The sequence below is a fragment of the Imperialibacter sp. EC-SDR9 genome, assembly GCF_902498805.1.
Classification (GTDB): domain Bacteria; phylum Bacteroidota; class Bacteroidia; order Cytophagales; family Cyclobacteriaceae; genus Imperialibacter.
Genome location: NZ_LR701581.1, coordinates 115,343 through 173,013, shown reverse-complemented (window position 1 = coordinate 173,013; position 57,671 = coordinate 115,343). Strand labels below are relative to the sequence as shown.

Here is a 57,671-nt window from a genome sequence, read left to right as displayed (position 1 = left end):
GATGCATTCCAACCAGTTGCCATGATGCTCCTCGCTTTCATACAAATGAATCTCACCCGGTTCAATCACGGATTGCAGAATCTTAGGGTCAGAAGCATCTAATGCCTTAGCGCTATTCTCAGCAGCAACCGGATCCGAAGCAGAAGCCACATAGTCACCCCTCGACACCCAAATCCAGCCATCCGTTCCCTCGTAGCGGATGCCATTCGGGTAGCCACCTGATGTAAATACGTTGATGCCATTGTCGTACTCCTGCTTCACCATGAAGTCGCCATGCACATTCCAAAGCCCAGATCTTGGAAACTCGGCCACGGCCTCAATGAACCTTGGTCCTATGTATTCTGTATCCATACCCCAGGCAGCCGAATCGTAGTGATGCTGCCCCCAGCCAGTGATCATGCCTGCACCGTACTGTTCACAACGCAACCAGCCCGGCCGGTCGTAGCCTTCTACCGGATGCACACCGATTTCGGTGTAAGGAACCTCTGGTGTAGAGCCAAGCCATGCATCGTAGTTCAGTTGCTTTGGTACAGGCATTGCGGGGGCCTCGGGGCCAGCGGGGTCGCCTGGAAGACCTATTCTTACCGTATGTATTTTGCCAATCCTACCATTGCGCACTAGCTCGGCCGCCACCTTGAACTGTTTCATGGAGCGCTGCTGGGTACCCATCTGAAAAGTGACGTTCGATTTCTTCACCAGGTCAGCCAGCTGACGCCCCTCGTGGACTGTGAGCGAAGTCGGCTTTTGGAGATAAACATGCTTGCCAGCCAATACGGCTTCCATGGCGGGCTGCGAATGCCAGTGGTCGGGCGTGCTGATGATGACTGCATCAATGTCTTTGTTGAGAAGCATCTCCTTGTAGTCGCCGTACTGCTTCACATCGACGTAAGGCTTGCCCATTTTTTCGGTGTAGAACTTTTCAACGTGCTCCTTCCCTTCCTTCATGCGCTTGCTGTCCAGATCGGAGACCGCTACGAAACGGGCCACATCGTGCTGCCAGGTACCAGGCATGTCGTGTCCTCGGGCAATGCGGCCACACCCAATCTGGCCAATATTGATTTTGTTGCTCGGCGCATCTTTTCCAAAAACGGAAGAGGGCACTATGGTGGGGAAACCCAGCACACTGGTAGCAATGGCTGTGTTTCGGACAAATTCTCTTCTTTTCATAGGTATATAAGTAGTCTAAGGGTAAGTAGTTAATTATTATTTGGTGAATGCTTTCCAGTAAGCTTCCGCTTCTTCGGCTGTAAGCGTTCCGTCAAACACCACCATTCTATATTTCAAAGTGTATTTCTTTCCAGGCTCAATTTCCCAGGGCTCATACCTGATGGGGCAAAATTCTATATAGACATTTTCTTTCCCTCCGTTAGCATCCACTGGCCACACCCGCATTGGTTCAGGGTGAGCCCTGTTTTCCGGGTAGCTAAGAAATAGTATACCGCTTTTTCCTTCCTTTGCTCCAGAAACGCCATGTACCATTACCCACTTCCCCCCTGTTCCATCGGCGTTGGTTCTATTGTACCCTTCTGACGTAAGAATCGTACTGTTACCCTGATTCCAGGCCGCTGTGGCACGATAGCCGATACCTCCGCCATAGCGGTAGGCCTCCAACATAATAGGCGTTGACAGTGGTGTGGAAATGGTCGTTGTGTAGTCGACCAGGTACCTTCCTTTATCTGCGCTTTGCACCCGGATGCCTAAGTCCTCCTCAATAGCCACCTGTGGGCCATTCGGTGCCAGCAGGTCAGTATGGTGCTGTCGAACGACTACTTCAGCAATATTCCCTTTAGATGTCTGTGAGATTATATGGTCAAAATCGACCCTGCCTTTTCCATCTCCCAAATTCCAAAAGTCCACTTCCCTGCCTTCTACCTTGGTCTTCGTCCATGGGCCCCAAATGCCCAGGTGATGGTAATGGTCGGGTGGTTGAATACGGGTAAGTACCTCGCCAGAAGGTGACTTGAGCGGATGGATAAAGCCAGATTTGCGAAACTCCTTCTTCACTCCTTCCGGCACGGTGAGCATGGAAGTTTGGTAAGTAAGCACCTCCTTTCCGCCTAACAGAAAATCAATACCTGTGGTCGTCTCTTTTATGCTTACTTTCTGTGCCTGAGTGGATACAAAAAGGCTAAATAAAGCAGTATGCAACAGAAGGGTCTTCTTTAGCGTCATCTAAAATTTAGTATCGGGGTTGAGACCGATGAAGATACTAAATTTTTCACCAGGTTTGTCCCGGTACAAACTTTTTCCTTCAGGAGGGGTGCAAAACAAAGCCTATTTTGGACTTCTGGGCTTCCACGGAGTTTCCTCCACGCCTAGCTCCTGCGCCATCATGCGGCATAGCACAAAAAGATAGTCAGACAGGCGGTTAAGAAACTGGACAATACTTTCTTCCACGGCCTCTTGTTCTTGCAATCCAATAACCAATCGTTCAGCCCTGCGGCAAACACAGCGAGCGATGTGACCATGCGAAACCGAAGGATGGCCGCCTGGCAGAATGAAGTTTTTCATCGGAGGCAGCAAGGCATCCATTTCATCCATGGCGGCCTCCAGCCTGCTTGTCAATGTTTCATCAACCTGCGGAATGGGGAATTTGGTGCTTCCAGGCTCCATAGCCAAGTGAGAGCCAATGGTAAAAAGCTGCTCCTGTATTTCTATAAAAAATGGTATTCTGGCTTTGTTTACCTCTTGATCCCTCAGTAATCCGATATAGGAATTGAGTTCGTCGACAGTGCCATAGGTTTCTATGCGAAGATGTGCCTTCGATACCCTGGTGCCACCAAGAAGAGAGGTGGTTCCCTTGTCGCCTGTTTTAGTGTAAATTTTCATTCGATATCAGACCGGCTCTGATACATGGCGGCTGATGTTCTCGTTTTGGGTATCAGATTCAATCAAACCGTCCCTTAGCCTGATGACCCGGTGCGCATACGTTGCAATATCTTCTTCGTGTGTCACCATAATGATGGTGTTGCCTTTGTCGTGCAGCTCCTGAAAAAGCTCCATGATGCTGTAAGAGGTCTTCGTGTCGAGGTTACCAGTCGGCTCATCCGCCAGGATAATCGAAGGATTATTAACGAGCGCTCTCGCAATGGCGACTCTCTGGCGCTGTCCACCCGATAACTCATTGGGCTTATGACGAGCCCTTTCAGCAAGTCCAACACCAGCGAGGGCTGCCATGGCTTGCTCTTCCCTGTCTTCCCGGTTCATCCCAGCATAAATAAGCGGAAGTGCAACGTTCTCAAGAGACGACTGCCTTGGCAGCAGGTTGAAAGTCTGGAAAACGAACCCGATCTCCTTGTTCCTGATTTCCGCCAGCTCATTTTCGGTAAGATCGCTAACGTCATGGTTATTGAGGATGTACTGGCCGCCAGATGGCGTATCAAGACATCCCACTATGTTCATCAGGGTAGATTTTCCAGAACCTGAAGGCCCCATGAAGGCCACATACTCGCCCCTATTGATATCTATTGTGATCGACTTGAGTGCATGAATAGTTTCGCTACCCATCACATATTTTTTGGAAACGTCTCTGGTTTGAATGACTGCACTCATGAACAAAAGGGTTTTAAGAAATTTTAATATACAATAATACCTCGAACGATTGGGAAATCCACAACGAATCTTTTAGTTAATACTTTTTAATTCACCAATGTTTATACTCTTTTCCCACCTTAACGACAAAGACTACTCTATTTGTTTACTTTCATGCCAATGAATTACAGTATTGGTCTGTATTTTTTTCAAACCCACCATTATCTTGCAATCTCTTGTCAGGTTGCGATGGAAACGTCGGCCGCAGCAATACCCTCACTTATTGTGACTCATCCGAAAACATTGAAAACGAAATACTGAATATGAAACACATTGCTCTCGTACTTTTCTCCTGTCTGCTAATTAGCAGTTTGCAGGGCCAAAAAGTAAAAACTGACGACCAGGATGTTGAAATGCTTCGCAAAATCTACGACGAAGCACTTGCCAGAGGCGAGTCTTATCAAATGCTGGACTTTCTTACCGGCCAAATCGGGGCAAGGCTGGCTGGCTCACCCGGAGCCGCCGCCGCAGTAGACTGGAGCAAAGAAACGATGGAAGCTTTTGAGTTTGACAACGTATTTCTTCAGGAAGTAATGGTGCCTCATTGGGTAAGAGGTCAAAAGGAAATTGGCAAGATTGTCAACTCTAAAATGGGTTCAGTTGACGTAAACGTTGTGGCGCTGGGTAACTCAGTGGGCTCAGGGCCTAATGGTGTCGCTGGAAAAATAGTAGAAGTGCAAAACTTTGAGGAGTTGGCCGCTCTCGGCGAAGCTGGTGTGAAAGGCAAAATCGTCTTTTTCAACCGCCGCATGGATCCTACTTTGATCGAAACGTTTGAAGCTTATGGCGGCGCAGGCAACCAAAGGGGAGCCGGGCCATCAGAAGCGGCTAAATATGGAGCAATAGGTGCGGTTGTTCGCTCGCTCACCAACGCACTGGACGACAACCCGCACACTGGCAGCACAAACTACACACTCAACCTTTACAAGCTGCCAGCGGTTGCCATCAGCACCAACGATGCCGACAAGCTGAGCAGGATGCTGAAAGACGACCCTGAGCTGGAGTTCTACTTTGAGACGCATTCCCAGATGCTACCCGACAAGCTATCACACAATGTAGTGGGCGAACTTAAGGGCAGCAGCAAAGCCGACGAATACATTGTTGTTGGTGGCCACCTCGACTCATGGGATCTGGCGCAGGGGGCCCACGACGATGGCACAGGCTGTGTGCAGTCTATTGAGGTGCTTCGGATTCTGAAGGCCATTGGCTACAAGCCAAAAAGAACCTTAAGAGCAGTTATGTTCATGAACGAAGAAAATGGCCTTAGGGGAGGACGGAAATACGCCGAATTGGCTGCCGAAAATAAAGAGAAACACATTGCTGCCATGGAATCGGATCGTGGTGGCTTCAAACCGCTTGGGTTTACTTTTACTGCTGAAGACAAGCAGGTAGAGCGCATCAAAGGCTGGGCGCCATTGTTTGTGCCTTATCAGATTTACAAGTTTGACACCGGAGGTGGTGGGGCCGACATCAGCCCACTGGCAACGCAAGGTGTGCCCATGATTGGCTTCTACCCGGATCCACAGCGGTACTTCGACTACCACCATACGGCGATTGACACGTTTGATAAGGTGAGCCGGAGAGAACTGGAGTTGGGCGCTGCTACTATGGCGGCTTTAACCTATTTGATTGATAAGTACGGGCTTTAATGATTACTGTTTTGAGATTTATGATGACAGATTGGTTGGCCGCCGGGATCAGGAAACTTCTTCCTTTCATTGCAATATTGTTTTGTATCGGAACTGCCCATGCTCAGTTCCGGATTGAGGTTAAAAAACACAGCAACTCGATATACATTTATGAGTCATACGGCGCCTACCAGGGCGGAAAAGTGGGTGCCAATGCTGTCATCTTCGTGGGCAAAGACAGCGTGGTAGTCATTGACACGCCCTGGGGCAATGATCAAACCATTCAGCTCCTTGACTGGATTGACAGTGAGATCAAAAAACCGGTGGCCAGCTTTGTGATCACGCACTTCCACGATGACCGGATAGGTGGTATTGATATCCTAAAACAAAGAGGTATTCCAGCCGTGAGTTCGGAGCTAACGGCCAAACTGGCCGCGGAAAATGGCATTGCTAAGCCTGACGTCCTTTTTAAAAGCGACACGACCATCACCCTTGCGGGAGACAAAATAGAGGTTTTCTACCCAGGTGCAGGACACACATCGGACAATGTGGTGGTGTACTTCCCTTCAGAAAAAATCCTTTATGGAGGTTGCTTTATCAAAGACGCCAAAACCAAGTCTCTTGGTAACCTTGGCGATGCCGATGTAGCCGCCTGGCCTGCAAGTCTTGAAAAGATGAAGCAACGGTTTCCTAAACCAAAGATGGTCATTCCCGGACATGGCACACTAGAACCCGGAGCGATCGAGAATACGGCGAAGCTGTTGAAGGACTACAAACCATAGCCCTTAAGAACTCGCAATAATTTGGGGGAAATGGCGGTGCCGTTTCCCTTTTTTCATTTCTATACTTCCCTCCAAGCTAAAAAAGTTGAAAAAAACCTTGACTCTGACGTTACGTCATAGCTTTTCTTTGCATCATCATTAATGAAAATGTATGGCAGGCTATACAGTAAAAAAGCTGGCTAAACTGGCTGGTGTAAGTGTGCGCACACTTCATCACTACGATCAGATTGGTCTTTTGACTCCCAAAGAACGAGGGTTTGATTCAGGATACAGGTACTATGGCAGGCAGGAAATGCTACGCTTGCAACAGATCCTGTTCTACCGTGAGTTGGGCTTTGCTCTTAAAGAGATTAAAAAGATCATGGACGAAAAGGATTTTGACTTGCTGGAATCACTGGAGTTCCAGAAGTCGGAAATTCATAAACAGATTGCCAGAAACAAGGTGTTGTTAAACACTTTGGATAAAACGATTGATGAACTTAAAAACAAAAAGACAATGATAACTGATAAGGAAATGTACGAGGGTTTCACCGAAGAGCAGGTGAAAACCTATCGTCAGGAAGTAGTGGACAGATGGGGTAAGGAGGCCCTGGATCATTCTGAAAATGTGATCCGAAAAAAGACAAAAGACGAATGGGCTGATACAAAAAAGCAGTCGGACGACTTTTGCCGCCAAATGGTAGCCTTAATGAACCAGCCAGTCACCCATCGGGAGGTGCAACGGCTGATCGCTAAGCATCATGCATGGGTAGGGCAGTTTTTCGAAGTAACAGAAGAAAAGTACCGAGGCCTGGCCGACATGTACGTGGCGGACGAGCGATTCAAGGTCAACTATGACAAGTTTGCCGTTGGGTTGGCTGAATACATAAAAAAGGCGATGTACCAGTTTTGTGAGAATGGAATGAAGCTACAAGATTAGCGTAATAACCAGGCCGCAGTAGCCGCTGCGGCCTGCTATTTTTTATCAAATTCTTTAGCTCTGATTTGCTCTATCGTTACTGAAAACCCCTTAAGTACCGATGAATCAACCGTTCCTTTTTGCGAGGCAAATGCAAGCAACTCGTACTTCTTCCCATTCAACGAGAAAATCTCTATCACCTCATTGGCAGGATCAACTACCCAAAACTCTTTTACCCCAAACTTCTCATAAAGTGCTTTTTTTCTCTCCTGATCGTGATGAAAGGTGGAGGGTGATAGAATTTCGACAAGAAGGTCGGGCGAGCCACTGATATTTCTTTCTGTCAAAATACCCTCATTGGCATGGCTGATAAAAATCAAATCGGGCTGCACGACGTTGTGCTCATCAAATCTCACATCAGCTGGCGCATCAAATACATGCCCCAATTTGTTACCATATACATAGTCCATGATAAGCTTTTGCAGATTCCGTGAAAAGGCCTGATGCTTTAAAGAGGGCGCTGGTGACATATCAAAAAGTTCTCCATCGATGATTTCATATCGCTTGTCATCATCCAACTGGAGATATTTAGAATAAGTGAATTTTTCAGCTACTGCTATCATTTGTTTTCGGTAGTTTGTAAATATACTAACTAATTTTAACCTAAAAAACGGCAGATTGGCCGCAAAGTAGCCAGATCAGCCACCATGCAAATGAACCCTATCAACCTACTAGGCATCCCCTTCGACGCCAACTCATCCTTCATGCGAGGCCCGGCACAAGCCCCTCCCCTCATTCGAAAAGCGCTGCATTCAGATGCCACCAACTACTTCAATGAAGCTGGTCAAAATGTGGAGGACTTGTTGAACGATGCCGGAGACATCTCGCCGATGGTTCCGTATGATGCATTGCAAACAGAGATCTCCAAAATCTATACGCCTTCCGATAAATGGATCTTCGTGGGTGGTGATCACTCCATAACCTATCCCCTTTTGCAAGTAGTAGCTCCTCACTTTCCGAAGCTTTCTATCCTGCACCTCGATGCTCACCCCGACTTGTACGACGAACTGGATGGCAATCGATTTTCTCACGCCTGTCCATTTGCAAGAATCATGGAGAATGGCTCGGCACAAAGCCTTACACAGGTGGGCATTCGCACACTCAACAAGCACCAAAAAGAGCAAGCGGAAAAATTCAATGTCAACATTATTCCAATGAATAAATGGACGGAGGACATGACCATTGATATTGATGGGCCTGTGTACCTAAGCCTGGATATCGACGTGCTTGACCCGGCCTTTGCTCCCGGCATTTCTCATTACGAACCGGGCGGTGCCACTACCAGGCAGGTGATTGATTTCATTCAGCGCCACAAGCACCTGCATATCGTAGCCGCCGACATTGTAGAATACAATCCGGTCAGGGATGTGAACGACATGACTGCATTTGTAGCTGCCAAATTCCTAAAGGAGCTGGTCGGCGTAATGTCCTAGTCTCAAAAAGAAAATTCGTGAGATAGTTGTCCAAAAAAGCATGACCACCTTGTCTACAGGAGAAAAACACTTAAATTTTACCTTATGAAAAAGTTTTTGATCCTGATTAGGGAAGACCTTGCAGCAATGAACGAAATGACTCCAGCACAGATGGAAGCTGATATTTCTGAATATGTTAAATGGAAAGAAGGTCTCGAGAAAGAGAACCGTCATGTGATGAGCGACCCTTTAGAAGGCTCTGGTGCGATGATCTACAAAAATAAAGTAGAAACAGATGGTCCATTCATTGAATCGAAGGAAGCCATCAGCGGCTTCTTTGTGTTCCTGGCAACTGACATGGAAGAAGCCATAAGCATCGCCAAAACCTGCCCCATTTTCAAATATGATGGACTTGTGGAGCTTAGGCCCATCATGGACTTTTGATGAAGCAGGAACAGGCTCCTTACCATTTTGAAACACAAAAGCTGGTCAACCATCTTTACCAACAATGGTACGGTAAGATGGTGACCTCCCTGGCCCGGTACTTCGGCCTTCAGCAGCTCGAGCTTGCTGAAGACATCGTGCAGGAAGCCTTCGAGTCTGCCATCAGACATTGGGAACAAAACGGCATTCCGGATCAGCCAGTGAACTGGCTTTTTAAAGTGTGTAAAAACAAGGCGATCAACGCTCTGCGAAAAAAACGGTTCGAGCCGCTGCCGGCGGAATCCTTTCTTAATACACGGGAAGATATCAAGCTTGAGATGCTTTTCCTCGACAACGAAATTGAAGACAGTCAGCTGCGGATGATTGTGGCTTGCTGTCACCCTTCCTTTTCTATCAAGAACCAGCTCATTTTTGTGCTGAGGCATGTAGCCGGGCTGACAGTAAGACAAATTGCCCGTGGCCTGCTTATGACTGAAGAAGCAGTGGCCAAATCCATTGTACGCTCAAAACAATTGATCCATGAAAAGAATCTCTTCTTTCCCGATCCGGACCATTTAAAGGTGAAAGAAAAACTGGATGAGGTGCATTTAATCATCTATCTGCTTTTCAATGAAGGCTACTCCTCAACCGATAACGATTTTATTATCAGAGAGGAGTTGTGCTTTGAAGCCATCCGGCTGATCAAACTGGTGACAGACAATGAAAAGCTGAAAACAGCAGACTCGTTGGCTTTGTTCTCTTTGTTCCTTCTCCATGCCGCCAGGTTTCCAGCCAGAGAGGATATTGAGAAAAAGCTGATCGATTTAGAAAGTCAGGATCGGGGACTTTGGGACGCAGAGATGATCAGCCTTGGGCAGCACTATTTCCGTTTGTCGATTGCAGAAAAAAACTACAGCAAATACCAGGTGGAGGCTGCGATAGCTTACGAACATGCTCAAGCTCCGTCCTTTGAGGAAACAGATTGGTCAAGCATTTGCGAACTATACGAATACCTGTTGCGCAGCGATCCTGGTGCAACTATTCAACTGAATTGGCTGATCGCCACCTTCTATAGCCAGGGCTCATTTGTTGCCTACGAAAAGCTCCAGGAACTGGATGCCAAAGGCTCCCTGGTGCAAAACCAATACTACTTCTCACTGCTGGGCAAAATCTACATGGCAATGGACGATACTAATTTGGCAGCCAGCTGCTTTCGCCAGGCCATTGAGCTTACAACTAGCTTGCCCGAGAAAAGATACATCGAAAGGCTTCTCGCTACCCTTTGATTGGTTGGCGTGCATCAGCGACCTCAACCGTCCGCCAGCGAACAAAAATTTTCTACTCACACGCTTTTATAGTTTTATTAAGAACTGACATTCAAGCACTTGCCATTACACTTACTTCTATTGGTAAAAGGTATTATTATTGTTTAAAATGGAGTGGGCAAAAGCTATGTATAAATGAGAAAGAGTAACCAGGCAGGGAGAATTCTTATTGTTGACGACAACCCGGACGTGCTGAGCGCCGCCAAAATATTTCTGAAGCGACATTTCCTGGAGGTGGTGACAGAGAAAAACCCCGAGTCGCTTCCCAATATTTTGATGAATGAAACATTCGATGTCATTCTCCTGGACATGAATTTCACGAAAGATGTTAGCTCGGGACACGAAGGCTTTTTCTGGCTCGACAAAATCCTAGAAATGGATCCATCGGCAGTTGTGATACTGATTACCGCCTATGGCGATGTGGAAGTAGCGGTAAAAGCCATCAAGGAAGGAGCCACCGACTTTGTGCTAAAGCCATGGGAAAACGAGAAGTTGCTGGCCACAGTTTCTTCCTGCATGAGGCTGCGTGAGTCGAGGCTGGAGACCAACAAACTCAAAGACAGACAAAAACAGATTAACGAGGACCTGGATACTAAGTACCAGGAGATTATTGGCAGAAGCGATGCCATTATGAAAGTGTTCGACACCATTGAGATGGTGGCGGGAACAGACGCCAATGTGCTGATACTTGGTGAAAATGGCACAGGCAAGGAGCTGGTGGCACGGGCTATCCACCGCCATTCGAAACGAACTTCTGAAGTGTTTCTCAGCGTCGACTTGGGGGCGGTGAGCGAAACACTATTCGAAAGCGAGCTATTTGGACATACAAAAGGTTCGTTTACCGATGCGAAAGAAGACCGTGCAGGACGCTTCGAAACAGCTTCTGGTGGCACTTTGTTTCTCGATGAAATTGGCAACCTGTCGACACCACTCCAGGCCAAGCTACTCTCAGTGCTACAGTCGAGGCAGGTTACCAGGGTTGGCTCCAACAAACCCAGGCCTATTGACATCCGCCTCATTTGCGCCACCAACATGTACTTGTACGACATGGTGAAAAAGAGCGAATTCCGTCAGGACTTACTCTACCGGATCAACACCATTGAAATCAACATCCCGCCATTGAGAGATCGCCTTGACGATATTCCTTTGCTTGCAGAACATTACCTCGGGCAGTTTACGAAAAAGTACAACAAGCCCATCCGGTCACTAAGTCCTTCGGTAATAAAAAGAATGCAGAAGTACACATGGCCCGGAAACGTAAGGGAGCTGGAGCATGCGGTGGAGCGGGCCGTTATCATGAGCCGCAGCATGGTGCTCGAAGCCGACGATTTCTTTCTGAACCAGGGAGGTAAAGAAACTGATGAAACTGCAGTAAATCTGGACGCCTACAACATCGAAGAGATGGAGCGAATTCTGATCCGCAAAGCACTCAAACGCCACAATGGCAATATTACCCAGGCTGCTCAGGAGCTGGGGCTGACCCGCTCTTCGCTTTACCGACGAATGGAGAAGTATGATTTTTAGCAGCTTCCGATTTCAAATATTTCTTCGGGTAGCTTTTATCGGGCTATTGACAATGGCTTTCATTTGGCTAATCGAAAGCAACAAATACGTGAGTGCCACTATTATCTTCAGTGTGGGAATTTTCTCTCTTTTCAGCCTGTTTCACTACGTCGAAAACACCAACCGTAAGCTGACCCGTTTCATTGAAGCCATTAAATACGACGACTTCATTATTGGCTTTGACGCTGACAATAAGGTTGGAAAGTCATTTAGGCAGCTCAATCATTCTATGAAAGAAGTACTCGATGCTTTCAGGCATACGAGAAAAGAAAATGAGGAAAACCTTCAATTTCTGGACACCCTGGTAAAGAACGTGCAGGTGGGTATTTTAAGTTACGACGATACCGGCGAAGTGGGGCTCATTAATCACATGGCAAAAAAACTGCTGTCACTTGATAACCTGGCGGAGCTAAATGAGCTTTCGGGCACAGACCCGGAGCTTTACATCCTGTTAAAATCAATTCCCACAGGGGGCAATACCCTCTACCGAAAAAATGAACTCGTTCACCTGGCCATTCACACTTCCCGATTGAGAATAAGAGGACGAGAGCTCACACTCGTTTCTCTGCAAAATATTCGCTCGGAGCTGCAGCAAAATGAACTGGAGGCCTGGCAAAACCTGACCAAGGTACTCAGGCATGAGATCATGAATTCGGTGACGCCAATTTCTTCTTTGGTGTCGACGCTAAAAGACATGTTTGAAGAGGAAACCCATGCCGACAACGAGGAGCAAATGTCGAAGGAAACAATCAGCGACATTAACGAGGCTCTTCAGGCAATAGAGAACAGGAGTCACGCCCTGAAAAAGTTTGTCCATGCCTACCGGGACTTCACCCAGATTCCAAAACCGGCACTGAAGCCCGTGAAACTAGCGACACTGCTGGCCAGGATCGAAAATCTGTATTTGGCAGAAACAAAGGCAAGCCAAGTGACCCTTGCCACAGAACTTGAGGACGATGAAATGACCATCATTGCGGACGACGAACTGCTGGAAATGGTACTCATCAACCTTGTGAAAAATGCTATTGAGGTATTAATAGACCAACCAGATGCAAAGGTCACGGTGAGAGGATATATGAGCGATCAGCTACGCCCCATTATAGAAGTGGAAGACAATGGGCCTGGCATTATTCCGGAAGCCATCGACAATATTTTCATTCCGTTTTACACCACTAAGCCAACGGGGTCTGGCATAGGCCTCAGCCTGTCGAGGCAAATCATTCACATGCACGGAGGCACACTGGGCGTGGAATCGGAGGTTGGAAAAAAGACAGTTTTCAAAATTGAATTATGACGAAGGAAGGTGAAACACCTGGCTGCTACTGCTTAGACTGGATAGCAGCCCATTCATCTTTCAACTTCTGATGGTACGGGTGATCTTCCCCTAATACTTCCTTACTTAGTTCAATGGCCTTTGCATAATTGAGTTCGGCCTTTTCCATGTCGTTCAACTCGCCATACAAGTCCCCAAAGTTCGAATAAACATCGATTACTTTTCTGCTCTTCTCCCCCAGCTTGTCGAGATAAATGTTGAATGCCTTCTGGTAACTTCGCTCAGCCTCATCAAACTTCTGCATTGCCTGCCAAGTCATTCCCATGCTCACATAGTCACCTGCTACATAAGGATGCTCGTCGCCAAAATTATTGACATCCGCCGCAAGCACCTTTTCATAGTAGCTCAGCGCATTCCCAAAGTCCCGCTGTCCAAATTTTGAATTTCCGAGATTGTACAACACGCTTACTGTGTAATTGTGAAAGGGGCCAAATTTTGCCAGGTAGGCTTCGTAAGCCAGAAGCTGCAAAGAGTCTGACTTAGCATAGTCTTTCAGCTTGTAGTAGGCAGAGCCCAAATTCGCATAGGAACTAAGCGTACTTGGATGATCAGGCCCATAAATTCGAAAGTTCTCATCCAGCAAGTCCCGGAGTATCTGCACCTGTTTTTCAAAATTATGAAGTCGGCTATATACTAATGAGAGGTTGTTTAAAGCAATAAGCTTCAGGGTAACATCTTCACCCTCAAATTTCTCTCCCAGCTTCACCGCAGACAAACTCACTTCAAGTGCCTCTTCATATTTTGACTGCTCCCTAAGGTTGCTGCTGAGATAGTTGTAGGCAAACCCTAATTGAATTTCCTTTTTTGGGCTTCCCATTCCTTCGCTATGTCCCGATGCAATGGCATCTTCAATGAGAGCAATTGCCTTTCGCACTTCACCCTCCCCTTGCTCATATTTGCCTTTCAGGTACAGAACATACCCATGGTCTTTGTAAGACATTGCCAATGCCAATGGATTGACCTCTTTTTCCCGTTCAAGATGGCTGATCGCCAACTGAATGGTTGAATCAGCCTTATCGTACTCCGACATGTCCCGGTAGTAGCCAGAAATCTCATTGTATAGCCTGCCAATTTCAAGCGCACTTCCATTGTGTTCCCGATAATATTGGAGGGCATCGAAGAAAAAAGATCCCGACTCCTTCCACAAGCCCAGCCTTTTGTATAAACTACCCAGCTGCACCTGTGCCGAGGCTTTGATCTCAGGATCACTGATATTATTGATTTCCTTCTCGCTATTTCGGAGCAAGGCAGCGGCCGTCACCTCTTCTCCCTGCACCACCCCTGGGTCATTTGCCTCGAATATTTTAGTCAGAAACTCGTTGGAAGCTATCACCTTTTGCTGCTCCCTTTCCAGTGCTCGCTTCTGAATTTGAGTAATGATAGCAGCGCCCATTGATACCACCACAATGACTGCTACAAGTGCCGAGGCAAGTGTGTTGCGCCTTAAAAACAGGCGGGAGGAATAACCCCAGCTCGCCTCTCTGGCGGACACCGGGAAATGGTGAAGATAATTCTGAAGATCAGCGACTAAATCCGTCACTGTCTGATACCTCTGCCCTGCATCAACAGCCATGCACTTTGTAATAATTGCATTCAGGTCTGTCTTAATGGCCGGGTTAAGGGTCATTGGGGCCTGAAACTGCCCACTACGTATCATAGCTATTACCTTGTCTCTCTCGTTACCGTCAAACGGCATCCGTCCTGTGAGCAACTCATACAAAAGCACGCCCAACTGATAAATATCGGACTGAACGGACAACGCCCTGTGCGAAAGTTGCTCGGGAGAAGCGTATTTCAAGGTTCCTCCAAAAGAAGTATCTTCCTCCAATTGGTCATCAAAGAGCTTGCTTATGCCAAAGTCGAGCAGTTTGACCTGTCCGTCATCGGTAATGAGAACATTAGAAGGTTTAATATCTCTATGCAGGATGAAGTTGTTGTGGGCATGAATTACCGCACGACAGACCGGAATCATAATGCGGTTAAGCGTCTCGGAAATGCTTAACCGATGCTGTTTACAGTATTGATTAATAGGCAAGCCATCCACATACTCCATGACCAGATAAGGAGTCTGATCACCGGTAAGCCCTCCGTCAAAAATCCTTGCTATGTTGGGGTGATTTAGCGAAGCCAGTAGTTGCCGTTCCGCTTTAAAGTATTGTTCGTATTTGTCAGTGTTGAGCAGTGGCGAAAGCACCTTTATTGCCACTTGCTGATCAAACAGGTTGTCAGCTCTTTTAGCTTTGTAAACTACTGCCATACCACCCACGCCAGCCTCTTCCACCACCTGGTACTTGCCAATGGCATAACCCACTGGCAACCTTATTTCCAGGCTGTCGGAAAGCTCTTTTGAAAGGTTATCTTGCAACACTTCAAAAAATGACTCAGCGTCACCCTGATGCCCCAGTAAACCAGGCAATGCCTCGGCTGTGAGGTTCATTTTTGTTAAAAAATCAATCCATTCCTCCTGGGAATATTGCTCCATAGCGTAGACTTAGAGATTAGGCTGCTGATGGTGAAAGCTGCATGTGAAGCCAGGTCTTGGCCATGCTCCACGACCGCTTGACTGTGGAAGGGCTAGTACCCAATATTTTTGCTGTTTCATCGATGGAAAGTCCAGCAAAAAAACGGCATTCGACAATTTTCCCATAGGTAGGCTCCCTTTTCTCAAGCACTTCCAAAGCTTCATGTATTTTCAAAATAGCCGTTCCTGTTTCTTCAGTAAAATTTAGGTGTTCTTCGAGGTCATCAATTTTCAAATGACTGGGCTGATTTCCTCGCTTGTCAGTTTGCTTTTTCAGGCAAGCGTTTACCAAAATTTGACGAATGGCTTTTGCAGCAAGATTGTAAAAGTGCTCTTTGCTTTGAAGCTTGCTCAGGTCAGCTTTCGAGAGTTTCAAATATGCTTCGTGTACAAGTGCAGTGGTGTTCAGTGTTTCTTGTTGCCGAAACTTGAACCTCAAATGGTGGGCATTTTTCCGAAGCTCATCGTAAACAACGGGAAAGAGTTCATCAAGCGCTTTTTGGTCACCTTTATTGATCCTGTCTATCAGTTTCACCAGCTCCGCTTCACCCATCGTTTGAAATAATAAATTTAGATGCCTATAAACTCTGTCAAAGTATAAAGCTATAAAGAATAAATAGAATATTCCGTATTTAATCTACGGGCGGAAGCATAAAAAACCCGATCCTTTTGGATCGGGCCTTTACAAGAAATTCAGCTGCCTGTGTTTATCGATTGGTTTTTACCTATTCCTGATTATTTCCACTCGCATTACCAGTGAAAGTGTTGCCAGCTGCCGCTCCGGAAAAGTCATTGGTTACACCTTTAGAATAGATGCCGTAGCCACTGCTGTTGGAAATGGTGGAGTTCGTTACCGTCACTTTTCCGTCTGAATTCACGGCAATATTGGCTGGGAAATCGGCCCCGTTAAAGTCATGTGGTGAGTTTCCCCCGTAAGCGATGTTGCAAAAATCAAACTCGTTGCTGGCATCCGTTGACGAAAAATAAAACCCCTTCCAGTGTAGCCCGCCATCGATATTTGACGAGGTGAAAGTGATCATGTTAGTGGAAGTTCCTTTTGCCGTAAATGCGCCATCCACCAGAATCTGCACGTCTTCGTCCATTTTGAAAGAAGCGCCTGCCTCCACAGTAACTTTTCCGTACACCCTGATATTTCCGGTAATTCTGTAAGAAGCGCCGGTGGTCAACGACTTCCAGGTGACCACTTTGTCCTGGGCCAGGTCGCTTCCAAACACTTCCACGTCAGCAAATGAGTTGTTGGTGAAGGTGCTTGCTCCATCCATGGCATCAAGTTCATCGGCTGGAATACCTACACCCCTTTTGTTGTCAGAAAAGCTGTTGGTTCCAAAACTACCTATCTGCCCGCCCGACTCATCGGCATAGATTCCATAGTCTTTATTGTTGGTAAACGTAGAGTTGGTCACCGATACCTTGCCGGTGATGTCCACGCCAATGGCAGCTGCAAAATCGGCTCCCGAGAAATCGATGGGAGAATTACCGGCGAACGAAAAATCGGTAAAATCAAAATTATTGAGGCTACTGGCAGAGCTGATGTAAATGCCCTTCCAGTAGAGCTCGCCTCCCGGGTTTGATGTCGTAAATACAATGCGGTCAGTGGCAGTACCCACGGCAGTTAGTGATCCAAATACCCTTACAAGGGCATTTTCATCAAAGTTCACAATAGCTCCGGCGGCAATAGTGAGCTTACCGTTTACATCCATGTCGCCCGACAATCTGTAGGCAGCACCTCCACTAAGTTTTTTCCATGTCGACGTTTTGGATTCCGAAAAATCCGACTCAAAAATTTCAACATCAGCATTGGCATTGTCTGTAAAAACAGAAGCACCGTCTATCATTTCAGCCTGGTCAGCTGGCAAGCCAACCGCCCTGTCATTCAAAGTGAGTGTGTTGTTTTCAAAAGCACCAATCTGGCCACCGGCATCGTCGGCATACACGCCATAGCCTTTGTTGTTTGAGAAAGTACTGTTCTTAAACGCCATTTTTGCGCCGAGCTCAATACCAACACCGGCGGAGAAGTCTTCTCCAGAGAAATTCATCTCTGAATTTCCAGCATATGAAAGCGTGACATGGTTCAATATGTTTCTGCCATCGGCTGAGTTCACATAAATACCTTTCCAGCGAAGTGCGGAGGCGGCATCGGAGGTTGTGAACTCAATCGGACTCTCTGCTGTGCCGGCAGCAATGAATGCGCCGTCTACTCTGATCATCACATCCTCATCCAAACCGAATTTAGCTCCCGGAGCAATAGTAAGCACCCCGTTCACATCGATATCTCCCGAAACAGTATAACGAGCGTCATCGCTCAATGCTTTCCAAGTTATTTCTGTCGCTTCGGCAATTGAAGAGGAAAAAATTTCAACATCAGCATTTGTTGAATTGGTAAACGTGGTGGTATTGTCAACACTTGCTGCCGTTTCAGCCCACACGGCCATGCCGTTTTCATTGTCAACAAAGAGGTTGTCCTTAAAGGTATTCAGTTTCCCTCCGTCGTCGTCGAGATAAACTGCATATCCTTTATTGCTGGCAAACAGGCTATTTTCAATCTTGATATTTCCGCCTCCATTTACACCTACACCAGCCTTATAGTCAGCTCCGTTAAAATCCATTGCTGTGTTGCCAGCGTATGAAACTTCGGCGTACTTAAGTATGTTTTGCGCACTGGCTGACTGTATATAAAGCCCCTTCCAAAACAGATCAGCCTCTTCGTTGGCTGTTGTAAAAATGATGGAGTCGGCTTCGGTACCTGCTGCCAGCAAAGTGCCACCCTGCTCAATCTTCATCATTTTATCTTCCTGGAAATGAATAACGACCCCTGGCTCTACGGTGAGAACAGCAAGCACCGACACATCTCCTGTTACCAAATAATCAATAAGTGCAGGGTCAAGATTGATGTTTTCAAGCGTCATGTCGCTGTCTATAAATCCGCTAAGCTCCACATAACCAGGTGCCAGAGCATTTATAGTCACCGTCTTGGTATCGCCTACGCCTTCATCAGCATTCGAAATTTTCAACTGGACTTCATAGTCCCCCTCCACGTCAGGGATCAAAGAAGCAATAATGGCATCGGCGTTGGTTATTTTGGTGGTGCTGCCACCAGGCTGCGACAGCAGCGTCCACTCGGCAGTGAAGCCAATCGCATCCGCATCTACGGAACCACTTGCATCTAGGGCAATTTCTTCATTCACAGCCGGGTTTTCCGGACTAAAATCAATATCCGCTTCCAGCTTGAACTTCGAGGGTGATGGTTCATCGTCCCCACAACTTATTGCAAACACTAACATCACCAAACAGGTGAGCATTCCGACTAACTGTTTTACTTTCATATTACATGGTCTTTTTATGTGATCAAATTCCCTTCACCCCCTACTACAGGAAAAGGAGTGAAATTGGGTCAGCTCACTTAAAAAAATCATGAATTTATTTTTCCGGTCACGTCGGTCGGCCTTAAAACACAGTTGCAGGCTCACCAAAAGCCTTTGTATTCTGCGGTACAGCCCTAAAAATGGAGATAACAAAAGAGCAGCCACAAAAGATAGCTGGATCGTCAGGAAGGCATAGAGAAGGAAATGGAGAGACTTATAGCGCCTCCGACTTGAGTTGCAAAAAAGGTCGCCACTCGTCGAACACGCTACCATTGGAAGTTTTCAAAAACATAATGTAAGATGGTTTGAAGGGCTCTTTTCTAAGTTTCATCCCAACTTCACCGGGCGCATAATCGCCTTTCTTGGCATTGCAATGTTTGCAGGCAGTAACAAGGTTTTTCCAGCTGGAGGTGCCCCCTTTCGAGCGGGGAACAAGATGATCAAGGGTAAGGTCTCTGTTGGTACCGCAGTACTGGCATTCGTGGTTGTCACGCCGGAAAACGTTTTGGCGAGACAGGATAACTCCTTTGTAGGGGACACTGATATACCTTGACACTTTGATGACCGATGGGGCCTGATAAGAAGTGTCCACAGTATGCAGAAAAACGTTGGGAACAGGCGAAATCATTTCAGCCTTATTCAAAAAGACAAGAAGAAATGCTCTCTCCACCGAACAAACAGTTAAGGGAGAATAGTCCTGATTAAGAACCAACACGTTCCTCTTTAAGCTCATGCCTCTTCTACATTTTGAGGATCCTCCTCACCGCCACTAGCTTCCCATCTCTCATTTCATTGACCAGACCCTTGTCATCAATATTAACAATCTTCACCGAATCAGTCACTATCACCGCCTGTTCTTCTCCTATGTTGATGCCAGCCTTTACTTCGTCCTTCTCATGCCAGACCAACAGATCCCCGGGTTTCGACGCCCCCACAGAATCAACCTGATCCCCGACCGACGCAAGTTGCTTCAGGTTTCTTGGTACCGGATAGCCCACCATGCGATACACCTGCTGCACAAGGCCAATATCGTCGATGCCATAGGGTGTTCTGGCGCCTGCCCGGTAGGGCGAGTACATGTACTTCTGAAGCGTCTCACGAAGAAAACCGTAGTCACGGCGCTGACCGAGACTCTTTGAGTTGCCATTGAAAGCCAACTGCTCTTCTATTTTGAACAACTCATTGGTGGATATCGGCAGCACACTGCCTATAAGAATATTAAGGTAGTGTTTCTTGAAAAAAATATTTGCGGTCAGATCAGTGCAAACCTTGTAGTCCGAATGATTGATCTGCTCAAAATACTCTTGTGTTATTCCATAAAAATGGATCTTCAAAATCCATCCTACCGTTCCGTCAAAATGGATTTTAATCTTTATCCACTTTCCGTCTTCATTTGTCTCCAAAACCTCATAATGCTCCCCAAAAAGAAGCTCGCTTAGTTGAAGCGAGTGAAAGGAAGGTTCGCACATAACCGGCACAAGGCATAATCTACAAATTCCCTTTTCGGTCTCAGTCATAAGGTTTACAGTCTAAGTCGGTCTAGCTCTCGCTTACTATCTCTTTCTTTGATACTATCTCGTTTGTCATGAATTTTCTTACCCTTGGCGAGGGCTATTTCCATTTTAGCTAGTCCTTTGTCAGTCATAAAAAGCCTCACCGGCACTATGGTAAGGCCCTTTTCTTCCATTTTTGATTGCCACTTCTCGATGTCCCTCTTTTTTATCAAGAGCTTTCGCTCTCTCACAGGATCATGGTTGAAATGGGTGGCTTCGGCATATGGGGTAATATTCATCGCCTTGATAAAAATCTCTCCCCTATTGAAGTAACAATAAGCTTCCTGCAAACTGGCCTTCCCTTCCCTGATGGATTTTATCTCTGTTCCCTTCAGCACAATACCCGCCACGAGCGTATCAATAAACTCAAACTCAAAACGGGCCTTCTTGTTTTTGATATTTACTGAGTTTGAAAATCGCTTATCGTCCTTTGCCATTCAATATTTAACTGAGCGTTTTTATAAAAACTAAAATAGCATAAAATTAAAATTTCATCCTAGGCATTGGGGCAACATCCATCGATGAAAAGTCCTTTTCAAGGTATTTGAAATGGGCTGTCATGGCAATCATTGCAGCATTGTCGGTACAATACTCAAACTTGGGAATATACACCTCCCAACCCAGCTCAGCACGTTGATTTTCAAGTGCTTGTCGAAGTCCTGAGTTAGCTGCCACACCTCCGGCAATGGCAATTTGGCTTATCCCTGTTTGCTTTGCGGCCTTCTTCAGCTTCTGCAAAAGCATGTGGATCAAAGTGTGCTGGACACTGGCGCAAATGTCGTTGATATTGTTTTCAACAAATGTCGGGTCGGTCTTTGTTTGGTCTCTCAGGAAGTAGAGGATGGCCGTTTTTATGCCGCTGAAGGAATAGTTCAAGCCTTGCATTTCTGAGAGCGGAAATTGAAAGGCCTCCGGATTGCCTTTTTGCGCCAACTTATCGATAAACGGGCCACCGGGATAGGGCAGCTCCAGCATTTTGGCCGCTTTGTCAAACGCCTCCCCTACTGCATCGTCCTGCGTTTCGCCTATCACCTGCATGCGCATCGGTGACTCCACCAGCACTATCTGTGTGTGCCCGCCGCTTACTGTAAGGCATAGAAACGGAAACGCCGGTTTTGGGTCTTCAATAAAATGCGCCAGGATATGTGCCTGCATATGGTTAACGGCTATCAGAGGCACCCCTAACCCCCAAGCCATTGCTTTAGCAAAGGAGCTACCCACAAGCAAAGCACCCAATAATCCAGGCCCTTGCGTGAACGCAACGGCATCAAGTTGGTGTTTATCAATACCTGCTTCTTTCAAAGCCTGATCTACTACAGGCACAATATGCTTCTGGTGTGCTCTGGAGGCCAGTTCTGGTACCACACCACCATATCGTTGGTGAACAGATTGCGTAGCAATAATATTATTAAGAATTTTACCGTTCCTGATCACAGCGGCAGAAGTCTCATCGCACGAAGATTCGATCGCTAAGATGGTCGGGGACATACAGTTGATTTGAACTATAAAACTAAAACATCTGTCATTTTCTATGGTATTGGGAAAGCCTTCTACTGGTTTTCACTTACCATTTTACTTTTGCTGATTGGCTTGTTTATCACGCTGCAATCATCGGCTGTTCAAACATGGCTGGTTTCCTACGCCTCCAAATCCTTCTATGAACAAACAGGGCACAAAGTTACCATTGCAAAAGTGGATGTCAACTGGTTTGATGAAATTACCCTTGATAGCCTGGAAGTAAAGGATCTCCAGGATACCAGCATGATTACCATAAATAGGTTGTTGGTCGATTTTAGCCTTCTTGATTTACTACGTCCCAGTCAGCTACATTTTGACGCCGCCCGAATAACCGGAGCCGATGTACGGCTGGTAAAGTTCGCCGACAACCAACTCGACAACATCTCCTTTCTCATCAGCCAATTACGGCCCAAAGACACCACTGCCCGAACTTCGCTGCCACGTCCGATAAGTGTGAGCCGGATCAAACTGGAGAAAAGCCGGTTCTCTCTCAATGACATGAGAAAGGATAGCATTGAGGTGGGCTTCAACTACTACCAGTTTACCATCGACAGCATATTCAGCGACCTTAGCAACTTCTACCAACGGCTGGATACTGTCAAATTCAGGGTAGACAAGCTGGCTGCCGGTGAGAGAAGTAAAAAGCTTAACGTTAATAGCCTACAAACCAACTTTCTGCTCACCTATCAAACAATGGAGCTCTCTGACTTAGACCTGCATACCCAACACAGCCATTTACGGGACTATGTCAAGTTTGAGTTTTCCAACCCTTCCAATCTCACCTATTTTGTTGATAGCGTCAACATCGTTGCTCATTTCGACAGCACGACAATAAGCAACCGGGACCTGCGACACTTTTCGCCCTACCTCGAAAAGTACGATGATACCTATTCCATATCAGGCGACTTCAGCGGAGGAGTTACCAATTTTAGCTTGAAGAAGTTTAGTCTGTTTTTCGGCGACAATAGTCAGCTCTTTGGCAATGCCAGCTTCAATGGCTTGCCCAACTTTATGGAAACCTTTATTGACCTCCGACTTGATAAATCGACGCTACTGGCCAACGACCTTGGCATCTACATGGATAGTGAAGACTATTACATATTGAATCGCCTCGGTTTCATTAGGTTCGATGGCAGGTTCATTGGTTTTCCCACCGACTTTGTGGCCAACGGAAATTTTGATTCCAGGCTCGGAAGTGCCAAATCCGATGTCAACCTGAAGCTCCCGAGCACGCCGGAAGAGGCAGTTTACAGTGGCTCGCTTACAGTCAGAAACCTCAACCTGGGCACTTTGGCAGGTGACTCCGAACTTCTCCAGAAAGTAAGTTTTTCCGGAAGTATCTCTGGCAAAGGCCTCACACCCTCGTCTGCGGATTTTTACCTGAAAGGCAACATACAAAAGCTCGGACTCAAGGGCTACGACTACGTGAACATCAAAACTGATGCACGACTAGCCGCAAGCTTTTTTGAAGGAAAGCTCAGTATCGACGACCCCAACGTAAAGCTTCAAGTCGAAGGCTCGTTTGACTTCAGAAATCAGGTCAATATGTTTAAAGCGAACGCATCGCTTGACACACTCTTTCTCTACCCTCTGCAGCTTACTTCCAACGATGTGTTTCTCAGGGGGCAAGTCGACCTTGACTTTCAGGGACTTGAAATTGATAGTATTACGGGCAGTGCCGCTATACACAACCTACTACTTGAAGTTGATGGAAAACAGTTCAAGGCGGACAGTATCCTCGCCACTTCACGAAGAAGCCAAACACAACGTTCGTTTAATATTCTCTCAGAGCATCTGAGTTTAAGCGCTGAAGGCAACTTTGATTACACAACCCTGTTTGCGGATTTATCGGAAACATTTAATGAATATGAGCTGGCATTCAGGAATAATAGCGACAACATTGAAAGCTACTACGCCAGCAAGCCCACAAAAGAAATATCTCCATACAAAATACGTGTTAATGCGACACTCAGGGATATAAACCCGCTGACTGACCTTTTCGTCAAAGACTTTTACATAGCTAAAGGGACGCAAATTGAAGCTGGTTTCAACAAGAACATCTCTTCAGTTGCTTCACTTTACACCGCCATTGATACATTAACCTTCAGGGAATTCTCCTTCATTGGAAACGAGATAGACATCAATACCAGCAAAGCGGCAGACAGCACAGACGTGCTATCGATGTTTTACATATCGTCGATGCGACAGCTGCTCAATAACAGAGATATTACTCAAAACAACTACATAGAGGCGATCTGGAGTAATAACCAAATTGATTTTCAAACCAACGTAGAGCAGCTCAATACCACCAACTACGCCAGGGTATATGGGGATCTTCAATTTCTTCCAGACAGGACAATTATAACAGTATACCCTTCTGATCTTCAAGTGCTTGAGGGAAAGTGGCAGTTTTCAGACAACAACCAAATTGTTATCACAGATGAAGCAATTGCCTTTGAAAACCTGAAGCTTTCGGCGGGCAATCAGGAAGTGGAACTAACTGGCTATATCAGCGACTCGACAAATATTCCGCTACGAGGAAGGGTCACGAATTTTGCTCTGTCTAACCTCAACCCGCTCACAACTGTCCCTCTGGACGGAGTGGTAAACGGGCATGCCACGCTTATTAAATACGGTGAGGGCTCCATTGTTGAAAGCGACCTTAAAATTGACAACTTTTTTGTCGATAGATTTTTAGTCGGAAACCTGACCGGTAAATCATCATGGAACGATGCATCCAAACAAATACTATCGAGGCTTACCGTAATAAGGGAAGGCAAAAATATCATTGGGCTCAATGGCTACTATGCCCCTCTCGACAGCATAAGCCCGCTCAACTTCACTGCCGACTTTGACAATGCTAGCATTAATATCCTGGAGCCATTTATCGAGGAAAACTTTAATGAAATCAAAGGCACTGCCACAGGAAAATTCAGGATTTCAGGCAGCCCCACCTATCCCATCCTCCGGGGGACCGGGACGCTACGCAATGGGGCAGGAAGGATCAAGTACCTCAACACTACATATAGCTTCAATGGGGATATCTTCTTTGACGATAACGAAATAGGTGTCCGAAACCTTGACGTTCGAGACGAGCAGGATCATCGTGCTTCATTGAATGGAGGTATTTTCCACGATGGTTTTAGAGACTTTGTGCTGGACTTAGAAGGGCAATTGAATAACTTTCAAGTACTTAACACGGCTGCTGCCGACAACTCCTTGTACTACGGCACCGCTTATGCCACTGGCTCAATCAACTTTTTGGGCGCTATATCCAACCTCAATATTAGCGCCAAAGCTACCACAAATAGAAATACACGGATTTTCATTCCGCTGGACGAAAGCTCCGACGTACAGGTTGAGGACTTCATTTCATTTGTGAATTTTAGCGACACGACCAAGGTCACCGATGAGGAATCGGATATCGACGAAGAGAAGTTTTCTAATATTCGTCTCGATTTTGACCTTGACATCACGCCGGACGCATATTGCGAGCTTATCTTCGACATAAAATCCGGCGATATCATACGGGGCAGAGGCAATGGCAAGCTCAACATGCAAATTGACACCAACGGGGATTTCTATATGTTTGGTGATCTTGACATCGAGGAAGGGGGATATAATTTCACCCTTTACAATATCATCAATAAGGAGTTTGAGATCGTTAGCGGAAGTAGCATCTCCTGGTCGGGTGATCCCTACAAAGCCCAGATGGATATTACTGCAGGCTACCGGCAAAATGCTTTGTTATCCCCAATTCTGACCAATATCGACAGCGCCACGTTGAATACGCCTGAGCTGAAGAGGCGTTACCCCACGAACGTTCAGATGAAGCTGAATGGGGATCTGATGTCACCAGATATCGCTTTCGATATTCAGATAACAGGCTATCCTGAAACCGCTGGTGCCAATAGCTATCCTTTGGGCACAACCATCCAGGGGTTTAAAAATACGGTCAAAACCGATGAGCAGGAAATGAAACGCCAGGTGTTCAGCCTGATTATCCTGCGACGCTTCTCACCCATCAATAGCTTCAACGTCGGCACCAACTCCATCGGCAGTAGTGTGAGTGAATTTGTCTCCAACCAGCTCAGCTATTGGATTTCTCAGGTGGACGAGAACCTTGAAATCGACATCGACCTGGCCAGCCTTGACAACGATGCCTACAACACGTTCCAACTTCGGCTTGCCTACACCTTCCTGGATGGCCGACTGCGGGTTTCCAGAGATGGGGGCGTTACCAGCACCACTACCCGCAACGAGCTGGGAGCCATTATGGGCGACTGGACCCTTGAGTACCTGCTTACACCCGACGGCAAATTGAGAGCCAAAATGTACTCCAGAACCAGCGTCAACAGCCTCACGCAAAACATAAGTAACCAGACCAATACAAAAGCGGGGTTCAGCCTCCAATACATCCGAAGCTTCAACAACTTCAAAGACTTGATGCAGGACGTACGTGTTAAAAACAGGGAAGAACCTGACCCGCAGGAAGAAGATCAAAAGACCTCATTCAACTTCAATTCGGATAAAATAAAGCAAGAGGAAGACGATGTAAACGGCCACTCTCCCTTCAATTTTTCCGAGCTTTAATAACTAAATGAGCACTGCGCAGTTAGTTTAGAAAAAACTTATGCCAACGCATCCGGCTGTCAATATTTTCTGGTTCCGGCGTGACCTCCGACTCACCGATAACACCGGCCTTTTCTACGCACTAAAAGACAAGTTACCCGTTCTTCCCATCTTCATTTTTGATCCACAGATATTATCAAAGCTTGAAGAAAGGACGGATGCCAGGGTTTCGTTTATTCACAGCACGCTGTTGCAGCTAAAGAAGCAGCTAGAAGACCACGGAAGCTCACTACGCATCCTTTACGCTTCACCGGAAGCAGCATTTTCACAGCTGACGACGGAATATGACATCAAAGCCGTTTACACCAACAGGGACTACGAACCCTATGCCAACGAAAGGGACACCGCAGTCCGCTCGCTGCTCACGGAGAAAGGGATAGGTTTTTACTCCTTCAAAGACCATGTGATTTTTGAAAAGGAGGAAATATTAACTGACACTGGTGGCGTATATAAGGTGTTTACCCCCTATAAAAACAAATGGTTGGCCAAATGGAGCAACTTACGGTTGGACGAGTTTCCTTCAATCGTTTCGGCGGAAAATTTCTATAAAACCAGCCCTTATCCCACACCCACGTTACAGGAGATGGGCTTTGCAAAGAGCGCTATTGTCATTCCACCGTCGACGTTCGATGAGTCAATTATTGCCGCTTATGACAAAAAGAGGGACTTCCCTGCCATCGAGGGCACCTCCCGCCTCGGCATTCATCTGCGGCATGGCACTATCAGCGTACGGGCAGCTGTGAAAAAAGCAGCAGACCTCAATCAAACCTGGTTGAATGAGCTCATTTGGAGGGAGTTCTACCAAATGATCTTGCATAACTTCCCTCATGTGGTGCACAGCGCCTTCAAACCAAAGTACGACCTCATTCCGTGGAGAAACGATGAGGAACAATTTCAGAAATGGTGTGAGGGAATGACTGGTTACCCAATAGTAGACGCTGGCATGAGGGAATTAAACACCACGGGGTATATGCACAACAGAGTACGCATGGTAGTCGCCAGCTTCCTTACCAAGCACTTGCTCATCGACTGGCGATGGGGAGAAGCCTGGTTTGCAAGGAAACTGCTTGACTTTGAGCTAGCCTCCAACAATGGCGGCTGGCAGTGGGCGGCGGGCACAGGCACCGACGCTCAACCGTATTTCAGAGTGTTCAACCCGGAGTCGCAAACAGACAAGTTTGACAACGACAAAGAATATATCCGCCGCTGGGTGCCGGAATATGACAACAAAAATTACATAAAACCGATTGTTGAACATAAATTTGCCAGACAAAGAGCCATCGACACTTACCAAGCGGCGTTAAAGTAACTGTATGAACATAGGGGACAAAGTAAGGCTTCTGAGAGGAACTGAGGAGGGAGTTATTATCAGGGTGGTCAACGAAAACACCTATGAAATAGAAATAGAAGACGGCTTTTCCTTCCCCGTGCTTAAGAGTGAGGTCGTTTTGGTAAGTAAAACTGAAGCGGAGCACTTCAAAAGGGACAGCTCTGCACAGCAAAGTTCTTCCAGCCAAAAATCATTCGTTAAGGAGACTCAGGCAGTTGCTGAAAAAGGAATTTACCTTGGCTTCGAGCCAAAGGGAGATATTTTCACAGTCTGGCTGATCAACAACACAGATTACGAGCTGGTTTTTAAGATAGATGAGTTGGTGAAAGGCACTACGCTAGGATTGCACGCCGGTCACCTTGAGGCAAAGTCGAATCAGGCGATAGCATCCAAGTCTTCTCAAAACTTCGACAACTGGTCGGACATGCAGTTTTCCTGCATGTATTTCCAAAAAGGAATCTACAAAAGTAAGCCAATGCTGAGCAGGGTTGTCTCGTTCAAAGCGGCAGCTTTCATGCACAAGAAGGGTACTATTCCCATGACCTCAAAGGAAGGATATGTTTATCAGCTGGATGACAGTCCTGCAAAAATTAACGCTGATGAGATAAAAAACAGCATGCTTTCTGCCAAAGCGGTGCCAGTGCCGAAAACAGAGCAAAAACCAGGCTCGCACGAGGTAGATTTACACATGGAGAAATTAACAGGGCAAAAAGAAGAGGTGCCTACCTCGCAGGCCCTCTCCTACCAACTAGCTGTTTTTGAGAAGGAACTGGACTCGGCCATCGCAACTGGCAGAGACGAGATAACGTTTATTCATGGCGTAGGAAACGGTGTTCTGCGTGAAGAAATCCATAAAAGGCTAAGTAAAATGAAAAATATCTTGTACTTTCAGGATGCCCAGAAACAAAGGTTTGGCTATGGCGCTACACTTATCAAATTAAAAGACTAACTAGCATTTTTTAAGCCTAAAATAAAACATAATACTATGGACGTAAGAAAGTTGATGGAGGAACTTGCCTCTGAAATTAACGGCCAATATTCAGAATATGACGATAATCGATCAGTTGTGATCGTTCCTCTTCCCGACGGTAGGTTCCAATCGGTTCGTGGTGGCAAAATTGACAACAAAAAGTATGGCAAGAGTGTCATTCAGATACTGTCCAGAGTATGTCGCACCGCCGAAAAAATTGATTATACCAAAGTGCTTGCGCACAACGTTGACCTTATCAATTCTAAGTTTGTGGTGCTTGGCGATTTCCTAATGGTGGAAACCACCTTGTTCGACGACACAGTACCTCCACAGAAATTGAAGGAAATGATACTCGAAACAGCCAAACTAGCCGATGAGTGGGAACTTGCCATTACAGGCAAAGACGTCAACTAAGAAGTATCTTTTAGTTATCAAATAAGTTTAACTATTTAGGAAAATGTGATCCGCCTTATCGCCTTGTTCAGAAAGTATTCTGAGCGGGGAGGAAAGTCCGGGCAATGCAGAGCGCCGTACTTCCTAACAGGAAGGGGCATTGTTGGCGACGACAGTGCTACAGAAAGTGCAACAGAAAATAAACTACCCGCAATGCTTCTGCATTGGGGGAAAAGGTGAAAAGGTGGGGTAAGAGCCCACCGCTTCAATGGTGACATTGGGGGCACGGTAAACCTTACGGATTGAAAGATCAAATATGCCATGATTCAGGGGCTGCTCGTCTCTGTAGGCTGCTTCGGCGGTCTCGTTGTGGTGGGTAGATTGATAGAACCTGGTGGCGACATCAGGTCCAGATAAATGATAAGGGTCTTCCGACTTGTCGGGAGGCACAGAACCCGGCTTACAGGATCATATTTTCCTATTTTCTTTAACCTATGGCAAAAATTCTAATAGTAGACGACGAGAAATCTATTCGCTCTACCCTCCGGGAAATTCTTGAGTACGAAAAATTCAAAATTGACGAAGCGAAAGATGGTGAAGAAGGCCTCGAAATGCTCAAACAGGGATCGTATGACCTCGTTCTTTGCGATATAAAAATGCCTAAAATGGATGGCCTTGAATTGCTTCACAAGGCAATGGAGGAGGGAATTGACGCACCATTCATTATGATTTCGGCTCATGGCACGATAGATAGCGCTGTGGAAGCGACCAAGAAAGGAGCTTTCGACTTCCTTCAAAAACCGCTGGATCTAAACAGGCTGCTGGTCACTTTGAGAAATGCGCTGGATCGGAAGGAACTGGTGAATGAAACCAGAGTGCTGAAGAAGAAAATAAGCAAGACTTACGATATCGTGGGCGAGTCGCCGAAAATTGAAGAGGTCAAAGCAATGATTGAAAAAGTGGCCCCCACTGATGCAAGAGTGCTCATTACCGGCCCCAATGGCACAGGCAAAGAACTGGTTGCCAAATGGATTCACGAAAAAAGCAATCGCTCGTCGGGCCCGATGGTGGAGGTAAACTGTGCAGCCATTCCATCCGAATTAATTGAGAGTGAGCTTTTCGGCCACGAGAAGGGCTCCTTCACCTCCGCAGTAAAGCAACGGATTGGGAAGTTTGAGCAGGCTATCGGAGGCACGCTATTCCTTGACGAAATTGGCGACATGAGCCTTTCGGCCCAGGCCAAAGTTCTGCGTGCCTTACAGGAAAATAGAATTACCCGGGTAGGTGGCGAGAAGGAGGTAAAGGTAGACGTAAGAGTAGTGGCTGCTACCAATAAGGACTTGAAAAAGGCTATTGCCGAAAATCAGTTTAGAGAAGACCTCTATCACAGGCTGAGCGTAATCATCATTCAGGTGCCTGCGCTAAAAGACCGCAAAGACGATATTCCGCTGCTAGTCGATAGGTTTATTGCAGACATTTCGGCCGAATACGGGTGGGCACCAAAACCAATAGACGATGCGGCCATTAAGCAACTTCAGCAATTTGAGTGGACGGGAAATATCAGGGAGCTTAGAAATGTGACGGAGCGGCTGATGATCATGTCATCAAGCACCATATCAGAAATGGATGTAAAAAAATATGCGGTACTTACTTAGTAAGAACCGCATATATTCTTTCAATAATTTCCAACCAGGTCGAGTACTTTCCAATTAAAGCCTTTGAGCAGGCTTTTCTTTCTGCACGTCCGACTTAGCGTAAGTAGGACACGTCTTCTGAGTACAAGCACCAAGCATGAAAACAGCTACAGCAAACAACAGTAATTTAATTTTCATAACGAAACGGCTTTACTTAGGTTCTTAGAAGCTCTAAGATATATATATCTACACATATATCAAAACACTTTAAGTTCCGAAGCTGGAGGTAATGGCTATTGTATCAGCAAATTGCATCCCCTCACATCCGAATTATCAAACCTGCCAAGCACTTCAAAATCCCCTTTCGTGTTAGTTATTCGGCCCAAATCCTTTGTTTCTATAAAGCAGCAAGAGTGAATATTTCCAAGATCAATAATATTTAAACCTCCTGCTCTTTTTTCCTGTAAATACGAAAACGGATCATTAATATCACGAACCATCACCTTCATCGATCGTGGGCAAACGAAGCCAGCCCCTCCATCCGAATAGGCCTGCGACATTAACTCTGTCATCCCATACTCCGAGTGTATCCGCCCCACATTTAATCGCTCACTCAACATGGCGTGTAACTCAGCCCTTGTCAGCTCCTTCCCTCTCCCCTTCATGCCTCCGGTTTCCATTACAATAAAGTCACTCAGGTCAAGCTGATGCCTTTCAGACAGCTCAATTAGGGCAAAAGTAACTCCAATTAGCAGCTTTTTACCATCCTGTCGTTTGAGTTTTTCTATCACGCTTAAAAGGGTACTGTCATCCCTCAAAAAGAATCCTGAGAACTTCGAGCCGGTGAGCTTTATGAAGTGCTCAATCATGTAGATGAGTGAGGATCCACTTCTTTCAAGGTAAGACGGTAGCAAGGCAACAATATGAAAGTTTGAGAGTGCTCCATACGTTGACTCAAATACTTCCTTCGTTAATTTCTTATAGAATAGAGGATCATCGAGGTAATGGGAGCTTTGCACGGAACCAGTGGTGCCGCTACTGGAAAACATAAGGGAAGAACCCCATTCGCCTGTCTTTACAGCATGATTCTTGAAAAATTCAATCGGAAGAAAGGGAATGTCTTCCAACCGGCTGATTTTTTTGGGGTCTTTAGCTAAGTATGAAATATACTTTTTGTAGACGGGATTGTGTTGGGCCTGCCATTTAAAAATATCCAGAGCGAGGACAGTAAAATGATCATTATTCAGGTTTAAAAGGCGGTCTCTAAAACTATGAAGCTCGGACATGTGTTTAAATTGCGAAAGATGATCCAATTTTAATAATTTTATGAGGTAAGTAAGCGATGGAAATGAAGAATAGATTGTTAAAAAGTCTTGTCCTGGGTATGGTAGTGATGGGCTTGGCGTGGGCATGCCAGCCACCAGACGAGCTCCCCATCATTCCAAAAATATCCTACAACAGGGTTGAGTTTTTTGACCAGGCTACTGGCTCAGATTCACTTATTCTATATATCAATTTTGAAGATGGGGATGGGGATATCGGGTTGAGGGGATCTGAAGAAAACTATCCGTACAACAAATACAACTTCGTCATTGATTCTTCGAACCCAAGAAAGTTTGTTTTTATCGGCGGAAATAACTACACACCCCCCTTCTATAGTGCCTTTGACGAAAACTTTAATAGACTACCCCAACAAACGCTGTTTTCGGAAACGGATATTAGAAAACCATACAACTGTGAACAATATGAAGAGGTTGAATATTACCCGAGCCAAACAGCAACGACCACTAAAATTGACACTTTCCTGGTCGCAAGAAACCCTAACAATCAGAATATATTTGTTGACTTTTATCGAAAAGTTAACGGGAATTATGTGTTTCTCGACTGGGCTAATGTTTTTTCCTCCAACGGATGTGGAGGAAATTTCAACGCCAGGTTTCCAATCTTCGACACAGATAACCTGGGAAAATCGCTATCTGGCACTCTCCGCTACTCCATGTTATCTGCTGGATTCGGCATCGTATTGAAGAAAGATACCTTCAAACTAAAAGTCTACATTAAAGATCGTGCTCTTCACGACAGCAATGTGATAGAAACACCCGACTTGACACTTGACAATATTACACTCAATTAAATATCTCAGGGTATTTTTCTGGGTCGGCTTCTGCCATCAATTCATACACCTTATCAAAGACATTCTCCACATTGGGTTTGGAGAAATAATCGCCGTCTGAGCTATAGGCTGGCCTGTGCTCGGCGGAGGTAATCGTACCTGGTTGCGAATCAAGGTATTTGTACCCACCCTGCTCTTCGAGCACTTTCTGCATCATATAAGCAGAGGCCCCTCCCGGCACATCTTCATCAGCAAAAATGATGCGATTAGTTTTTTTCAACGACTCAACAATCGAATGGTGCAGGTCAAAAGGCATTAACGACTGCACATCAACTACCTCGCAGGAAACGCCATATTCTTCAAGGAGCTCAGCTGCTTCCATCACAATCCTGCACATGGAGCCGTAGGTTACGATGGTCACATCAGATCCTTCCCTTATCACCTCAGGAACCCCAAGCGGCGTTTTTATATCATCTATGTTTTCCGGAAGTCTTTCCTTCAGTCTGTACCCATTCAAGCACTCGATCACTATCGCTGTGTCATCGGAGGCCAGCAAAGTGTTATAGAAGCCAGCTGCTTTGGTCATGTTCCTCGGCACAAGCAGATAGATGCCTCTGAGGGATCCCATGATCATACTCATAGGTGAACCTGAATGCCAAACGCCTTCCAGTCGATGACCCCGTGTCCTTATAATCACAGGAGCCTTCTGGCCTCCCTTTGTTCTGTACTGAAGCGTTGCCAGGTCATCTGACAGGGTTTGCAATGTAAATATCAGGTAGTCCAAATATTGTACTTCAGCAATAGGTTTCAACCCTCTCATAGCAGCGCCAATGCCTTGTCCTATGATGGTGCTTTCCCGTATTCCCGTGTCGGTTACACGAATCTCGCCATGCTTCGCTTGTAGCCCCGCAAAGCCCTGATTCACGTCACCAATTTGCCCCACATCTTCTCCTATCGCAAATATTCTCGGATCCCTGCTAAATGCATGATCAAAGAAAGCCTGAAGTACTTCTCTACCGTCAACAACAACACTGTCGTCGTTGTAAACAGGCGCCACCTCCTTCACATTTACCGCCCTTTGCTCCGACTCGCTATACAAATGGCTGCTGTACTGCTCAAGGTGTTCTGCATTCTTAATCTTCAGCCAATTGATGAGATGCTGTCTCTCTTCGTATTTCTCACCTCGCATAAGGTACAAAGAGCGCTTAACAGCCTTTACTACGTCCATCTTCAGTGGATTCAGCGTTTTCTCCAGCGCCTTGTTGATAGCGCTGATTTTCGCACCATTTTTACTAACGCCTGCGGCATTGGCCAGGAGATTAGATGCCCCCTTCAGGTCTTCCTTGATACTGGCTACGTAAGCCTTCCATGCCTCATTCTTATCGGCTTTTGCCTTCTCTCTCGCATTTTCCTCCAGCCTCTCGAGGTGCTCCAAAGTGGCCATTTCATTTTCCAATATCCACTCTCTGAATTTCTTTATGCAGTCGAATTCCTCCTCCCAGTCAAGTCTTTCTCTCGACTTATATCTTTCTTGCGAACCGGAAGTAGAATGCCCCTGAGGCTGGGTCATCTCTTTTACGTGAACGAGCACCGGAACATGTTCATCCCGTGCGATCCTGCCTGCGTGGCGGTATGCCTGAACGAGCTTTTCATAGTCCCAGCCATTCACCACGATGATTTCATACCCATTTTCGGAGTTATTCCGCTGGAAGCCAGCCAATACTTTAGAAATATCCGATTTAGTAGTATGATATTCCGCAGGCACTGAAATCCCATACTCATCATCCCAAATAGATATGACCATAGGCACCTGCAGCACCCCACCAGCGTTGATTGTTTCGAAGAAGTGTCCTTCCGATGTGGATGCGTTCCCTATGGTGCCCCATGCTACTTCATTTCCATCAATAGAAAAGTCTTCAAAGTGTTTGAGTGCAGGATTGTTTCTGTAAAGTTTGGAGGCATAAGCAAGGCCAAGCAGACGTGGCATTTGGCCCGCCGTACATGAAATATCCGAACTGGAGTTTTTCATGTCTGTCTGCGTTTTCCACTCTCCCTTTTCGTTAAGGTATCTGGTAGAAAAATGACTGTTCATCAGACGGCCGCCAGAAGAAGGGTCAGCAGAAAGGTCGGTGTGAGCATAAAGCTGAGCGAAGAACTGCTGGATCGTTAGCTGACCAATGGCCATCATAAATGTTTGATCCCTGTAGTAACCAGACCTGAAATCGCCATTTTTGAATACCTTGGCCATCGCTACCTGAGCGAGTTCTTTGCCATCCCCAAAAATGCCAAACTTCGCCTTGCCCATGAAAACCTCCTTCCTTCCCATCAAACTAGCTTCACGGCTTTCGCAAACCAAAAGGTAGTCGTCGAGAATTTCGGCAACAGGCACGCTGATTTCTTTCTTAGTCTTTACTACACTCACTATTATGCTGATTTAAAGGATAATGTTGTCGATTGCAATGAACGGACTCTCAAAAGAGGTATTTCAAATATAAGCATAAAATTACACGTTTTCAATTTTGTTAATCGCATGAAAAAAATACAACTACCTGATAATCAGTGGAAATTATGGTTTTTAAGGAATAAAATTTTTGCAAATGATCCTTCGGGCAAAGAATAGTTTGTTGGTATCAATCGGTAAGAAATTTTAGTATTATTCAATGAAAGGGGGACGGTTTTGTCAACATTGAAAATCGAAGAGTTTCAAAACAATTATTGCATTCATGTTCATATATTTGTTGCCTTTCCAAAAAGCGACATTAACTAACAATACGATCATGATAATTGGGGTTCCAAAGGAGATTAAAAACAATGAAAACAGGGTTGCATTGACCCCTGCAGGCGTAACTGAATTATTAAAGAGAGGCCATGAGGTTTATGTGCAGTCTACTGCAGGAGAAGGAAGCGGGTTCACTGATGATTCTTACAAAGAAGCAGGTGCCAACATACTTCCGACCATTGAAGCTACTTACCAGAAAGCTGAAATGATCATGAAAGTGAAGGAGCCTATTGAAGCAGAGTATTCGCTTATCAAGAAGGATCAATTGCTATTTACCTATTTCCATTTTGCCTCATATGAGCCCCTTACACACGCCATGATAAAGAGCGGGGCTGTTTGCCTTGCTTATGAGACCGTTGAAAAAGCCAATGGCACACTACCTCTTCTCATCCCTATGTCGGAAGTAGCAGGTAGAATGTCGATACAACAGGGTGCCAAGTTTCTGGAGAAACCAATGAAGGGCCGTGGCATTCTGCTGGGAGGTGTACCAGGAGTGCGTCCGGCAAAAGTGATGATCCTCGGCGGTGGCGTAGTGGGCACTGAAGCAGCGAAAATGGCCGCTGGCCTTGGTGCTGATGTGATCATCCTTGACCTGAGCTTGCCAAGGCTTCGTTACCTTGATGATGTAATGCCTGCGAACGTTAAAACCTTAATGAGTAACGAATACAATATCCGTGAACTCATCAAAGATCACGACCTGATCATTGGTGCGGTATTAATTCCGGGCGCAAAAGCGCCAAAGCTCATCACCAAAGATATGCTGAAGGAAATGCGCCCAGGCACTGTGATGGTGGATGTGGCGGTAGATCAGGGTGGCTGCTTCGAGACTACCAAGCCAACTACTCACCAGGATCCGGTTTTCATCATCGACGATGTGATTCACTATTGCGTCGCCAATATGCCTGGCGCCGTTCCTTACACTTCCACACTGGCACTTACCAATGCCACACTGCCCTATGCTATTCAGCTGGCTGGCAAGGGATGGAAGACAGCCTGCAGGGACAACAATGAACTGAAACTTGGCTTGAATGTGATCAACGGAAAAGTGGTATACCAGGCAGTATCAGAAGCCTTTAATTTGGCCTATACCGACGTCAACACATTCCTGAATTAATTCGATCTGAAGAGGTTATTGAAGAAGAGGTTGTTCTAGCTGCGGACAACCTCTTTTTTACTTATAAGGAGGGATATCGCTGAGAGATACCAGGTTATTCCTTTCCCTTTCAACCTGCAGACAAATCATTTCGTTACCATTGGTAATGACCAATATGTTTGCGTCCAGCTCTTTGTTATAAGTCGCCACCTGAAAAATTGTCTCCCGACTTAGCTTCACATCTGGCGCTTTACACTCCACCAGAATGTGAGGTTTGCCAGTGTTGTTATACACCACAAGATCAGTTCTCTTCTGCCTTTTGTTGTAATGCAAGCCGGCTTCTATCGACATCAAACCCTTTGGGTAGTGGAGTTCAGCCATGAGATAATTTACCATCTGCTGCCTGACCGCTTCCTCAGGCGTCCAAACGAGGTACTTCCGTCTAAGAAGGTCGTAAATGAGCGTCTGTCCGTCCTTTTCAATTACAAGTGGTCTGGTTTCCTTGCTCATTTAGCTTCTTCCGCTTTCGGAAGCCTGATAATCTTAAAATTGGTTTGTCTCAAGAAAAAGAGACCCAAAATAAAAAACGTAGCTAGGGCAAGTGTGCTGTTTCGCATGCTGCCAGTAACTTGCTCTATCAATCCATAGGCAAATGTCCCAATCACAATTGACAGTTTTTCCGTCACATCATAGAAGCTAAAATAAGAAGCGTGGTCAATGGTGTTCTCAGGTATCAGCTTAGAAAATGCCGACCGGGACTGTGACTGTATACCCCCCATTACCAGCCCAACCACAGTCGCCACTACGTAGAACTGCATCGCAGATGTAACAAAGTATGCCCCAAGGCAAACCAAAATCCAAATCACAACCATTATCGACAACGATATTTTGTTGCCCTTTATCTTCGACACGTAGGCGAACAAATATGACCCGGCGATGGCTACCACCTGTATAATCAACACGGTCAATATCAGCTTTTCGCCAGGCAACTTCAGCTCTTTGTCACCAAAAGTTGCGGCCAGAAACATGACGGTTTGCACGCCCATGTTGTAGAAAAAGAAAGCTTTGAGGTAACGCCGCATGGAAGGCAACTCCCTTAGAGACCTAAACACTTTCCGCACCTCCTTGTAGCCATGAGCCAGTAGCTTGCCAGCAGGCTTTCGATTGTAGGGATTGGTGGGTAGAAAATGAAAGGGAATTAGTGAAAACCCTAGCCACCACACCCCTACCAGCAAAAAGGCAAATCGTGATGCCTCTCCCCCGTTAGCAAACCCAAACCAGTCTGGAAAGGTGATAGAGATAAGGTTAAACAGAAGAAGCAACAGGCTACCGGCATACCCCATGGCGTACCCTTTTGCACTTACAATATCATACCTGTCAGCCGTGGTGATTTCGGGTAAAAAAGCGTTGTAAAAAACCAGGCTTCCGGAGTAGCCTATGCTGGCGACGATCGAAGCAAAAATACCAAGTTCTATGTTACTCCCGTCAAAGAAATAAAGCGTTATACACGCTGCTGCGCCAATATAGGTGAAGATTCGAAGAAAGAGTTTCTTCATGCCTCCATAGTCAGCGATGCCCGAGAGCAAAGGAGAAAAGAGTGCAATAGCTAAGAAGGAGAAAGAAATAGAATAGGAATAGAGAACCGTATTGGTAATCTCCAGCCCTAGAAACTGCACCTTCTCACCACCAAAAAAATTTCTGGTGACGCTGCTATAATAAACTGGAAAAATTGTACTGGTGATTACCAGGTTGTAGACTGAATTAGACCAGTCGTACATGCACCAGGCATTCACCACCTTGTTGTTCTTAAGGTTCAGGTTCATGGCAAAAAAAAAGTCTTCCCCAAAGGAAAGACTTTTATATGATTATCAACTATGATTATTGGTTATCCATACCTTGAAGAGAGCTGTAAAGCACCTTCCTGGCATTAGCTTCTCTCAGCTCCTGCTGCACATCAGCTACAATACCCATTTTGGCTTCAATATCCACCTTCATTGACATTGTAATCTGATCTCTTTCCACCTCGCTAAGCTTATCCTTTTCTGTATTTACAAACTGGACAACATCCTTTGGCGTGATGAATACATCATTTACCTGAATCTTAGGCTCAGTACCGAAAGTTGCTGCATTCTTAGGAGGGCCAATATAAATATAGCTCACCAACGACTTACGCTCAATTTTCGATAGCTGAGTAGCTCTCGGCAAATGTTGTTCCACCAATAGCTCTGTTTCCCTCATCACGGTGGTTACCATGAAGAAGAACAAAAGCATAAAGATGATATCAGGAAGAGCGGCTGTAGGTATTTCCTGAGAAGTACCAGAACTCTTTTTAAACTTTCCCATAATTAACCTCCAATTTTAGTAGGCTCCGCAATAGAAATCGCTCTGGGCATTCCTGAACGAGCCTGATCATACAGCTTCTTTTGCTCCGGATCTTTCTGATCCAGCTGAAGAAACTCCTGAGCAGTTTTACCTATTCTCTCACCATATACCTCGTTGTAAGCGGCATTTACTTCGTCCAATACAGTAATGTATAGTTCATAGCTCGTACCTCTGTCGGCTTTGAAAGAAACGATGGCTTTATCAGGCCCATCGGATGAAGTAGATTTTCTTCCATATGCGCTAACAAAGCTCTTCATAGGAGCGGGAAGGTCATTATATACTTGCATGGCGTCCTCAGAGGGGCGGCCAAAGTTGAGAATAAACTCCTTGATCATTGGCTTCAGTTCCTCAACATCCGTTAGGGGCTCATCTTCAACAAGCAGCAAATCCTTCGAGTTTGCTTGAATTTTGAAGATGTTCCTATCGTTCTCCTTCACCTCTGGTGGTGGCTGGTTCGGATCCGGCTTCGGTGGCAAAAGCATCGCAATACCTTTGTCATTTGCCATCGTGGTAGTTACCAGAAAGAAAATGAGCAAAAGGAAAGCAATGTCAGCCATAGAACCGGCATTTACCTCCGTGCTAGGTCTGTTTTTCTTGCTTGCCATATTACTTAACGATTTTTGAAATTTCCGTATACACGATTCCAACTAAAGCTACACCTGTCAACAGGTACATCATAATCAAAGAACCTCCAACCAATTTAGACAATCCTGCGTCGACGTTATACTTTGTATACACTGCTGTTACCTCATCGCCGGAAATTGCATATCCCAAACCGAAAATAACCAGCAAGATAAGAATACCGACGGCCGACATGGCCAATGAAGACAGATCGTCCAAGGCGTTGATCAAAGGCAATATGATCGCTGCTAGTAGCGCTATTCCCACCAGAATGTAGGAGCCGATCAATGCTATATCAATAAAATCCATTTTTGCTGTCTTTAGATGTTAATACTACTTAGAAAGATTGTGCTTTACAAGGATGTCTACCAATGTAATAGAGGCATCTTCCATTGAGTTCACAAGAGAATCGATCTTTGAAATAAGGTAGTTATAGAACAACTGAAGAATAACAGCTACGATAAGACCACCTACCGTTGTCAAAAGGGCGATTTTGATACCGTCGGCCACAAGAGCAGGAGAAACGTCACCAGCTGCAGCAATTGCATCAAATGCACCAATCATACCAATTACCGTACCCATGAAACCAAGCATAGGAGCAAGAGAGATGAATAGAGAGATCCAAACCATTCCTCTTTCCAGTTTACCCATTTCAACAGAACCGTAAGCAATGATTGACTTCTCAACCATTTCAACGCCTTCTGACATTCTCATTAGTCCCTGAGTAAAGATAGATGCAACGGGGCCTTTAGTATTTTTACAAACTTCTTTTGCTGCCTCAACGCCTCCTGAAGCTAGCGCATTCTCAACGTTAGCAAGAAGCTTTTTGGTGTTAGTGGTAGCGAGGTTCAAAGTGATGATACGCTCGATGGCAACCGCCAAACCGAAGATCAAACACAAAAGAACGATACCCATAAATTCCCAACCACCGGCGATGAATTGCTCCTTTACAATTTGGTGAAATGATTGCTCTGGCTCATCGACTACTTCTTCCATCATTGGAGCGGCTACAGGCTCAGGCTCGGCAACGACCTCTTCCACAGCAGCAGAGTCAACCATAGCAGTACTGTCTGAGGAAACTTCATCCTGAGCAACTGCATTGAATTGGCTGAATGCAAAAACGCCTGTTAGCAACAGCGAAGCGAATAACTTTTTCATAGTTTAAATTTTAGTAAATCGTAAATTGGTTACAGTTAGTAAAAGATAGTTTGTTTTCGTTTTGAATTCTCGTTTATAAATTCTGCGGAGAGAGAGGGATTCGAACCCTCGATACCCTTTAGAGGTATACACACTTTCCAGGCGTGCTCCTTCAACCACTCGGACACCTCTCCAAAGTACAATTTTTGGCGTCTAGCAGCAACAAATAAATCAAGAAAAAACTCTTTATGCAAATTTTGATATTAAATTTACATAAGCGTAAAACTAGCTCATTTCCCCTGCAATTGGCACTATTAGCTTCTTTTTAACTTCCTTGGTATTCTTCTCTTTTGCCAGCAGAAACATTAGTTTGGTGATGGCAGCTTCAGTAGTGATGTCCTGACCGCTGAGCACCCCTATTTCCTCGAGAATCCTGCTTGATTCGTAGCGCCCCTGAATTACTTTACCTCCAATGCACTGGCTTACATTAAAGATGACAATCCCTCTTGTAACAGCGGAATGAAGGCTTTTTATGAACCAGTCGTAGTTCATTGTATTACCCGACCCATAGGTTTCCAGCACAACTCCCCGAAGTCCGGGGGTGCCCAATATACTATTGACCACACTCTCACTGATACCAGGAAAAAGCTTTAAGATGGTGACATTATTGTCGAATCCCTTATGAAGTTTGAGTTTAAGGCCAGGCCGAAAAGCCATGATTGAGGACTTGTTGTATTCGATGGTAACACCCGACTCAGCCAAATATGGGTAGTTCTCCGATTCGAATGCCGCAAAGTGACTACTCCGTAATTTTTGTGATCGGTTACCTCTCATCAGGTAAAAATTAAAGTAGATGGCAACTTCAGAGATAATTGGTTTGTCTTCTTCGAGTGTAGAGGCTATCTCGAGCGCTGTAATCAGGTTCTCACGAGCGTCTGATCTGGTCGATCCGATAGGGATTTGTGCGCCAGTGAAGATAACTGGCTTATTAAGCCCATCCAGCATATAGCTAAGTGCCGAGGCTGTATAAGCCATGGTGTCGGTTCCATGAAGTATAACAAAGCCATCGTACTGAGAATAGTTTTCGTAGATGATATAGCCGATGTCCTGCCAGTGAGATATATTAATATTAGAAGAGTCGGTGGGCTCTGGAAAAGAGATGACAGTAATTTTTAGATCAAGGGCCTTCAGCTCGGGAATTTTATCAATCACCAGGCCAAAGTTGAAAGGAACGAGAGACCCTGTTTCGTCATATGACATACCGAATGTGCCTCCGGTATATATAATAAGGATACTGCTTTTTGGGTTAAGGCCACTTGCGGTGGCAATGTTTACAATCTTATAATTCATTGGTGATAGCTGAAAAGTTGATTTGCATTCCTTGTGGTTGTTTCAGCCACCTCAGCCAGGGAGAGTCCGGTTAGTTCAGAAACCCGCTGCGCAATAATTGGAATGTAGGAAGGCTCGTTTCTTTTGCCCCTATGCGGCACTGGTGCAAGATAAGGAGAGTCGGTCTCCAAAACCAGCCCATCGGCACCCAGCTGGGGTAAAACTGAATCAAGCCCGCCGTTTTTAAAGGTGCTTACTCCTCCTATTCCTAAAAAAAATCCTAATTCCAGTATCCGCCTGGCCTGGCGTTCATTTCCCGTAAAGCAATGAAAGACACCATTAAGCCGCTCGTCTTTAAGGGATTCTACCAAATCAATTGTCAGGTCAATCGATTCACGACAATGAATAACTATAGGCAAGCCATACTCTTTTGCCCACTGGCACTGAATAGTAAACGCTTCTTTCTGATAGTCGAGGAGCGTTTTATCCCAGTAAAGATCGGTGCCTATTTCGCCAATAGCGGTAAACTGTCGCTTTCCCAGCCACTCTTCGGCTATCTTCAGCTCACTTTCAAATCCATTTTTGATGGAACATGGGTGCACACCCATCATTGAAAAGCAGCGACCCGGATAAGCATCTTCCAGTGCCAGCATACTATCTATGGACTCACTATCTATATTAGGCATGTAGATTCTCTCCACCCCGCCTTCAAATGAGCGGGCCACCATCTCGTGAACGTCTTCTGAAAATTTTCTTGAATATATATGGGCGTGGGTATCAACAAACTGCATCAAATGTCGGGGCTAATAATGTCTATCCTTCCACTTCATTCCTGAAGGCAAAATGGAAAACAAAAGTGTGGACAAAGATATAATAGCCGAGTAGAATTCGAAGAGAACAAGCGTACCAATTTTTACAGGCAGTCCCGACAGGCGTACAGTTTTGTAAACAAACCATGATTGAACAGCGCTCTTTGCAGCAATCAAAAGTATTGACCAGGGATGGAGTACAACCAATGCAATGGCCAACGGATAATAGAAGGCCTGAAGTCCCAAAACAGCCACGATGGCCACAGGGAGTTGAACGGCTCCACTCATCCACCTCTTTCGCTGATGCAAAAGCCCCTTGATGCTAGCTGCGGGTAAAGTAATGCCGGTGACGGGTGGGCTGATCAGCTGCCTGAAGCCATATCCTTTGGATAAAATAGCCCTGGTGAGCTGAAAGTCTTCCGTAACTGAGAAAGGCATGTTCTCATAACCACCTGTTTGATGATAAGCATTTGCTATTACAGCCATGTTATTGCCCATCCCGGTCACGGGCGTGCCCAGGTCGGATACGACCCTCATCATTCCGATGGCGTATGCCCAGTCTATGGCCTGAAAGGAAGCGAAAAGGCTGTTTTCGTTTATCGCCGTGTAGCCTGTTACCATGCCTGTATCTTCTTCAAAAGCTGCTACCATGGCCTGGCACCAGGTGGACGGAAGCTGCATGTCAGCATCGGTTATAAGATAGACTTCGCCGGATGCCTTTCTGGTTAGCTGTGCAAGCACATTTGCTTTGCCCCTGGCGGAGCCCATATCATGGTCAATATTAAAGACCTTTAGCAGAGAGTGCTCCCTTTCAAATGAGCGGGCAATAACCTCTGTCTTATCGGTGGAGGCATCGTTTCCTATGAGTATTTCTATCTTATCAGCAGGATAGTCCTGATCCAAAAGGCTTTTGATGCACCTTGGCAACGTTGCCTCCTCGTTTCTCGCCGCTACCAGAACGGAAACCCTTGGAAGGTTCGTATCATCGAATAAACTTGTAGCAACATCCCTGCTTGAATCGCCCTTTAAAAAGAAAAGCAGCAATATGTCGATAAGCAACACGCTACAGACGAAAAAAATCAAAATCAAACCGATTGTCTCACCCAATGGCACAGAATTGATAACCTAGTGAAGAAAAATGATCCAGAAATTTCGGTAGCGAGTACTTGATTCGGGCTTCTGCTTTCACATTTTCGTGATAAATGACAATAGAGCCGGGTTTGGTTCCTTTTATTGTTTCTACATGGCATTTTTCGGGACTTAGTGATTGATCAAAGTCACCAGTTAAGTAGTCCCACATGATAATGCGGTAATTGGCCGATATCTTTTTTGCAAGCGAAAAGGTCAGCTGCCCGTAAGGCGGCCTGAACAGCCCGGCGGGGCCTCCTCCTCCACATTCAACGATAGCTGCCTCACAAAGTGCTATATTGGCCATATAGTCTTCATGAGAGTTTCGCCATCCTTTCAGATGGTTGAAGGTGTGATTACCGATACTGTGTCCTTCATCGCTAGCCCGCTTAAACAGCTCCGGGTGTTTTTTGATATTATTGCCGACATAAAAAAAAGTACCCCTGGCGCCAAATTCCTTCAACGTGTCGAGCACCCAGGGAGTGAGCTCGGGAATTGGGCCATCGTCAAAAGTCAGGAATATCTTTTTTTCGGTATCGTGAAAATTCCAGGTCGCCTGAGGGAACAACTTCTTTAGCCAACCGGGAGTTTTTCTGAAGTAGAGCAAACCAAGCCTAGCTTATGATTTTACAAGAAAGCATGGTGATATCGTCCCGGTAGCTTTCTGCACCCTTGAAATCTTCGAGTGACTTGATCACTGTTTCGTGTATCCCTGCCAGAGACTTGTTGGTCATGTCGCTAAGCGCTTCCATCAGTCTTTCCGAGCCATATTCCTCGCCTTCCGCATTGAAAGTCTCAGTAAGCCCGTCGGTATAACAGAAAAAGTTGAAGTCCTTGAGTCCGGTAACGGTGCCCACATTCAAAAACGGCAGGTCTTCAAAAATCCCCAATATCGTAGTACCCTCCTCCAGTGCCTGAAAGCCGCTTTCTGTAAATAGAATGGGAGGATTGTGTCCGCAATTTACATATTTCATCTGCCCGGCCTCATGATCATAAATGGTCATGAAAAAAGTGATGAAGTTTTCGCCATTGCTGTTGAACATGATCTGGCGGTTCAGCTCATACACTATTTCCCGCACATCGTAGGTCTTCCTGACTATCACTCTCAACGCCGCCTGAAAGTTTGACATTAGCAATGCCGCAGGTACGCCTTTCCCCGATACGTCGGCGATACACAATAAAAACTTCCCATTACTCAGCTCCACATAGTCGTAGTAGTCGCCGCCAACATTTTTGTGCGGAATATAAGTGGCTTCAATTTGCAGTTTCTCCAGCTGCGGAAGGTTTTTTGGAAAAAGGAAAGTCTGCACCTGTCTGGCAATCTCGAGTTCCTTTCTGTAGGCCTCTTGTTCCAGTTGTCTTCGTGCCAGCTTCTTATTTTCAATAGCCACCAATATAATATTGGTCAGTGCTTTAATGAATGTAAGATTGTGAGACACCCCCTGCTCTGTCTGGGCATCGTCTTGCTTACCGAGGAAAACCACCGCCAGCAGCTTTTCCTTATGCTGAACGGGGAATGCCATGTGAAACTCCGACCAAAACGGTTCATTCGAGTCGAGCTCAACTTCCTCAGGCAGGTTCTGGTAACATGCCGGGAGCTTTGGAATCTTTTTATTGCCTACACCAAAGCTGAGCTTGCAGTCCCACTCGTCCTCCATCACATACAGCGCAAGCTTCTTTACTTTGAGGTTTCCGAGAAGGGTAAAATGGTAGATTTTATACAAAGAGGCTTCCGCCAGGTTATTGTTGATAGCCTGAGTGATTTCGAGCAAAGAATTCAGTTCCAGCTCTTTGAGATCTTGTTGCGTAACTACGGACTCCATTTTCACTCCTATTAGCGCCCATTGTGAGCGAGCAGGCCTTCCTTGCTGGCCAGATAAAAGTAGTTTTGAAAGTTGTGATCCAAGTTGATTTGCTGATCCGATATTTCAGCAGCTACACTTTCATAAACTTTCAACCATCCCTTACGGTACAAATCGGTGAGGGTAGACTTAAGGTTTTCCACTGACAGGTTGGTTGCGTTCTTCAATTCCTTGAAGTGCGTTACGAAATACAACTCGTCCAATACATCAAACTCCAGGTCACTCATGGATACACCCTTCCCTTCCAGTGATATTCTCCAAAATTAGAAGCTATAGCAAAAAATACGGCATAAAATGGGTAAATAATTTCCATGAGAAGAAAGTACTGCCCCAGCCCACTCAGGTTGAAGTTTCGACTGATTTTTCGGCTGAAACCAAACTCTGCCAGCCATTTTACGGCGATTGGTATAAGCAAGACTGGGTTCATTGAAATTAAGAAAAGGCTAAAAAGGCAGATGAAACCCAGGTTGCCCGCCACCACAGCTACGGCCAGCTGGCGAGGCCACGGAACAGTGTAGGCCTTCCACTTGCCCGCCCAGCGTCTCCGCTGGTGGTACAAAGCTCCCAGTGATGTCGGCCTGTCGGTTGAAACAAGTGAGTCTTGATCTTTATTATTGTAAAAAGCGCCATTCGGATACTTTCTTTGCACCGCATGCAACATAAACTCATCGTCGCCAGAAGCAATTTGCTGGTTATTGTCAAAAGGATGGAGCTCTTGTATGAGTTCACGCCTATAGGATAAGTTAGCGCCACTACACATGGTTGGTTTTTGGATCAGGTTGGTGATGGCGGCGACACCCGTCAGCGACATTGCCTCCAGGTTCAACAGCGCTGACGCCCAGTTGCTTCCTTTAAAGCAAAATGCACCAAAGACCAACTTCGCTTCCTCATAATGTGTGTAATAGTTGATATGAGAGGCTACCCAATTCGGTTGCACGTTGCAATCAGCATCGGTTAGCACAAGCACGTCTGCCTCAGATAGCGCTGCTGCTGCCTTGATTGCCTGCTTTTTTCGGCTTCCCTCCCCAACTGTGGCTTCGAGGTGAATGATTCTAAGTGCCATGCCATTGTCGGCAGCAAAGCTTTCCGCCTTTTCTACTGTGTCGTCGTCAGACTGGTCGTTGACTAAAATCACCTCCAGGAGATGGCCGGGATAAGTTTGAGCTTCGATGTTGCCCAGAAGTGACACGATGGACGCTGCTTCGTTCCTGGCCACAATAACAATTGATACTGATAGATTGCCAGTCGTTCCTGTAGTCTCGGGCGCAGTGGGAACATGTTTCCACTTGCCCCAGCAATAAGCTATGAACAGGCTGTATACGACAACACCCACAGCAGCAATGATCCCGAAAATATCAATAGCCAACATCCGGGTTTGAATTTAGGGAGGATTTATGTAGCATCACCCAAATTTTAAATAAGCTTATCACGAAAGATGTGGCAGGTTTGAACAAGACTGTAAAAGAGAAAATCATTTTGGGGGTTGACCCAGGCACCAGCATCATGGGCTATGGGGTCATTATGGTGCAGAGAAATAAACTAACGTTGTTACAGTTTGGCGTGATTCACCTGAGCAAGTATTCGGGCCATGAATTGAAACTCAAGAAAATTTTTGAAAGAATAACCTCTGTCTTAGAGGAGTTTCACCCCGATGAAGTGGCGTTGGAAGCTCCATTTTTTGGTAAAAACATCCAGTCGATGCTTAAATTGGGAAGAGCGCAGGGTGTGGCCATGGCTGCAGCATTGGCACGTGAAATACCGATTTTTGAATATGCCCCAAAAAAGGTAAAGCAGTCGGTAACGGGAAATGGAAACGCCTCAAAGGAGCAAGTAGCCAAGATGCTTCAGACCCTTCTCAATTTCAAAGAAGCACCTAAGCTGCTTGATGCTACGGACGCACTGGCTGTTGCCGTATGCCACCATTTCCAGGGGGGAGACACCGGGCCAAAAAATAAAAGCTGGAAATCCTTTATCTCTGATAATCCTGGTAGGGTAAAGGGAGTTTAGCTGCGAATCAAGCTATAGAGCTGCTCTAATTTTTGCTGCCGTAGCAGCCAGTTCTTCCTGTGTTGGGTGCAACTTGGGCTCCAGAAAATTGATGTCTCGCATGCTATTAAGAGGAACCAGATGCACGTGAGTGTGGGGCACCTCAATACCAATAACAGCCACGCCTACTCTCTTGCAGGGAATGCTCCCGTCAATAGCTTTGGCAACTTTTTTAGCGAATACCAGAATCCCCGACAAGGTTTCATCGTCATTGTCAAAGATGTAGTCCACTTCCTTTTTAGGCACCACCAATGTGTGGCCCATCACCAGAGGACTGATATCCAAAAAAGCAATGTAGTGCTCGTCTTCGAGCACTATGTGACCTGGTATTTCTCTATTGATGATTTTGGTGAAAATAGAAGCCATCGTGCGAATTGTTAGATAGCAATATCAACAATTTCGAATTCAATATTCCCACCTGGCGCTTCTACCATGGCTGTTTCGCCGAGCTTCTTTCCCAGCAACCCTTTGCCAATCGGCGACTTAACCGAAATCTTGCTGGCTTTCAGATCCGCTTCTTCCTCCGCCACAAGCATGTAGGTCATCACCGCTCCATTTTTCTTGTTCTTGATTTTCACCTTTGACAGAATAGCCACTTTTGAAGTATCCAGCTTGGTTTCGTCTATTACCCGGCCATTACCGACAATCGCTTCAAGCTTCGAAATTTTCAACTCCAACAAGCCCTGAGCATCCTTTGCAGCATCATACTCAGCATTCTCGCTCAGGTCACCTTTGTCTCTGGCCTCAGCTATTTGGCGGGCCATATCAGCTCTTCCTTTCGTTTTCAACTCATTTAGCTCGTCCTTGAGTCTTTTGAGTCCTTCCTCTGTGTAATAAGATAAATTAGACATACAGTGTGCTATTAAATAAAAAAGAACGGCCCGCCAGGTAAATCCTATTGGAGACCGTTACAATTGATGACTTTTTACTGATGATCGATTAAAACGTCACTAACAACTATTATAAACTTTGTTCATAGTAGCTAAAGTGTATGATATCAAATATATCAAGATTTTAATTCAAACTCCGTCGGAGCTTGAAACATATATATTGATCTAGCATGCAAATATAAAGATTTATCCCCTAAACCTGCAAACCAGAGATCAGGCATTACAACGAAGTGCTTGGAGTTTTGGTTTCTTTGAGCTTCAATTTACGAATCTTTTCAACCAGTACCTGATTGATTCTTTCATAAGATTCGAACGACCAGCCGGCCACGTGAGGTGAGAAAAGGACATTTTTCATCTGCGTCAACTGCCCGAACGTGCTTTCCTGCTCTGGCGTGAAAGAGTGGAGCTTTTCATTCTCGAGCACGTCAAGTGCTGCCCCCCTTATTTTACCAGACTTAAGACCGGCCAACAAATCCCTGAGAACGACAACTTCGCCTCTTGACGTATTCAAAAGCCAAATTGGCTTTTGAAATCTTTCGAAAAATTCAGCATTGACCATTTGTCTTGTTTCACCTGTAAGGGGTACATTCAAACTAACAATATCAGCTTCGACATACACTTCCATCATGGAAGCTTCTTCAACACGCATATTGCTAAAACCTCTTTTGAATTTGTCGTATGCAATCACCTTGCACCCAAAGCTGGTAAGCCGCCTTGCAAATGCATCACCCATATGACCAAAGCCAATGATAGCAACTGTTTTCCCTTTCAGCTCATAGCCCCGGTTGCCCTCACGATCCCATACTTTGTTTCTAATCTGAGTGTCGCCCACCAACAAGTTATTGAATAACGTCAGCAGCATGGCTATGCTGTGTTCTGCCAGGGCATCCTGATTACCTTCCGGAGCGTTTAACAAATAAATACCCTTGCTTTCAGCTGCTTTTACGTCGATCTGATCCATGCCAGCACCGGCCCTGGCTATGAACTCCAATTTCACACACTTTTCGATGAAAAGCTTATTGATCACAAGCTTTGAACGCACAACAAGGCCAGAATAATCAGCGACCCTGTCCAACACCTCACCAGCAGTTACTTGAGGTTCATAGTCCACCTTGTACCCCTCATTTTCCAGAAGCGGAACTATGCTGGGGTGCATTTCATCCACGATCAATACAGACTTCAACATATCTCTTAAAATATTCCGTAAAGTAAGTTGGCTATAGTAAAGTAAACCCCTAAACCGAGTAAATCGTTTGCCGTGGTGATGAAGGGGCCGGAAGCGAGCGCAGGATTAATGCCAAACTTATCTAATACAATTGGCGTGATAGTGCCCATAAACGAGGCCAGTAACACTACACTGAAAAGAGCTATGCTTACAGTAATAGCCAGAAATTCTTCTTTGTAGAGAAGAATGATAGACCCGAAGACCAGCAATGCCAGAATAAGCCCATTGAGTACGGCCACAGTGAGTACTTTAATCAACCTCCTGACCATAGATTCTGCAAAAACGTTCGGGTTTGCCAAGCTCTGAACGACGATGGATGACGACTGTATGCCGACGTTGCCTCCGGTGGCCGTTATCAGCGGGATAAAAAATGCAACGGCGGGGATGAGTGCAATATCGCCCTCAAAAAGCCCTATAAACCTGGCCCCCATCAATCCACCAACCATGCCTATGATCAACCACGGCAACCGGGCCTTCGAAAGCTTCCAAACGCTGTCATCTTCCTCCACATCGTCGGAGATACCAGCCATCAGCTGCCGTTCCTCTTCGGCCTGCTCCTGCATTACATCCACAATGTCGTCAATAGTGATTCGGCCTACCAGCCTGCCCTTGGCGTTAATAACAGGAACAGCTTCCAGGTCATACTTCCGCATGATGGATGCCACCTCATCTTCATCCATGTGGGTGGCAACAGACACTATATCGTCGTCATAGATATCGGCAATTTTGGCGCTGTCTTCGGCAATGATAATTTTCTTCAACGACACCTTGCCGATCAGTTTTCCCGTGTTGTTCACAACATACACAGAATAGATTTTCTGCACCGTCTCGGCCTGCTTTCTGATTTCCTCAATGCACTGACGAATGGTCCAGTTGAGATTGCATTTGATAAGCTCTTTGGCCATCAAACCACCCGCTACATCTTCGTCGTAGTGGAGCAGTTCCTGAACATGCCTTGCCTTTTGCTCGTCACGAATGAGTGCAACGACCTCTTCCCTGGTCTGGAGCGACAACTCCATCAAAATATCTACGCAGTCGTCCGAATCAAGGAAATCAAGAAAGGAAGAAATCTCTGTTACTGTGAATGCTCCCAGGAACTCAGTCCTGGTGTCTTCGTCCAGGTCGTTGATGATCTGAGCGCTGATCTGCTTCTCGAGAAGGTCGATAACGTATTTGGACTCCTCAGTGTCGAACTCGTAGAGAAGTTGGGTAATGTCAGCAGGATTGACGCCGTCGAGCGATGCCTTGATGAACTGCTCATCTTTCTCATCGAGCGCTCCCTGGAACCTCTCGAGGTACTCTTTGCTTAGCTCGAATTGGATGAGTGCTTCCATGCTTTTTCCAGAGATAAAGTAAGTTCGAAGAAATCTTCAACTGACAATTGTTCCGCCCGCTTCTGAAGTATGGGGTTTACTTCAAATTCAGTCGGCAAAGTTAGTTCTTTAAGTGCATTCCGCAACGTTTTGCGTCGCTTTTGGAAGGCTGTTTTCACCACTTTCCTAAAAAGATCTTCGTCACATGGCAAGCGCTCTCGTTTGTTTCTCTTCAGCCTGATAACCGCTGAATTTACTTTTGGCGGCGGATGAAAAACACCCGGAGGCACAGTAAAAAGAAGGTCTATATCGTAGTATGCCTGCAAAAGTACGCTGAGAATACCATAGTCTCGGCTACCTTCCTTCCCGGCTATGCGCACCGCCACCTCTTTCTGGATCATGCCCACCACTTCGGGCACTTTTTGGCGGTTATCAAGCACCTTGAAAAATATCTGTGAACTTATATTATAAGGAAAGTTTCCGATGACAGCTAACGGGCCAGGCGCAATAGCCTCCAAGTCCATTTTCAGGAAGTCACCATCGATAATTCTACCCTCCAGCGAAATGAAATGTTTTTGCAGGTAGGCCACCGACTCTTTGTCTATTTCAGACACATATAATTGAAATTCCTTCTTATCAATCAGAAACTGTGTGAGCACGCCCGTGCCGGGCCCCACCTCCAGTACCGTTTTGTAGTCGCCGTGAAGCGTTAACGACTCGGCAATTTTTCTGGCAATGTTCTGATCTTTCAAAAAATGCTGCCCTAGATGCTTTTTGGGTCTAACTCTGTCCATTTTTTTAAAGAAGGTAAAATCCCTTAATTTGCGCCTCCTGTGTGGAAAGGTTACACATTACTCAATCCCTGAATGAAAAACCCAAACGCAGGCCAAATAACTGAAATTTTGTAGGATAAATCGGATGGATAAGTCAAAGAAAAATAAACCTGTTGTTGGCATCACCCTTGGAGATATTAATGGGATTGGTCCTGAAGTCATCATAAAGGCCCTTGAAGACAGCAGGATATTGAAGTTTATGACGCCCGTCATTTATGGTTCTTCCAAAGTTGTGTCCTATTACAGAAAGGCGCTCGACCTGAGCGACTTCAACTACCACCAAATTAAGGATCTGGGCCAGCTCTTTCATAGAAAAGTAAATGTTTACAACCTGTGGGAGGAAACTGTGGAGATCAAAATGGGGGAAGAAAATGAGACAGGAGGCAAGTATGCGTTTCTTTCGCTAAAGGCGGCAGTGGCCGATTTGAAGGACGGAAAGATTGACGCAGTTGTGACAGCACCTATTTCTAAGAATAATATCCAAAGTGAAGAGTTTAAATTTCCGGGACACACCGAATACCTGGCTGAGACTTTCGGCGTAAAGGATCACCTGATGTTGATGGCTGGCGATAAAATGAAAATTGGTCTTGTCACCGGCCACATCCCATTGAAAGCAGTGGTTTCAGCACTAGGGAAAGAACTCATCCTGAAGAAGCTTTCTGTACTTGACAGTACACTTAAAAATGACTTTGGCATCAAAAAACCCAGGATAGCCGTGCTTGGGCTCAACCCCCATGCCGGAGAAAATGGCTTACTGGGTAACGAAGAAAGAGATGTGATTTCGCCAGTGCTTAAAGAATGGAAAGACAAGGGCAATCTTGTCTTTGGCCCGTTCCCCTCAGATGGGTTTTTCGGTACCCTGATGCATGCAAAATATGACGGCGTGCTGGCCATGTACCACGACCAGGCGTTGATCCCGTTTAAGACCCTCTGCTTTGAAACCGGCGTTAACTACACGGCAGGTCTACCTGCTGTTCGCACTTCTCCTGACCATGGCACCGCCTACAGTCTTGTGGGGAAAAATGAAGCCTCAGAAACATCTATGCGAGAAGCTATCTTCATGGCCGCAGACATTGTGAAGCAGCGGAGGGTGAACGATGGTGAAGAAACGGAAGATTGATTTTTGATCACTTGATAACCTTACCGCTTTTAAATAGGCCTCAGCAAAAACTAAACAGGTGTCAGAAACCGTTCTAAGTAAGTGCGAGATATTTTCTATTTAATTCGTGAACGTCGTTTTATTAATTACGGCTTTATTCATATCTTTGCGGTCTTTATTGAATACAGAGTGAGTTTGAGATGGCAAAAAGTCCCTTAAAACCGTTTGAAATAGAGATTCAGGGGCTTTCTCTTGACCAGCATTCATTTGACTTCAGCTTTGACAATCAATTGTTTGAGGCATTCGAAGGGTCATTGATTGAAAAAGGCAAGGGAAGTGCTCACGTTGAGCTTTTGAAATCGGAGACAATGATGACTTTGTCATTCGAGGTTGAAGGTTCGGTCGAGCTTACATGCGACAGAAGCCTACGCTCGTTCGACTATGAGTTGGAGATTAGGCAGCAGTTGATCATCAAGTTTGGAGACGAGTTTGCTGAATTGGACGATGACGTTGTGGTGATTCCAAGAGAAACACAGCATTTAAATGTCGCCCAATATATATATGAGTTCATTTCGGTAGATGTTCCGATGAAAAAGCTTCATCCGGAATTGGTCACTGAAGAGGACGAAGACTTTGAGGTTGAAGGGTCGTTGATCTATCAAACCTCTGCCGAACAGGAGCAAGGCGACGACACAGAAGAAAACGTCGATCCACGCTGGGAGGCGCTGAAAAAATTTAGAAACAATTAATTGTTAATACGAAGTAAAAATGGCACATCCAAAACGAAGACATTCGACCTCCAGACGTGATAAGAGAAGGACTCACTATAAAGCTGAAGCCAAAAGCTACGTGGTATGCCCTACCACAGGTGAATTTCACCTGCCACACAGAGCTTTCTGGCTTGAAGGCAAGCTTTACTACAAAGGCAAAGTGATCATGGAAAAAGAGGTGTTAGCATAAGCTAACCCCTCTTTTGGTTCCAAACCAACACATCGTGCATGAAAATAGCTGTTGACGCAATGGGAGGCAATCTTGCCCCTGATCATGTTGTCATTGGAGCAGCCCAAGCCCTGAAGTCCTTTACTGAAGCCGATTCATTGGTTCTTCTGGGCGATAAAAGCGTTATTCAGACGTCATGCGAAAAACTTCAAATCTCCCATCAACTATTTGAGCTTCACCACGCTCCTGAGGTGATTGGCATCGATGAGCATCCTACCAAAGCCCTGGCTCAAAAGCAGCATTCAAGCATTGCAGAGGGGTTTCATTTACTGAAAAATAAGGAAATACGGGCATTTTGCGGGGCCGGTAACAGCGGAGCCATGCAAATGGGAGCCCTTTTTTCGGTCAAGCCTATTGAAGGGGTGATTCGACCAGGCCTGGCTGGGTTTGTCCCAAAAGAAGACGGTGGCTATGCGCTGCTACTTGACATAGGAGCCAATACCGACGTTCGGCAAGACGTGCTCCTCCAATTCGGTGAGCTGGGCTCAATTTATGCTACGCACATGATGGGCATCGAAAACCCCAGAGTAGCGCTGATGAACCTTGGTAAAGAGGAAGGAAGGGGGACACTATTTACCCAGGCGGCCTACCAGCTATACAGCAGCAGCTCCAAAGTCAACTTTATTGGAAATATTGACGGCAGTGACCTCTTTAACAATAAGGCTGACGTGATAGTTTGCGATGGTTTTACTGGCAATGTGGTGTCCAAAATGATTGAGTCTTTTTATGACCTCCTGAAGAAACGTAATTTTCTCGATGACTTTTTCACAAGGTTTAATTACGAAGCCGTTGGAGGAAGTCCTATATTGGGAGTTAATGGGAATGTGGTCGTTGGCCACGATGCCTCCAGCCCTGAGGCAATTAAAAACATGATTTTACTTGCATACCGAATGGCGGAAACCAATTTTTACCAAAAAATAAAGGTCGCCTTCGGAGATTAAACAACTACTAATATGACCAAAGTCCGGGCAGGAATAACGGGGATTCAAGGATATGTTCCAGATTATATATTGACCAATAAAGAGCTGGAAACCATAGTAGAAACCACAGACGAGTGGATCACCTCCAGAACCGGCATCAAAGAAAGACACATCCTGAAAGGCGAAGATCGGGGAACTTCTGTAATAGGCATTGAGGCTGTGAAGGGCTTGCTAAAAAAGACCAACACCGCCCCTTCGGAAGTAGACCTGGTGATCTGCGCCACTACCACTCCTGACATGTTATTTCCCGCCACGGCCAATATCATTTGCAATGCGGTGGGAATAAAAAATGCGTTCAGCTACGATATTCAGGCTGCCTGTTCAGGCTTCCTTTTCGCCCTCACGACCGGGTCGCAGTTTATCGAAACAGGAAAATACAAAAAAGTAATCGTGATTGGGGCCGACAAAATGTCGTCTATTATCGACTACTCTGACAGAACCACCTGCATTATTTTTGGCGATGGCGGTGGAGCGGTGATGCTTGAGCCAACAACTGATGGCACAGGCATCATAGACGCTGTTCTTCACTCAGACGGCTCAGGAGAACCATTTTTGCACATGAAAGCTGGCGGAAGCCGCAAACCAGCCTCGGCAGAAACGGTGCTTGCAGGCGAACACTACGTATATCAGGAGGGCGCTACTGTTTACAAATTTGCCGTGACCAATATGGCTGAAGTAGCCGCAGAAATCATGGAAAGAAATGGCCTTACCTCGGAAAATGTAGATTGGCTGGTACCTCACCAGGCCAATAAACGTATAATAGATGCCACCGCCAAGCGAATGGGCGTTGGCGAAGAGAAGGTGATGCTCAATATTCAAAAATACGGCAACACCACAAGCGGCACCATTCCACTGTGCCTGTGGGATTACGAAAAACAATTGAAAAAAGGGGACAATCTGGTGCTAGCCGCTTTTGGTGGTGGGTTTACCTGGGGATCAGTTTATGTTAAATGGTCCTACGATTCTAAATAATAGCTTCAACATCAATATTGACAATATTTTATGGCAACTACAGCTGACTTTAAAAACGGTCTGTGTATTGAGTATAACGGCGAACTTCATGTCATTACCGAGTTTCAACATGTGAAACCAGGTAAGGGCCCTGCCTTTGTCCGCACCAAGCTCAAAAACATCAAAACCGGCAGAGTGATTGACAACACCTTCAACTCGGGCGTGAAAATTACAACTGCAAGAGTGGAGAACCGACCTCATCAGTTTCTTTATAAAGATGACCTGGGGTACAACTTCATGGACAGCTCTACTTTTGAGCAGGTAATTCTTCAGGAAGAGATGATCAGTGCCCCGCAATTCCTGATGGATGGGCAGGGTGTCGACATTCTGGTGCATGCCGAAACCGAAACACCGCTGTCTTGCGAGTTACCCGCACACGTAGAAGTGACGGTCGTTTACACAGAGCCCGGTCTTAAAGGAGACACGGCCACTAACACGCTGAAACCAGCTACGATAGAAACCGGTGCCAACATAAAAGTGCCGCTATTTATCAATCAGGACGAACGAATAAGAATCGATACAAGGACAGGCGAATACTACGAAAGAGTGAAATAGCAGCTATTCCATGTACGGCAGGAATTTCGAAAATATTCCACTAATTTAGTTATTGGTTAACCCAACAAAATCTATTAGCCATGGCAGAAAAGCAGTCGAGGCCCAATAAAAACGAACCTATGAAAGCGAAAGAAATTCAGGATCTGATCGATTTTATCTCCAAAAGCGGACTTGAGGAAGTCAATATCGAAACAGAAGAGTTCAAGATCAAAGTAAAGCGCAATAGCGACGCACCCCGCATGGTGGAGCATATGCCAGCAGCACCTGCTCCTGTAGCTCCGGCACCCGCACCTGCTGCTGCAGCTCCGGCAGCACCTGCACCAAAATCTGGTAATGACGAAAGCAAATACCTTACTATCAAGTCTCCTATGATCGGTACATTCTACCGCTCCGCTAATCCTGAAACTGACGTATTTGTAAAGGTTGGGGACAAAGTGAAGTCAGGGCAACCAGTTTGTATTATTGAAGCCATGAAGCTCTTTAATGAAATCGAATCTGAAGTTTCCGGAACCATCGTG

The 57,671-nt window shown here is 45.8% G+C and carries 56 protein-coding genes, 1 tRNA gene and 1 other RNA gene (2 of these 58 running past the window's edge); 24 read left to right on the top strand and 34 right to left on the bottom strand.

The window, feature by feature from the left end; genetic code table 11:
- From GC130_RS11180 to GC130_RS11165, 4 genes are all read right to left on the bottom strand, one after another.
- A protein-coding gene (locus tag GC130_RS11180; protein ID WP_151998387.1) for a Gfo/Idh/MocA family protein crosses the window boundary here: on the bottom strand, positions 1 to 1,167 show its 5' portion. Its footprint begins 210 nt before the window's first position; the window shows 1,167 of its 1,377 coding nt (coding positions 1-1,167); it begins with the start codon at positions 1,165 to 1,167; the stop codon falls past the left edge of the window.
- A 36-nt stretch (positions 1,168 to 1,203) separates the two neighbouring features.
- Positions 1,204 to 2,172, bottom strand: coding sequence for a PmoA family protein (locus tag GC130_RS11175; RefSeq protein ID WP_151998386.1), 969 nt, complete (start codon positions 2,170 to 2,172; stop codon positions 1,204 to 1,206).
- 102 nt (positions 2,173 to 2,274) lie between these two features.
- Complete coding sequence (locus GC130_RS11170; protein ID WP_151998385.1) at positions 2,275 to 2,829, bottom strand: cob(I)yrinic acid a,c-diamide adenosyltransferase; 555 nt, start codon at positions 2,827 to 2,829, stop codon at positions 2,275 to 2,277.
- 6 nt (positions 2,830 to 2,835) lie between these two features.
- Complete coding sequence (locus tag GC130_RS11165; RefSeq protein WP_151998384.1) at positions 2,836 to 3,552, bottom strand: ABC transporter ATP-binding protein; 717 nt, start codon at positions 3,550 to 3,552, stop codon at positions 2,836 to 2,838.
- Positions 3,553 to 3,854: 302 nt separating this feature from the next.
- On the opposite strand from GC130_RS11165, the gene GC130_RS11160 reads away from it, so the two are divergent.
- The 3 genes from GC130_RS11160 to GC130_RS11150 all read left to right on the top strand — a co-directional run bounded on the left by GC130_RS11160 (position 3,855) and on the right by GC130_RS11150 (position 6,920).
- A complete protein-coding gene (locus GC130_RS11160) occupies positions 3,855 to 5,240 on the top strand; it encodes a M20/M25/M40 family metallo-hydrolase (protein ID WP_151998383.1) in 1,386 nt (461 codons plus the stop codon).
- Positions 5,240 to 6,001, top strand: coding sequence for a subclass B1 metallo-beta-lactamase (gene bla, locus GC130_RS11155; protein WP_151998382.1), 762 nt, complete (start codon positions 5,240 to 5,242; stop codon positions 5,999 to 6,001). Before GC130_RS11160 ends, bla begins: the two co-directional genes overlap by 1 nt.
- A gap of 151 nt (positions 6,002 to 6,152) precedes the next feature.
- On the top strand, positions 6,153 to 6,920 hold the full coding sequence (locus tag GC130_RS11150) for a MerR family transcriptional regulator (protein ID WP_151998381.1): 768 nt from the start codon (positions 6,153 to 6,155) through the stop codon (positions 6,918 to 6,920).
- Between the two features lie 35 nt (positions 6,921 to 6,955).
- Here the strand turns inward: GC130_RS11150 and GC130_RS11145 are convergent, their stop codons facing one another.
- Positions 6,956 to 7,522 carry a Uma2 family endonuclease gene (locus GC130_RS11145; RefSeq protein WP_151998380.1) on the bottom strand — a complete coding sequence of 189 codons (567 nt, stop codon included), beginning with the start codon at positions 7,520 to 7,522 and terminating at the stop codon, positions 6,956 to 6,958.
- 90 nt (positions 7,523 to 7,612) lie between these two features.
- Here GC130_RS11145 and speB point away from each other — a divergent pair, with 90 nt between their 5' ends.
- From speB to GC130_RS11120, 5 genes are all read left to right on the top strand, one after another.
- The gene (gene speB / locus GC130_RS11140) at positions 7,613 to 8,392 is read left to right on the top strand and encodes an agmatinase (RefSeq protein WP_151998379.1); all 780 of its coding nucleotides are present in this window, start codon (positions 7,613 to 7,615) and stop codon (positions 8,390 to 8,392) included.
- Between the two features lie 84 nt (positions 8,393 to 8,476).
- A complete protein-coding gene (locus GC130_RS11135) occupies positions 8,477 to 8,815 on the top strand; it encodes a YciI family protein (protein WP_151998378.1) in 339 nt (112 codons plus the stop codon).
- Positions 8,815 to 10,080 carry an RNA polymerase sigma factor gene (locus GC130_RS11130; protein ID WP_151998377.1) on the top strand — a complete coding sequence of 422 codons (1,266 nt, stop codon included), beginning with the start codon at positions 8,815 to 8,817 and terminating at the stop codon, positions 10,078 to 10,080. The genes GC130_RS11135 and GC130_RS11130 overlap by 1 nt, the downstream gene beginning before the upstream one ends.
- A 174-nt stretch (positions 10,081 to 10,254) precedes the next feature.
- Positions 10,255 to 11,643 (top strand): sigma-54 dependent transcriptional regulator, encoded by a 1,389-nt coding sequence (locus GC130_RS11125; RefSeq protein ID WP_151998376.1) that lies wholly within the window; start codon positions 10,255 to 10,257, stop codon positions 11,641 to 11,643.
- 52 nt (positions 11,644 to 11,695) lie between these two features.
- Positions 11,696 to 12,976 carry a PAS domain-containing sensor histidine kinase gene (locus GC130_RS11120; protein WP_193217833.1) on the top strand — a complete coding sequence of 427 codons (1,281 nt, stop codon included), beginning with the start codon at positions 11,696 to 11,698 and terminating at the stop codon, positions 12,974 to 12,976.
- Between the two features lie 25 nt (positions 12,977 to 13,001).
- Here GC130_RS11120 and GC130_RS11115 read toward each other — a convergent pair whose 3' ends face one another.
- The 7 genes from GC130_RS11115 to tsaD form a co-directional block, all read right to left on the bottom strand.
- A complete protein-coding gene (locus GC130_RS11115) occupies positions 13,002 to 15,497 on the bottom strand; it encodes a serine/threonine-protein kinase (RefSeq protein WP_151998374.1) in 2,496 nt (831 codons plus the stop codon).
- A gap of 16 nt (positions 15,498 to 15,513) precedes the next feature.
- Positions 15,514 to 16,089 carry an ECF-type sigma factor gene (locus GC130_RS11110; protein WP_151998373.1) on the bottom strand — a complete coding sequence of 192 codons (576 nt, stop codon included), beginning with the start codon at positions 16,087 to 16,089 and terminating at the stop codon, positions 15,514 to 15,516.
- Between the two features lie 172 nt (positions 16,090 to 16,261).
- Complete coding sequence (locus GC130_RS11105; protein ID WP_151998372.1) at positions 16,262 to 18,880, bottom strand: right-handed parallel beta-helix repeat-containing protein; 2,619 nt, start codon at positions 18,878 to 18,880, stop codon at positions 16,262 to 16,264.
- Positions 18,881 to 19,133: 253 nt separating this feature from the next.
- Positions 19,134 to 19,652 carry an HNH endonuclease gene (locus tag GC130_RS11100; RefSeq protein WP_151998371.1) on the bottom strand — a complete coding sequence of 173 codons (519 nt, stop codon included), beginning with the start codon at positions 19,650 to 19,652 and terminating at the stop codon, positions 19,134 to 19,136.
- Positions 19,653 to 19,659: 7 nt separating this feature from the next.
- On the bottom strand, positions 19,660 to 20,436 hold the full coding sequence (locus GC130_RS11095; RefSeq protein WP_151998370.1) for an NlpC/P60 family protein: 777 nt from the start codon (positions 20,434 to 20,436) through the stop codon (positions 19,660 to 19,662).
- A 5-nt stretch (positions 20,437 to 20,441) separates the two neighbouring features.
- Positions 20,442 to 20,909 (bottom strand): SsrA-binding protein SmpB, encoded by a 468-nt coding sequence (gene smpB, locus GC130_RS11090; RefSeq protein ID WP_151998369.1) that lies wholly within the window; start codon positions 20,907 to 20,909, stop codon positions 20,442 to 20,444.
- Positions 20,910 to 20,955: 46 nt separating this feature from the next.
- Positions 20,956 to 21,960 (bottom strand): tRNA (adenosine(37)-N6)-threonylcarbamoyltransferase complex transferase subunit TsaD, encoded by a 1,005-nt coding sequence (gene tsaD, locus GC130_RS11085; RefSeq protein WP_151998368.1) that lies wholly within the window; start codon positions 21,958 to 21,960, stop codon positions 20,956 to 20,958.
- A 9-nt stretch (positions 21,961 to 21,969) separates the two neighbouring features.
- Here tsaD and GC130_RS11080 point away from each other — a divergent pair, with 9 nt between their 5' ends.
- From GC130_RS11080 to GC130_RS11055, 6 genes are all read left to right on the top strand, one after another.
- Positions 21,970 to 26,583, top strand: coding sequence for a translocation/assembly module TamB domain-containing protein (locus GC130_RS11080; protein WP_151998367.1), 4,614 nt, complete (start codon positions 21,970 to 21,972; stop codon positions 26,581 to 26,583).
- Between the two features lie 40 nt (positions 26,584 to 26,623).
- Positions 26,624 to 27,931 (top strand): deoxyribodipyrimidine photo-lyase, encoded by a 1,308-nt coding sequence (locus GC130_RS11075; protein WP_151998366.1) that lies wholly within the window; start codon positions 26,624 to 26,626, stop codon positions 27,929 to 27,931.
- Between the two features lie 4 nt (positions 27,932 to 27,935).
- On the top strand, positions 27,936 to 28,901 hold the full coding sequence (locus GC130_RS11070) for a Smr/MutS family protein (protein WP_151998365.1): 966 nt from the start codon (positions 27,936 to 27,938) through the stop codon (positions 28,899 to 28,901).
- Positions 28,902 to 28,937: 36 nt separating this feature from the next.
- Entirely contained in the window at positions 28,938 to 29,336 is a 399-nt protein-coding gene (locus GC130_RS11065; RefSeq protein ID WP_151998364.1) for a hypothetical protein, read from the top strand.
- Between the two features lie 42 nt (positions 29,337 to 29,378).
- Positions 29,379 to 29,794: RNase P RNA component class A (gene rnpB / locus GC130_RS11060), an RNA gene on the top strand.
- Positions 29,795 to 29,809: 15 nt separating this feature from the next.
- Entirely contained in the window at positions 29,810 to 30,970 is a 1,161-nt protein-coding gene (locus GC130_RS11055; RefSeq protein ID WP_151998363.1) for a sigma-54 dependent transcriptional regulator, read from the top strand.
- Between the two features lie 54 nt (positions 30,971 to 31,024).
- Here the strand turns inward: GC130_RS11055 and GC130_RS29080 are convergent, their stop codons facing one another.
- Positions 31,025 to 31,147, bottom strand: a complete 123-nt coding sequence (locus tag GC130_RS29080; RefSeq protein ID WP_255471521.1) for a hypothetical protein — start codon at positions 31,145 to 31,147, stop codon at positions 31,025 to 31,027.
- Between the two features lie 95 nt (positions 31,148 to 31,242).
- The gene (locus GC130_RS11050; protein ID WP_151998362.1) at positions 31,243 to 32,235 is read right to left on the bottom strand and encodes an acyl transferase; all 993 of its coding nucleotides are present in this window, start codon (positions 32,233 to 32,235) and stop codon (positions 31,243 to 31,245) included.
- A gap of 62 nt (positions 32,236 to 32,297) precedes the next feature.
- On the opposite strand from GC130_RS11050, the gene GC130_RS11045 reads away from it, so the two are divergent.
- Complete coding sequence (locus GC130_RS11045) at positions 32,298 to 33,083, top strand: hypothetical protein (protein WP_151998361.1); 786 nt, start codon at positions 32,298 to 32,300, stop codon at positions 33,081 to 33,083.
- On the opposite strand, the gene GC130_RS11040 is transcribed toward GC130_RS11045, so the two are convergent.
- Entirely contained in the window at positions 33,076 to 35,484 is a 2,409-nt protein-coding gene (locus GC130_RS11040) for a thiamine pyrophosphate-dependent enzyme (protein ID WP_226940436.1), read from the bottom strand. The two genes, GC130_RS11045 and GC130_RS11040, sit on opposite strands and share 8 nt — an antisense overlap.
- Before the next feature lie 355 nt (positions 35,485 to 35,839).
- Here GC130_RS11040 and ald point away from each other — a divergent pair, with 355 nt between their 5' ends.
- The gene (gene ald / locus GC130_RS11035) at positions 35,840 to 36,955 is read left to right on the top strand and encodes an alanine dehydrogenase (RefSeq protein WP_151998360.1); all 1,116 of its coding nucleotides are present in this window, start codon (positions 35,840 to 35,842) and stop codon (positions 36,953 to 36,955) included.
- Positions 36,956 to 37,012: 57 nt separating this feature from the next.
- Here the strand turns inward: ald and GC130_RS11030 are convergent, their stop codons facing one another.
- From GC130_RS11030 to GC130_RS10965, 14 genes are all read right to left on the bottom strand, one after another.
- Entirely contained in the window at positions 37,013 to 37,444 is a 432-nt protein-coding gene (locus tag GC130_RS11030) for a type I restriction enzyme HsdR N-terminal domain-containing protein (RefSeq protein WP_151998359.1), read from the bottom strand.
- Positions 37,441 to 38,757, bottom strand: a complete 1,317-nt coding sequence (locus GC130_RS11025; RefSeq protein ID WP_151998358.1) for an MFS transporter — start codon at positions 38,755 to 38,757, stop codon at positions 37,441 to 37,443. Before GC130_RS11025 ends, GC130_RS11030 begins: the two co-directional genes overlap by 4 nt.
- 55 nt (positions 38,758 to 38,812) lie before the next feature.
- Positions 38,813 to 39,277, bottom strand: coding sequence for a biopolymer transporter ExbD (locus tag GC130_RS11020; protein WP_151998357.1), 465 nt, complete (start codon positions 39,275 to 39,277; stop codon positions 38,813 to 38,815).
- 2 nt (positions 39,278 to 39,279) lie between these two features.
- Complete coding sequence (locus tag GC130_RS11015; protein WP_151998356.1) at positions 39,280 to 39,921, bottom strand: biopolymer transporter ExbD; 642 nt, start codon at positions 39,919 to 39,921, stop codon at positions 39,280 to 39,282.
- A gap of 1 nt (position 39,922) precedes the next feature.
- Positions 39,923 to 40,246, bottom strand: a complete 324-nt coding sequence (locus tag GC130_RS11010; protein WP_151998355.1) for a hypothetical protein — start codon at positions 40,244 to 40,246, stop codon at positions 39,923 to 39,925.
- 24 nt (positions 40,247 to 40,270) lie between these two features.
- Positions 40,271 to 41,095 (bottom strand): MotA/TolQ/ExbB proton channel family protein, encoded by an 825-nt coding sequence (locus tag GC130_RS11005; protein WP_151998354.1) that lies wholly within the window; start codon positions 41,093 to 41,095, stop codon positions 40,271 to 40,273.
- An 85-nt stretch (positions 41,096 to 41,180) separates the two neighbouring features.
- Positions 41,181 to 41,268, bottom strand: a tRNA-Ser gene (locus tag GC130_RS11000).
- A gap of 91 nt (positions 41,269 to 41,359) precedes the next feature.
- On the bottom strand, positions 41,360 to 42,424 hold the full coding sequence (locus GC130_RS10995; protein WP_151998353.1) for an asparaginase: 1,065 nt from the start codon (positions 42,422 to 42,424) through the stop codon (positions 41,360 to 41,362).
- Positions 42,421 to 43,194: a TatD family hydrolase gene (locus GC130_RS10990; RefSeq protein ID WP_151998352.1), complete on the bottom strand. Its 774-nt coding sequence runs from the start codon at positions 43,192 to 43,194 to the stop codon at positions 42,421 to 42,423. The genes GC130_RS10995 and GC130_RS10990 overlap by 4 nt, the downstream gene beginning before the upstream one ends.
- Before the next feature lie 12 nt (positions 43,195 to 43,206).
- Positions 43,207 to 44,319: a glycosyltransferase gene (locus GC130_RS10985; protein ID WP_193217832.1), complete on the bottom strand. Its 1,113-nt coding sequence runs from the start codon at positions 44,317 to 44,319 to the stop codon at positions 43,207 to 43,209.
- Positions 44,312 to 44,947: a polysaccharide deacetylase family protein gene (locus tag GC130_RS10980; RefSeq protein ID WP_151998350.1), complete on the bottom strand. Its 636-nt coding sequence runs from the start codon at positions 44,945 to 44,947 to the stop codon at positions 44,312 to 44,314. The genes GC130_RS10985 and GC130_RS10980 overlap by 8 nt, the downstream gene beginning before the upstream one ends.
- Before the next feature lie 7 nt (positions 44,948 to 44,954).
- A complete protein-coding gene (locus GC130_RS10975; protein WP_151998349.1) occupies positions 44,955 to 46,163 on the bottom strand; it encodes a GAF domain-containing SpoIIE family protein phosphatase in 1,209 nt (402 codons plus the stop codon).
- An 11-nt stretch (positions 46,164 to 46,174) separates the two neighbouring features.
- On the bottom strand, positions 46,175 to 46,429 hold the full coding sequence (locus tag GC130_RS10970) for a transporter (protein WP_151998348.1): 255 nt from the start codon (positions 46,427 to 46,429) through the stop codon (positions 46,175 to 46,177).
- Positions 46,426 to 47,571, bottom strand: coding sequence for a glycosyltransferase (locus GC130_RS10965; RefSeq protein ID WP_151998347.1), 1,146 nt, complete (start codon positions 47,569 to 47,571; stop codon positions 46,426 to 46,428). Before GC130_RS10965 ends, GC130_RS10970 begins: the two co-directional genes overlap by 4 nt.
- 77 nt (positions 47,572 to 47,648) lie before the next feature.
- Here GC130_RS10965 and ruvC point away from each other — a divergent pair, with 77 nt between their 5' ends.
- Positions 47,649 to 48,209 carry a crossover junction endodeoxyribonuclease RuvC gene (gene ruvC / locus GC130_RS10960; protein ID WP_370455777.1) on the top strand — a complete coding sequence of 187 codons (561 nt, stop codon included), beginning with the start codon at positions 47,649 to 47,651 and terminating at the stop codon, positions 48,207 to 48,209.
- Between the two features lie 12 nt (positions 48,210 to 48,221).
- Here ruvC and GC130_RS10955 read toward each other — a convergent pair whose 3' ends face one another.
- The 5 genes from GC130_RS10955 to rsmA all read right to left on the bottom strand — a co-directional run bounded on the left by GC130_RS10955 (position 48,222) and on the right by rsmA (position 52,470).
- Entirely contained in the window at positions 48,222 to 48,614 is a 393-nt protein-coding gene (locus tag GC130_RS10955; RefSeq protein WP_151998345.1) for an HIT family protein, read from the bottom strand.
- An 11-nt stretch (positions 48,615 to 48,625) separates the two neighbouring features.
- Positions 48,626 to 49,099, bottom strand: coding sequence for a transcription elongation factor GreA (gene greA / locus GC130_RS10950; protein ID WP_151998344.1), 474 nt, complete (start codon positions 49,097 to 49,099; stop codon positions 48,626 to 48,628).
- A gap of 259 nt (positions 49,100 to 49,358) precedes the next feature.
- A complete protein-coding gene (locus GC130_RS10945; RefSeq protein WP_151998343.1) occupies positions 49,359 to 50,324 on the bottom strand; it encodes an NAD(P)-dependent oxidoreductase in 966 nt (321 codons plus the stop codon).
- A 5-nt stretch (positions 50,325 to 50,329) separates the two neighbouring features.
- On the bottom strand, positions 50,330 to 51,697 hold the full coding sequence (gene mgtE, locus GC130_RS10940; RefSeq protein WP_151998342.1) for a magnesium transporter: 1,368 nt from the start codon (positions 51,695 to 51,697) through the stop codon (positions 50,330 to 50,332).
- Positions 51,670 to 52,470, bottom strand: a complete 801-nt coding sequence (gene rsmA / locus GC130_RS10935; protein ID WP_151998341.1) for a 16S rRNA (adenine(1518)-N(6)/adenine(1519)-N(6))-dimethyltransferase RsmA — start codon at positions 52,468 to 52,470, stop codon at positions 51,670 to 51,672. Before rsmA ends, mgtE begins: the two co-directional genes overlap by 28 nt.
- Positions 52,471 to 52,594: 124 nt before the next feature.
- Here rsmA and pdxA point away from each other — a divergent pair, with 124 nt between their 5' ends.
- From pdxA to accB, 7 genes are all read left to right on the top strand, one after another.
- Entirely contained in the window at positions 52,595 to 53,629 is a 1,035-nt protein-coding gene (gene pdxA, locus GC130_RS10930) for a 4-hydroxythreonine-4-phosphate dehydrogenase PdxA (RefSeq protein ID WP_151998340.1), read from the top strand.
- Between the two features lie 179 nt (positions 53,630 to 53,808).
- The gene (locus GC130_RS10925; protein WP_151998339.1) at positions 53,809 to 54,357 is read left to right on the top strand and encodes a DUF177 domain-containing protein; all 549 of its coding nucleotides are present in this window, start codon (positions 53,809 to 53,811) and stop codon (positions 54,355 to 54,357) included.
- Between the two features lie 19 nt (positions 54,358 to 54,376).
- Entirely contained in the window at positions 54,377 to 54,568 is a 192-nt protein-coding gene (gene rpmF, locus GC130_RS10920; protein ID WP_151998338.1) for a 50S ribosomal protein L32, read from the top strand.
- A gap of 38 nt (positions 54,569 to 54,606) precedes the next feature.
- Positions 54,607 to 55,548 (top strand): phosphate acyltransferase, encoded by a 942-nt coding sequence (locus tag GC130_RS10915; protein WP_151998337.1) that lies wholly within the window; start codon positions 54,607 to 54,609, stop codon positions 55,546 to 55,548.
- Between the two features lie 12 nt (positions 55,549 to 55,560).
- Entirely contained in the window at positions 55,561 to 56,559 is a 999-nt protein-coding gene (locus GC130_RS10910; protein ID WP_151998336.1) for a beta-ketoacyl-ACP synthase III, read from the top strand.
- A gap of 30 nt (positions 56,560 to 56,589) precedes the next feature.
- Positions 56,590 to 57,153 (top strand): elongation factor P, encoded by a 564-nt coding sequence (gene efp, locus GC130_RS10905; RefSeq protein ID WP_151998335.1) that lies wholly within the window; start codon positions 56,590 to 56,592, stop codon positions 57,151 to 57,153.
- A 119-nt stretch (positions 57,154 to 57,272) separates the two neighbouring features.
- Positions 57,273 to 57,671: the 5' portion of an acetyl-CoA carboxylase biotin carboxyl carrier protein gene (gene accB, locus GC130_RS10900; protein WP_151998334.1), read on the top strand. 69 nt of this gene lie beyond the right edge of the window; 399 of the gene's 468 nt are visible here — the first part of the coding sequence; it begins with the start codon at positions 57,273 to 57,275; its stop codon lies off the right edge, out of view.

Coding starts and splice junctions, on each gene's coding strand:
- GC130_RS10925 (WP_151998339.1), top strand. CDS start 53,809: ATGGCAAAAAGTCCCTTAAAACCGTTTGAAATAGAGATTCAGGGGCTT.
- GC130_RS11075 (WP_151998366.1), top strand. CDS start 26,624: ATGCCAACGCATCCGGCTGTCAATATTTTCTGGTTCCGGCGTGACCTC.
- GC130_RS11025 (WP_151998358.1), bottom strand. CDS start 38,757: ATGAACCTGAACCTTAAGAACAACAAGGTGGTGAATGCCTGGTGCATG.
- GC130_RS29080 (WP_255471521.1), bottom strand. CDS start 31,147: ATGAAAATTAAATTACTGTTGTTTGCTGTAGCTGTTTTCATGCTTGGT.
- GC130_RS10945 (WP_151998343.1), bottom strand. CDS start 50,324: ATGTTGAAGTCTGTATTGATCGTGGATGAAATGCACCCCAGCATAGTT.
- GC130_RS11095 (WP_151998370.1), bottom strand. CDS start 20,436: ATGACTGAGACCGAAAAGGGAATTTGTAGATTATGCCTTGTGCCGGTT.
- GC130_RS11165 (WP_151998384.1), bottom strand. CDS start 3,552: ATGAGTGCAGTCATTCAAACCAGAGACGTTTCCAAAAAATATGTGATG.
- GC130_RS10970 (WP_151998348.1), bottom strand. CDS start 46,429: ATGAGTGACCTGGAGTTTGATGTATTGGACGAGTTGTATTTCGTAACG.
- GC130_RS11120 (WP_193217833.1), top strand. CDS start 11,696: ATGGCTTTCATTTGGCTAATCGAAAGCAACAAATACGTGAGTGCCACT.
- GC130_RS11130 (WP_151998377.1), top strand. CDS start 8,815: ATGAAGCAGGAACAGGCTCCTTACCATTTTGAAACACAAAAGCTGGTC.
- GC130_RS10915 (WP_151998337.1), top strand. CDS start 54,607: ATGAAAATAGCTGTTGACGCAATGGGAGGCAATCTTGCCCCTGATCAT.
- GC130_RS11100 (WP_151998371.1), bottom strand. CDS start 19,652: ATGAGCTTAAAGAGGAACGTGTTGGTTCTTAATCAGGACTATTCTCCC.
- GC130_RS11055 (WP_151998363.1), top strand. CDS start 29,810: ATGGCAAAAATTCTAATAGTAGACGACGAGAAATCTATTCGCTCTACC.
- GC130_RS11065 (WP_151998364.1), top strand. CDS start 28,938: ATGGACGTAAGAAAGTTGATGGAGGAACTTGCCTCTGAAATTAACGGC.
- GC130_RS11135 (WP_151998378.1), top strand. CDS start 8,477: ATGAAAAAGTTTTTGATCCTGATTAGGGAAGACCTTGCAGCAATGAAC.
- GC130_RS10995 (WP_151998353.1), bottom strand. CDS start 42,424: ATGAATTATAAGATTGTAAACATTGCCACCGCAAGTGGCCTTAACCCA.
- rsmA (WP_151998341.1), bottom strand. CDS start 52,470: ATGGACAGAGTTAGACCCAAAAAGCATCTAGGGCAGCATTTTTTGAAA.
- ald (WP_151998360.1), top strand. CDS start 35,840: ATGATAATTGGGGTTCCAAAGGAGATTAAAAACAATGAAAACAGGGTT.
- GC130_RS11105 (WP_151998372.1), bottom strand. CDS start 18,880: ATGAAAGTAAAACAGTTAGTCGGAATGCTCACCTGTTTGGTGATGTTA.
- GC130_RS11115 (WP_151998374.1), bottom strand. CDS start 15,497: ATGGAGCAATATTCCCAGGAGGAATGGATTGATTTTTTAACAAAAATG.
- rpmF (WP_151998338.1), top strand. CDS start 54,377: ATGGCACATCCAAAACGAAGACATTCGACCTCCAGACGTGATAAGAGA.
- pdxA (WP_151998340.1), top strand. CDS start 52,595: ATGGATAAGTCAAAGAAAAATAAACCTGTTGTTGGCATCACCCTTGGA.
- GC130_RS11160 (WP_151998383.1), top strand. CDS start 3,855: ATGAAACACATTGCTCTCGTACTTTTCTCCTGTCTGCTAATTAGCAGT.
- GC130_RS11050 (WP_151998362.1), bottom strand. CDS start 32,235: ATGTCCGAGCTTCATAGTTTTAGAGACCGCCTTTTAAACCTGAATAAT.
- GC130_RS11020 (WP_151998357.1), bottom strand. CDS start 39,277: ATGGGAAAGTTTAAAAAGAGTTCTGGTACTTCTCAGGAAATACCTACA.
- GC130_RS10975 (WP_151998349.1), bottom strand. CDS start 46,163: ATGGAGTCCGTAGTTACGCAACAAGATCTCAAAGAGCTGGAACTGAAT.
- bla (WP_151998382.1), top strand. CDS start 5,240: ATGATTACTGTTTTGAGATTTATGATGACAGATTGGTTGGCCGCCGGG.
- speB (WP_151998379.1), top strand. CDS start 7,613: ATGAACCCTATCAACCTACTAGGCATCCCCTTCGACGCCAACTCATCC.
- GC130_RS11145 (WP_151998380.1), bottom strand. CDS start 7,522: ATGATAGCAGTAGCTGAAAAATTCACTTATTCTAAATATCTCCAGTTG.
- GC130_RS11125 (WP_151998376.1), top strand. CDS start 10,255: ATGAGAAAGAGTAACCAGGCAGGGAGAATTCTTATTGTTGACGACAAC.
- GC130_RS11150 (WP_151998381.1), top strand. CDS start 6,153: ATGGCAGGCTATACAGTAAAAAAGCTGGCTAAACTGGCTGGTGTAAGT.
- GC130_RS10910 (WP_151998336.1), top strand. CDS start 55,561: ATGACCAAAGTCCGGGCAGGAATAACGGGGATTCAAGGATATGTTCCA.
- GC130_RS11030 (WP_151998359.1), bottom strand. CDS start 37,444: ATGAGCAAGGAAACCAGACCACTTGTAATTGAAAAGGACGGACAGACG.
- GC130_RS11175 (WP_151998386.1), bottom strand. CDS start 2,172: ATGACGCTAAAGAAGACCCTTCTGTTGCATACTGCTTTATTTAGCCTT.
- GC130_RS11070 (WP_151998365.1), top strand. CDS start 27,936: ATGAACATAGGGGACAAAGTAAGGCTTCTGAGAGGAACTGAGGAGGGA.
- GC130_RS11110 (WP_151998373.1), bottom strand. CDS start 16,089: ATGGGTGAAGCGGAGCTGGTGAAACTGATAGACAGGATCAATAAAGGT.
- GC130_RS10955 (WP_151998345.1), bottom strand. CDS start 48,614: ATGGCTTCTATTTTCACCAAAATCATCAATAGAGAAATACCAGGTCAC.
- GC130_RS11015 (WP_151998356.1), bottom strand. CDS start 39,921: ATGGCAAGCAAGAAAAACAGACCTAGCACGGAGGTAAATGCCGGTTCT.
- GC130_RS11170 (WP_151998385.1), bottom strand. CDS start 2,829: ATGAAAATTTACACTAAAACAGGCGACAAGGGAACCACCTCTCTTCTT.
- greA (WP_151998344.1), bottom strand. CDS start 49,099: ATGTCTAATTTATCTTATTACACAGAGGAAGGACTCAAAAGACTCAAG.
- GC130_RS11010 (WP_151998355.1), bottom strand. CDS start 40,246: ATGGATTTTATTGATATAGCATTGATCGGCTCCTACATTCTGGTGGGA.
- efp (WP_151998335.1), top strand. CDS start 56,590: ATGGCAACTACAGCTGACTTTAAAAACGGTCTGTGTATTGAGTATAAC.
- tsaD (WP_151998368.1), bottom strand. CDS start 21,960: ATGTCCCCGACCATCTTAGCGATCGAATCTTCGTGCGATGAGACTTCT.
- smpB (WP_151998369.1), bottom strand. CDS start 20,909: ATGGCAAAGGACGATAAGCGATTTTCAAACTCAGTAAATATCAAAAAC.
- GC130_RS11045 (WP_151998361.1), top strand. CDS start 32,298: ATGAAGAATAGATTGTTAAAAAGTCTTGTCCTGGGTATGGTAGTGATG.
- GC130_RS10965 (WP_151998347.1), bottom strand. CDS start 47,571: ATGTTGGCTATTGATATTTTCGGGATCATTGCTGCTGTGGGTGTTGTC.
- mgtE (WP_151998342.1), bottom strand. CDS start 51,697: ATGGAAGCACTCATCCAATTCGAGCTAAGCAAAGAGTACCTCGAGAGG.
- GC130_RS10990 (WP_151998352.1), bottom strand. CDS start 43,194: ATGCAGTTTGTTGATACCCACGCCCATATATATTCAAGAAAATTTTCA.
- GC130_RS11005 (WP_151998354.1), bottom strand. CDS start 41,095: ATGAAAAAGTTATTCGCTTCGCTGTTGCTAACAGGCGTTTTTGCATTC.